General features: G+C 75.2%; 39 protein-coding genes and 1 pseudogene (1 of these 40 running past the window's edge). 5 read left to right on the plus strand and 35 right to left on the minus strand.

From position 1 onward, the window contains the following. The first annotated feature begins 10 nt into the window (after positions 1 to 10). The 3 genes and pseudogenes from ACFXAM_RS08975 (at position 11) to ACFXAM_RS08985 (ending at position 12,616) form a co-directional block, all read left to right on the plus strand. Positions 11 to 8,356 (plus strand): SDR family NAD(P)-dependent oxidoreductase, encoded by an 8,346-nt coding sequence (locus ACFXAM_RS08975; protein ID WP_380288958.1) that lies wholly within the window; start codon positions 11 to 13, stop codon positions 8,354 to 8,356. Between the two features lie 43 nt (positions 8,357 to 8,399). Next, positions 8,400 to 11,531, plus strand: a pseudogene (locus ACFXAM_RS08980) (type I polyketide synthase); the annotation flags it as partial. 41 nt (positions 11,532 to 11,572) lie between these two features. After that, a complete protein-coding gene (locus ACFXAM_RS08985) occupies positions 11,573 to 12,616 on the plus strand; it encodes an LLM class flavin-dependent oxidoreductase (RefSeq protein WP_380288960.1) in 1,044 nt (347 codons plus the stop codon). A 68-nt stretch (positions 12,617 to 12,684) separates the two neighbouring features. Here ACFXAM_RS08985 and ACFXAM_RS08990 read toward each other — a convergent pair whose 3' ends face one another. From ACFXAM_RS08990 to ACFXAM_RS09020, 7 genes are all read right to left on the minus strand, one after another. Continuing rightward, a complete protein-coding gene (locus tag ACFXAM_RS08990; RefSeq protein WP_380288962.1) occupies positions 12,685 to 13,710 on the minus strand; it encodes an LLM class flavin-dependent oxidoreductase in 1,026 nt (341 codons plus the stop codon). A gap of 70 nt (positions 13,711 to 13,780) precedes the next feature. Further along, entirely contained in the window at positions 13,781 to 14,938 is a 1,158-nt protein-coding gene (locus ACFXAM_RS08995) for an NtaA/DmoA family FMN-dependent monooxygenase (protein ID WP_380288964.1), read from the minus strand. After that, positions 14,935 to 16,623 carry a dipeptide ABC transporter ATP-binding protein gene (locus ACFXAM_RS09000; RefSeq protein WP_380288966.1) on the minus strand — a complete coding sequence of 563 codons (1,689 nt, stop codon included), beginning with the start codon at positions 16,621 to 16,623 and terminating at the stop codon, positions 14,935 to 14,937. The genes ACFXAM_RS08995 and ACFXAM_RS09000 overlap by 4 nt, the downstream gene beginning before the upstream one ends. A gap of 34 nt (positions 16,624 to 16,657) precedes the next feature. Further along, positions 16,658 to 17,476, minus strand: coding sequence for an ABC transporter permease (locus ACFXAM_RS09005; RefSeq protein ID WP_380288968.1), 819 nt, complete (start codon positions 17,474 to 17,476; stop codon positions 16,658 to 16,660). 9 nt (positions 17,477 to 17,485) lie between these two features. Continuing rightward, positions 17,486 to 18,412 (minus strand): ABC transporter permease, encoded by a 927-nt coding sequence (locus ACFXAM_RS09010; RefSeq protein ID WP_380288970.1) that lies wholly within the window; start codon positions 18,410 to 18,412, stop codon positions 17,486 to 17,488. Next, positions 18,409 to 20,148 (minus strand): ABC transporter substrate-binding protein, encoded by a 1,740-nt coding sequence (locus ACFXAM_RS09015; protein WP_380288972.1) that lies wholly within the window; start codon positions 20,146 to 20,148, stop codon positions 18,409 to 18,411. Before ACFXAM_RS09015 ends, ACFXAM_RS09010 begins: the two co-directional genes overlap by 4 nt. Before the next feature lie 331 nt (positions 20,149 to 20,479). Continuing rightward, positions 20,480 to 21,445 carry an alpha/beta hydrolase gene (locus ACFXAM_RS09020; RefSeq protein ID WP_380288974.1) on the minus strand — a complete coding sequence of 322 codons (966 nt, stop codon included), beginning with the start codon at positions 21,443 to 21,445 and terminating at the stop codon, positions 20,480 to 20,482. Between the two features lie 96 nt (positions 21,446 to 21,541). Between ACFXAM_RS09020 and ACFXAM_RS09025 the strand changes: the two genes are divergently transcribed. Continuing rightward, positions 21,542 to 22,204, plus strand: coding sequence for a TetR/AcrR family transcriptional regulator (locus ACFXAM_RS09025; RefSeq protein WP_380288976.1), 663 nt, complete (start codon positions 21,542 to 21,544; stop codon positions 22,202 to 22,204). 71 nt (positions 22,205 to 22,275) lie between these two features. On the opposite strand, the gene ACFXAM_RS09030 is transcribed toward ACFXAM_RS09025, so the two are convergent. After that, positions 22,276 to 22,428, minus strand: a complete 153-nt coding sequence (locus ACFXAM_RS09030; RefSeq protein ID WP_380288978.1) for a hypothetical protein — start codon at positions 22,426 to 22,428, stop codon at positions 22,276 to 22,278. Between the two features lie 318 nt (positions 22,429 to 22,746). Between ACFXAM_RS09030 and ACFXAM_RS09035 the strand changes: the two genes are divergently transcribed. Further along, entirely contained in the window at positions 22,747 to 23,382 is a 636-nt protein-coding gene (locus ACFXAM_RS09035) for a phosphatase PAP2 family protein (protein ID WP_380288980.1), read from the plus strand. Positions 23,383 to 23,467: 85 nt separating this feature from the next. Here ACFXAM_RS09035 and ACFXAM_RS09040 read toward each other — a convergent pair whose 3' ends face one another. The 27 genes from ACFXAM_RS09040 to ACFXAM_RS09170 form a co-directional block, all read right to left on the minus strand. After that, positions 23,468 to 24,817, minus strand: a complete 1,350-nt coding sequence (locus ACFXAM_RS09040; RefSeq protein ID WP_380288982.1) for a glutamate-1-semialdehyde 2,1-aminomutase — start codon at positions 24,815 to 24,817, stop codon at positions 23,468 to 23,470. Between the two features lie 8 nt (positions 24,818 to 24,825). Next, positions 24,826 to 25,377: a dTDP-4-dehydrorhamnose 3,5-epimerase family protein gene (locus ACFXAM_RS09045; RefSeq protein ID WP_380288985.1), complete on the minus strand. Its 552-nt coding sequence runs from the start codon at positions 25,375 to 25,377 to the stop codon at positions 24,826 to 24,828. Beyond that, positions 25,374 to 26,630, minus strand: coding sequence for a polysaccharide pyruvyl transferase family protein (locus ACFXAM_RS09050; protein ID WP_380288987.1), 1,257 nt, complete (start codon positions 26,628 to 26,630; stop codon positions 25,374 to 25,376). Before ACFXAM_RS09050 ends, ACFXAM_RS09045 begins: the two co-directional genes overlap by 4 nt. Beyond that, on the minus strand, positions 26,627 to 27,574 hold the full coding sequence (locus ACFXAM_RS09055) for a glycosyltransferase family 2 protein (RefSeq protein ID WP_380288989.1): 948 nt from the start codon (positions 27,572 to 27,574) through the stop codon (positions 26,627 to 26,629). The genes ACFXAM_RS09050 and ACFXAM_RS09055 overlap by 4 nt, the downstream gene beginning before the upstream one ends. Further along, entirely contained in the window at positions 27,571 to 28,911 is a 1,341-nt protein-coding gene (locus ACFXAM_RS09060) for a hypothetical protein (protein ID WP_380288991.1), read from the minus strand. The genes ACFXAM_RS09055 and ACFXAM_RS09060 overlap by 4 nt, the downstream gene beginning before the upstream one ends. Positions 28,912 to 28,916: 5 nt before the next feature. Then, positions 28,917 to 30,200 (minus strand): DUF4910 domain-containing protein, encoded by a 1,284-nt coding sequence (locus ACFXAM_RS09065; RefSeq protein WP_380288993.1) that lies wholly within the window; start codon positions 30,198 to 30,200, stop codon positions 28,917 to 28,919. Then, complete coding sequence (locus ACFXAM_RS09070) at positions 30,188 to 31,213, minus strand: NAD-dependent epimerase/dehydratase family protein (RefSeq protein ID WP_380288995.1); 1,026 nt, start codon at positions 31,211 to 31,213, stop codon at positions 30,188 to 30,190. Before ACFXAM_RS09070 ends, ACFXAM_RS09065 begins: the two co-directional genes overlap by 13 nt. A 3-nt stretch (positions 31,214 to 31,216) precedes the next feature. Then, positions 31,217 to 31,864 carry a PIG-L deacetylase family protein gene (locus ACFXAM_RS09075; RefSeq protein ID WP_380288997.1) on the minus strand — a complete coding sequence of 216 codons (648 nt, stop codon included), beginning with the start codon at positions 31,862 to 31,864 and terminating at the stop codon, positions 31,217 to 31,219. After that, positions 31,861 to 32,679 carry a glucose-1-phosphate cytidylyltransferase gene (locus ACFXAM_RS09080; RefSeq protein WP_380288999.1) on the minus strand — a complete coding sequence of 273 codons (819 nt, stop codon included), beginning with the start codon at positions 32,677 to 32,679 and terminating at the stop codon, positions 31,861 to 31,863. Before ACFXAM_RS09080 ends, ACFXAM_RS09075 begins: the two co-directional genes overlap by 4 nt. Further along, entirely contained in the window at positions 32,676 to 33,911 is a 1,236-nt protein-coding gene (locus ACFXAM_RS09085; RefSeq protein WP_380289001.1) for a class I SAM-dependent methyltransferase, read from the minus strand. The genes ACFXAM_RS09080 and ACFXAM_RS09085 overlap by 4 nt, the downstream gene beginning before the upstream one ends. Then, entirely contained in the window at positions 33,912 to 35,186 is a 1,275-nt protein-coding gene (locus tag ACFXAM_RS09090) for a glycosyltransferase (protein WP_380289003.1), read from the minus strand. 2 nt (positions 35,187 to 35,188) lie between these two features. Beyond that, entirely contained in the window at positions 35,189 to 36,442 is a 1,254-nt protein-coding gene (locus tag ACFXAM_RS09095; protein ID WP_380289004.1) for an O-antigen ligase domain-containing protein, read from the minus strand. 1 nt (position 36,443) lies between these two features. After that, complete coding sequence (locus ACFXAM_RS09100; RefSeq protein WP_380289006.1) at positions 36,444 to 37,991, minus strand: right-handed parallel beta-helix repeat-containing protein; 1,548 nt, start codon at positions 37,989 to 37,991, stop codon at positions 36,444 to 36,446. 14 nt (positions 37,992 to 38,005) lie between these two features. Continuing rightward, positions 38,006 to 39,955 carry an alginate lyase family protein gene (locus ACFXAM_RS09105; protein ID WP_380289008.1) on the minus strand — a complete coding sequence of 650 codons (1,950 nt, stop codon included), beginning with the start codon at positions 39,953 to 39,955 and terminating at the stop codon, positions 38,006 to 38,008. After that, positions 39,952 to 42,147, minus strand: a complete 2,196-nt coding sequence (locus ACFXAM_RS09110; protein ID WP_380289010.1) for a bi-domain-containing oxidoreductase — start codon at positions 42,145 to 42,147, stop codon at positions 39,952 to 39,954. Before ACFXAM_RS09110 ends, ACFXAM_RS09105 begins: the two co-directional genes overlap by 4 nt. A gap of 49 nt (positions 42,148 to 42,196) precedes the next feature. Then, a complete protein-coding gene (gene asnB, locus ACFXAM_RS09115) occupies positions 42,197 to 44,131 on the minus strand; it encodes an asparagine synthase (glutamine-hydrolyzing) (RefSeq protein ID WP_380289012.1) in 1,935 nt (644 codons plus the stop codon). Positions 44,132 to 44,134: 3 nt separating this feature from the next. Then, positions 44,135 to 45,664, minus strand: coding sequence for a polysaccharide biosynthesis protein (locus tag ACFXAM_RS09120; RefSeq protein ID WP_380289014.1), 1,530 nt, complete (start codon positions 45,662 to 45,664; stop codon positions 44,135 to 44,137). Further along, on the minus strand, positions 45,661 to 47,094 hold the full coding sequence (locus tag ACFXAM_RS09125) for a polysaccharide biosynthesis protein (RefSeq protein ID WP_380289016.1): 1,434 nt from the start codon (positions 47,092 to 47,094) through the stop codon (positions 45,661 to 45,663). The genes ACFXAM_RS09120 and ACFXAM_RS09125 overlap by 4 nt, the downstream gene beginning before the upstream one ends. Continuing rightward, on the minus strand, positions 47,091 to 48,356 hold the full coding sequence (locus ACFXAM_RS09130; RefSeq protein WP_380289018.1) for a glycosyltransferase family 4 protein: 1,266 nt from the start codon (positions 48,354 to 48,356) through the stop codon (positions 47,091 to 47,093). Before ACFXAM_RS09130 ends, ACFXAM_RS09125 begins: the two co-directional genes overlap by 4 nt. Continuing rightward, positions 48,346 to 49,659, minus strand: a complete 1,314-nt coding sequence (locus ACFXAM_RS09135; protein ID WP_380289020.1) for a nucleotide sugar dehydrogenase — start codon at positions 49,657 to 49,659, stop codon at positions 48,346 to 48,348. Before ACFXAM_RS09135 ends, ACFXAM_RS09130 begins: the two co-directional genes overlap by 11 nt. A 118-nt stretch (positions 49,660 to 49,777) precedes the next feature. Continuing rightward, positions 49,778 to 51,295 carry a sugar transferase gene (locus tag ACFXAM_RS09140; protein ID WP_380289048.1) on the minus strand — a complete coding sequence of 506 codons (1,518 nt, stop codon included), beginning with the start codon at positions 51,293 to 51,295 and terminating at the stop codon, positions 49,778 to 49,780. Between the two features lie 639 nt (positions 51,296 to 51,934). Further along, positions 51,935 to 53,017, minus strand: a complete 1,083-nt coding sequence (locus ACFXAM_RS09145; protein ID WP_380289022.1) for a glycerate kinase — start codon at positions 53,015 to 53,017, stop codon at positions 51,935 to 51,937. Then, entirely contained in the window at positions 53,014 to 53,868 is an 855-nt protein-coding gene (locus tag ACFXAM_RS09150; protein WP_380289024.1) for a sugar phosphate isomerase/epimerase family protein, read from the minus strand. The genes ACFXAM_RS09145 and ACFXAM_RS09150 overlap by 4 nt, the downstream gene beginning before the upstream one ends. After that, positions 53,865 to 55,037 (minus strand): dihydrodipicolinate synthase family protein, encoded by a 1,173-nt coding sequence (locus ACFXAM_RS09155; protein WP_380289026.1) that lies wholly within the window; start codon positions 55,035 to 55,037, stop codon positions 53,865 to 53,867. The genes ACFXAM_RS09150 and ACFXAM_RS09155 overlap by 4 nt, the downstream gene beginning before the upstream one ends. A gap of 99 nt (positions 55,038 to 55,136) precedes the next feature. Next, positions 55,137 to 56,288 (minus strand): Gfo/Idh/MocA family protein, encoded by a 1,152-nt coding sequence (locus ACFXAM_RS09160; protein WP_380289028.1) that lies wholly within the window; start codon positions 56,286 to 56,288, stop codon positions 55,137 to 55,139. A 98-nt stretch (positions 56,289 to 56,386) separates the two neighbouring features. Further along, positions 56,387 to 57,367: a hydroxyacid dehydrogenase gene (locus ACFXAM_RS09165; protein ID WP_380289050.1), complete on the minus strand. Its 981-nt coding sequence runs from the start codon at positions 57,365 to 57,367 to the stop codon at positions 56,387 to 56,389. A 104-nt stretch (positions 57,368 to 57,471) separates the two neighbouring features. After that, positions 57,472 to 57,671 carry the end of a carbohydrate ABC transporter permease gene (locus tag ACFXAM_RS09170; RefSeq protein ID WP_380289030.1) on the minus strand. 706 nt of this gene lie beyond the right edge of the window, so only the last 200 of its 906 coding nucleotides appear in the window; the start codon falls outside the window, past its right edge — the gene reads right to left on this strand; it ends in the stop codon at positions 57,472 to 57,474.

Raw genomic sequence — 57,671 nt, forward strand, 5'->3', positions numbered from 1 at the left:
GGCGGCGGTGGTGGCGTTGCGCAGCCGGGCGATCCGTTCGATCGCGGGTGACGGCGGGATGGCGTCGGTGCCGTTGGCGGTGGCGGAGGTGGAGGAGTTGATCGGGCGCTGGGGTGGTGAGTTGGAGGTTGCGGCGGTCAACGGTCCGTCGTCGACGGTGGTGTCCGGGGCGGCTTCGGCGATCGCGGCGCTGGTGGCGTGGGGTGAGGAGCGGGAGGTGCGGGTGCGGCGGGTTCCGGTGGACTACGCCTCGCATTCCGCGCGGGTGGAGCCTTTGGAGGCCGAACTGCTCGCTCTGCTGGGCGGGATCGTGCCGAGGGAGTCGTCGGTGCCGTTCTACTCGACGGTGACCGGTGGCCGGGTGGACACCCGGACGCTGGACGCCGGGTACTGGTTCCGTAATCTGCGGGGCCGGGTGCGTTTCGAGGAGACCGTCCAGGCCCTGGCCGAGGAGGGTTTCACGACGTTCGTGGAGTCCAGTGCGCATCCGGTGCTGACGGTCGGTGTCCAGGAGACGCTGGCCGGCCGTCCGGACACGCTCGTCACCGGCACCCTGCGCCGCAATCGTGAGGACGACCGGCCGCTGCTGCAGGCGCTGGCCGCCGTCGAACTGCACGGCCACCGTCTGGACTGGCCCGTCACCGCGCCCGCGACCCCGCCCGGCCTGCCCACCTACCCCTTCCAGCACCGCCACTACTGGCTCGACGCCCCCACCGCCACCGGCGGCCCGGACGCCTCCGCCCACCCGCTGCTCGGCGCGACCGTCGAACGGGCCGACGACGGCGGACTGCTCCTCAGCGGCCGCCTCTCGCCGCGCAGCCACCCCTGGCTGGCCGAGCACACCGTCTCCGGCACCGCGCTGTTCCCCGGCACCGGATTCGCCGAACTGGCCCTGGCCACCGCCGCGTCCGCCGGATCGCCCGGCGTGGACGAACTCGTCCTGCTGGCACCGCTGACCCTCGGCGAGGCGGCGCTCGACCTCCAGGTCCTCGCCCCGGCCGCCGACGAGGACGGCCGGCGCACCTTCGACGTCTACTCGCGGCCCGAGCACGGCGGCGCCGGCGACTGGACCCACCACGCCACCGGCACCCTCGCCGCCGAAGCGGCCGAGCCCGCCGAACCCGCCACCCCCGCCGAGGAGTTCCCCGCCGACTGGCCCCCGGCGGGCGCCACCCTCCTCGACCTCGCCGACGCCGAACGCAGGTTCACCGCCGCCGAGGTCGGCTACGGCCCGACCTACCGGGGCCTGCGCGCCGCCTGGCAGCAGGGCGACACCCTCTACGCCGAGGTCGAACTCCCCGAGGCCGCCCACCCGGACGCCGCCCGCTACGGCATCCACCCCGCCCTGCTGGACGCCGCCCTCCAGGCGGAGGCCGCGGCGGGCGGCCCGGACCGCCCCGCGGTGCTGCGGCTGCCGTTCGCCTGGAACGGCCTCGGCCTGCACGCCGTCGGCGCCACCGTGCTGCGGGTGCGCCTGGACCGCCTGGACGAGGACACCCTCGGCGTCCTGGCCGTCGACCCCGAGGGCACCCCCGTGCTCACCGTCGCCACCCTGGTGCTGCGCCCGGTGGACGCCGGCCGGCTGACCGTCCCCGCCCCCCGGGGCTCGGCCCGGCCCACCCGCACCCCGGCCCGCCGGGCCGCCGGACGCACGGCGGGGGAGGACGGCGCCGCCGAGCGCCTCCGCCGGCTGTCCGCCGCCGAGCTGGAGCGGCACCTGCGCGAGCTGGTGCGGGCCGAGGTCGCCACCGTCCTCGGCTACGCCACCACCGCGGAGCTCGACCCCGACCGGGCCTTCCGGGACCTCGGTTTCGAGTCCCTCACCGCCGTCCAGCTCCGCGACCGGGTCGCCGCCGCCACCGGACTCAAGCTGCCGCCGACCCTGGTGTTCAACCACCCCAGCCCGCGGGCCCTCGCCGAGCACCTCGGCGAGCTGGTGCGGCAGAGCGGCGGCGCGCCCGCCGCCGCGCCCGCCCGCACCCGCGCCGCCGCCGACGAACCCCTCGCGATCATCGGGATGGCGTGCCGTTATCCGGGTGGGGTGGGGTCGCCGGAGGAGCTGTGGCGGCTGGTGGCCGAGGGGCGGGACGCGATCTCGGAGTTCCCGGCGGACCGGGGCTGGGACCTGGAGGCGCTGTACGACCCGGATCCGGAGCGCACCGGGACGGCCTACACCCGGCACGGCGGCTTCCTGGCCGGCGCCGCCGACTTCGACCCCGCGTTCTTCGGCATCAACCCGCGTGAGGCCGTCGCGATGGACCCGCAGCAGCGGCTGCTGCTGGAGGCGTCCTGGGAGGCGCTGGAGAGCGCCGGGCTGGACCCGGCCGCGCTGCGCGCCACCCCGGTCGGCGTCTTCACCGGCCTGATCTACACCGAGTACGGCGGCCGGGTGCGCGGCTCCGCCCCGGAGGCGGAGGGCTACCTCGGCACCGGCAGCGCGGGCAGCGTGGCCTCGGGGCGGATCGCCTACACCTACGGGTTCGAGGGCCCGGCGGTGACGGTGGACACCGCCTGCTCCTCCTCGCTGGTCGCCCTGCACCTCGCGGGCCAGGCCCTGCGCTCCGGTGAGTGCAGCCTCGCCCTGGTCGGCGGCGCCACCGTGATGTCCACCCCGGACACCCTGATCGAGTTCAGCCGCCAGCGCGGCCTGTCGCCGGACGGCCGCTGCCGGGCCTTCGCGTCCGGCGCCGACGGCACCGGCTTCGCCGAGGGCGTCGGACTGCTGCTGGTCGAACGGCTCTCGGACGCCCGCGCCAACGGCCACCCCGTCCTGGCGGTGGTGCGCGGCACGGCGGTCAACCAGGACGGTGCCTCGAACGGTCTGACGGCGCCGAACGGTCCTTCGCAGGAGCGGGTGATCCGGGCGGCGCTGGCGTCGGCGGGCCTGGGTGCGGCGGACGTGGACGTGGTGGAGGCGCACGGGACGGGGACGCGGCTGGGTGATCCGATCGAGGCGCAGGCGCTGCTGGCGACGTACGGTCAGGAGCGCCCGGACGGGCGGCCGTTGTGGCTGGGGTCGGTGAAGTCCAACATCGGGCATGCCCAGGCGGCGGCCGGGGTGGCGGGTGTGATCAAGATGGTGCAGGCGCTGCGGCACGGGGTGCTGCCGGCCACCCTGCACATCGACGAGCCGACCGGCGCCGTGGAGTGGGAGAGCGGCGCGGTGGAACTGCTGCGCGAGCCCGTCGCCTGGGCGCCGGGGGAGCGGCCGCGCCGGGCCGGCGTCTCCGCCTTCGGCATGAGCGGCACCAATGCGCACGTGATCCTGGAGGAGGCCCCGGCCACCGCGGCCGCCGACCCGGCCCCGGTCGCGGGCCCCGTGCTCCTGTCGGCGCGTTCCGAGGCGGCGCTGGGCGCGGCGGCGGAGCGGCTGGCGGACTGGCTGGAGGGCGCGGGCGCGCAGACCGGGCTGGCCGAGGTCGCCGCCTGGACGCTGACCCGGGGCGCCCGGCACGGGTACGGCGCCGCCGTCGTCTCGGACGAGCGCGCCGAGGTGGTGGCCGCGCTGCGGGCCCTGACCGATCATCCGGCGGTGGTGGCGGGGCGGTTGGCGTCGTCGCCGGGTGGGGTGGTGCTGGTGTTCCCGGGTCAGGGGTCGCAGTGGGTGGGGATGGGGGTGGCGTTGGCGGAGTCGTCGCCGGTGTTCGCGCAGTGGCTGGCGCGGGCGGGTGAGGCTCTGGAGCCTCATGTGGAGTGGAGGTTGGAGGAGGCGCTGCGGGATCCGGTGTTGTTGGAGCGGGTCGATGTGGTGCAGCCGGTGTTGTGGGCGGTGATGGTGTCGCTGGCGGGGTTGTGGCGGTCGTTGGGGTTGCCGGTGGGTGCGGTGGTGGGGCATTCGCAGGGTGAGATCGCGGCGGCGGCGGTGGCGGGGGCGTTGAGTCTGGAGGATGCGGCGGCGGTGGTGGCGTTGCGCAGCCGGGCGATCCGTTCGATCGCGGGTGACGGCGGGATGGCGTCGGTGCCGTTGGCGGTGGCGGAGGTGGAGGCGTTGATCGGGCGTTGGGGTGGTGAGTTGGAGGTTGCGGCGGTCAACGGTCCGTCGTCGACGGTGGTGTCCGGGGCGGCTTCGGCGATCGCGGCGCTGGTGGCGTGGGGTGAGGAGCGGGAGGTGCGGGTGCGGCGGGTTCCGGTGGACTACGCCTCGCATTCCGCGCGGGTGGAGCCTTTGGAGGCCGAGCTGCTCGCTCTGCTGGGCGGGATCGTGCCGAGGGAGTCGTCGGTGCCGTTCTACTCGACGGTGACCGGTGGCCGGGTGGACACCCGGACGCTGGACGCCGGGTACTGGTTCCGTAATCTGCGGGGCCGGGTGCGTTTCGAGGAGACCGTCCGTGTGCTGGCCGAGGAGGGTTTCACGACGTTCGTGGAGTCCAGTGCGCATCCGGTGCTGACGGTCGGTGTCCAGGAGACGCTGGCCGGGCGCCCGGACACGCTCGTCACCGGTACTTTGCGCCGCAACCGTGAGGACGACCGGCCGCTGTTGCAGGCGCTGGCCGCCGTCGAACTGCACGGCCACCGTCTGGACTGGCCCGTCACCGCGCCCGCGACCCCGCCCGGCCTGCCCACCTACCCCTTCCAGCACCGCCACTACTGGCTCGACCCGGCCCCGGACATCAGCGATCCCGGCCACCTCGGCCTGCACAGCGCCGACCATCCGCTGCTGGGCGCCACCACCGACCTCCCGGACGGCACCGCGCTCTACACCAGCAGCCTCTCCACCGGCACCCACCCCTGGCTGCTCGACCACGCCGTCACCGGCACCCCGCTGCTGCCCGCCACCGCGCTGGTCGAGCTCGCCCTGCACGCCGGCCACCGCGCCGCCGTCCCGGCCCTGGCCGAACTGACCCTGGAGGCCCCGCTGGTGCTCGGCGCCGGGGCCGTCCACCTGCAGACCACCGTGCAGCCCCCGGACGACGACGGCGCCCGCGCGCTGGCCGTCCACTCCCGCCCGGCCGCCGCCGGACCCCAGGAGCCCTGGACCCGGCACGCCACCGCCCTGCTGCTCCCGGAGCAGCCCGCGGCGCACCCGGAGGAGTGGACGTCCGGCGCCTGGCCGCCGCCCGGCGCCACGCCCGTCGATCCGGCCGCCCTCTACCCGGGCCTCGCCGACCGGGGCTACGACTACGGCCCGGCCTTCCAGGGCGTCCGCGCCCTGTGGCGCGCCGGCGACACCCTCTACGCCGAGGTCGAACTCCCGGAGGCCGCCCACCCGGACGCCGCCCGCTACGGCATCCACCCCGCCCTGCTCGACGCCACCCTCCACCCGCTGGCCGCCGACGACACCGGCACCGACGGCGACCGGGGGACGGCGCTCCCCTTCGCCTGGACCGGCGTCACGCTCGCCGCCACGGCCGCCACCGGCCTGCGCGTGCGGCTGACCCGGCACGGCACGGACTCGCTGGCGCTGAGCGCCGTCGACCCGGCCGGCGGGCCGGTGGTCTCCGCCGAGCGGATCGCCCTGCGCCCGCTCGCCCCCGGCGCCCTCGCCGCCGCCGGCCCGGCCGGACGCCCGGACGGCCTGTACCACCTGGACTGGACGCCCGTCGCCCCGCAGCCCGCGGAGCGCGCCGAGTGGTCCGACCTGCCCGAGTACCGTCTCGACACCGAACCGGCCGACCCCGCCACCCTGTTCACCGCCGACCCGCCCGCCACCGCGGTCCTGCCGCTCACCCTGCCCGAGCACCCGGACCTCGGGACCGCCACCGCCGCACTGCTCGGCTTCGTGCAGCGCTGGCTCGCCCAGGAGCACCTGGCCGGCACCCGGCTGGCCGTGCTGACCCGCGACGCCCAGAGCACCGACCCCGCCGACCGCCCGGTCGAGCCGGTCGCGGCCGCCCTGTGGGGCCTGCTGCGCAGCGCCCAGACCGAGCACCCCGGCCGGCTGCGCCTGCTGGACACCGACGGGCACCCCGGATCCCGGGACGCGCTGGCCGCGGCCCTCACCCTGGACGAGCCCCAACTCGCGCTGCGCCGGGGCGCGGTGCTCACCCCGGCGGTCGTGCCGCTGCCCGCCCGGCCCGAGCTCCTGGCCCCGGGCGACGGACCCTGGCGGCTCGCCCCCACCGGCGACACCCTGGACGGGCTGGCCCTGGTCCCCGCCCCGGACGCCGACCGCCCGCTCGGCCCCGGCGAGGTGCGGATCGCCGTGCGCGCCGCCGGGCTGAACTTCCGGGACGTGCTGATCACCCTCGGCGTCTACCCGGACCGCGCCCTGCTCGGCACCGAGGCGGCCGGCGTGGTCACCGCCGTCGGCCCGGAGGTCACCGGCCTGGCGCCCGGCGACCGGGTCACCGGCCTGGTCTCCGGCGGCATCGGCCCGGTCGCCGTCACCGACCACCGGCTGCTGGCCCGCATCCCGGCCGGCTGGACCTTCGCCCAGGCCGCCGCCGTCCCCGCCGCCTACCTGACCGCCCACTACGCCCTGGTCGACCTGGCCGGGCTCCGCGCCGGGGAGCGCCTGCTGGTGCACTCGGCGGCCGGCGGGGTCGGCATCGCCGCCGTCCAGCTCGCCACCCACCTCGGCGCCGAGGTGTACGGGACGGCCGGGCCCGGCAAGTGGGACACCCTCGCCGCGCTCGGCATCGACCCGGAGCGCACCGCCTCCTCCCGCACCCTCGACTTCGAGGGACGGTTCCTGGCCGCCACCGACGGCGCCGGGGTGGACGTCGTGCTGAACTCCTTCACCGGGGACTTCGTCGACGCCTCCCTGCGGCTGCTGCCGCGCGGCGGCCGCTTCGTCGAGATGGGCAAGGCCGACCTGCGCGACCCGCAGCGGATCGCCGAGCTGCACCCCGGCGTGCGCTACCGCTCCTTCGACCTGCTGGAGGCCGGCCCGCAGCGGATCGGCGAGCTGCTGGCCGAACTGCTGTCGCTGTTCGAGCGCGGGGCGCTGACCCTGCCGCCGGTCACCGTCTGGCCGGTCGCCCGCGCCGGGGAGGCGCTGCGCCACCTCGCCCAGGCCCGGCACACCGGCAAGGTGGTGGTGAGCGTCCCGGCGCCGCTCGACCCGGAGGGCACCGTCCTGGTCACCGGCGGCACCGGCACCCTGGGCGCGCTGACCGCCCGGCACCTGGTGGCCGAACACGGCGTCCGGCACCTGCTGCTGGCCGGGCGCCGGGGCCCGGAGGCCGCCGGCGCGGCCGAGCTGGCCGCCGAACTCGCCGCACTGGGCGCCGAGGTGACCCTCGCCGCGGTGGACGTCGCCGACCGGGCCGCGCTGGCCGCGCTGCTCGACGCCGTGCCCGCCGAGCATCCGCTGACCCTGGTGGTGCACACCGCGGGGGTGCTGGCCGACGGCGTCCTGGAGGCCCTCGACCCGGCCGCCCTGGAGACCGTGCTCGCCCCCAAGGCCCGGGCCGCCCGGCACCTGGACGAGCTGACCCGGGACGCCGACCTCTCCGGCCTGCTGCTGTTCTCCTCCGTCTCCGGCGTGCTCGGCGGCGGCGGACAGGCCAACTACGCCGCCGCCAACGCCTACCTGGACGCCCTCGCCCAGCGCCGCGCCGCCGAGGGCCTGCCCGCGACCTCGCTGGCCTGGGGCCTGTGGCAGCGGGCCAGCGGCCTCACCGGGCAGCTCACCGACGGCGACCGGGCCCGGCTGGCCCGCGGCGGCCTGGTGCCGCTGGCCGACCGGGAGGGCCTGGCCCTGCTGGACGCGGCCCGCGCCACCGGCCGGGCGGCCGTGGTCACCAGCCGCTTCGACCTGCGGGCGGGCCGGGCCGCCGGGAGCGTGCCCCCGCTGCTGCGCTCGCTGGCGGGTGCCCCCGTCCGGCGCAGCGCCGCCGGGTCCGCCGCCGCGCCCGCCGCCGGGTCCGCGGCCCCGCTGCAGGCGAGGCTGGCCGGCCTCGACCCGGCCGGGCGCGCGGAGGCCCTGCTCCAGCTGGTGCTGGCCCAGGCCGCCGCCGTCCTCGGCCACGGCACGGCCGCCACCGTCGCCCCCGACCAGGCCTTCAAGGAGATCGGCTTCGACTCGCTGACCGCCGTCGAACTGCGCAACCGCCTCGGTGCGGCCACCGGCCTGCGGCTGGCGCCGACCACGGTGTTCGACCATCCGACCCCGGCGGCGCTGGCCGGCCACCTGCACCGCGCCCTGGCCCCCGGCGACGAGGCCCCGCAGGACCCGCTGCTGGCCGAACTCGACCGGCTGGAGGCTCTGCTGCCCGCACTGGCCGCCGCGGAGAGCGTCCGCGGAAAGGTCGGACGGCGGCTGCGCGAGCTGCTCTGGCGGCTCGACGACGGCCCGGCCGAGGCCGGCGGCGAGCGCGCCGGGGACCTCGCCGAGGACCTCGCCGGGGCCAGCGACGACGAACTGTTCGCCGCGCTCGACGACGAACTCAACCACCCCGGAACGGAGCTCTGAGATGCCCGGGACGACCGGATCGACCGCCGCCCCCGGCGGCACCGAGGAGCGGCTGCGCGACTACCTGCGCCGCGCGACCGCCGACCTGCGCCAGGCCAGGCGCCGGATCGAGGCCCTGGAGGAGCGGGCCCACGAGCCGATCGCGATCGTCGGCATGGCCTGCCGGCTGCCCGGCGGCGTGCGCACCCCCGAGGACCTGTGGCAGCTGCTCGCCGAGGGCCGGGACGCGGTCGGCGACTTCCCCGCCGACCGCGGCTGGGACCTCGACGCGCTGTTCGACGAGGACCCGGCCACCCCCGGCACCTCCTACGCCCGCCAGGGCGGGTTCCTGGACGGCGCGGGGGAGTTCGACGCCGCCTTCTTCGGCCTGGGCCCGCGCGAGGCGCTGGCCATGGACCCGCAGCAGCGGCTGCTGCTGGAGACGGCGTGGCGCGCCTTCGAGTCCGCCGCGATCGACCCGGCCGGCCTGCGCGGCAGCCGCACCGGCGTGTACGTCGGCATGATCGGCCAGGACTACGCCCCGCGCCCGCACGAGGTGGCCGGCGAACTCGACGGCCACTTCATGACCGGCAACGCCGGCTCCGTGGCCTCCGGCCGGCTCGCCTACCACTTCGGCCTGCACGGGCCGGCCCTGACCGTCGACACCGCCTGCTCGTCCTCGCTGGTCGCGATGCACCTGGCCGCCCGTTCGCTGCGCTCGGGCGAGAGCGACCTGGCCCTGGCCGGCGGCGCCTGCGTGCTCGCCCACCCGAGGGTGTTCCTGGAGTTCAGCCGCCAGCGCGGACTGGCCCCGGACGGCCGGTGCAAGGCCTTCGCGGCGGGCGCCGACGGCACCGGGCTCGCCGAGGGCGTCGGCCTGCTGCTGCTGGAGCGCCTCTCCGACGCCCGCGCCCACGGCCACCGGGTGCTCGCCGTGCTGCGCGGCTCGGCCGTCAACCAGGACGGGCCCAGCAACGGGCTCACCGCCCCCAGCGGACCGGCGCAGGAAGCGGTCATCCGGGAGGCCCTGGCCGACGCCCGGCTCACCCCCGGCCAGATCGACGCGGTCGAGGCGCACGGCACCGGCACCACCCTCGGCGACCCGATCGAGGCGAGCGCCCTGCTCGCCGTGTACGGCCGGGCCGAGCGCGAACGCCCGCTGCGGCTCGGCTCGTTGAAGTCCAACATCGGTCACACCCAGGCCGCCGCCGGGGTGGCCGGGGTGATCAAGCTGATCCTCTCGCTGCGGCACGACACCCTGCCGGCCAGCCTCCACCTGGACGCGCCCACCCCGCACGTCGACTGGTCCCGGGGAGCGGTCGAGCTGCTCACCGGGGCGGCGCCCTGGCCGCGCGGGGAGCACCCGCGCCGGGCCGCCGTCTCCTCCTTCGGGATCAGCGGCACCAACGCCCACCTCGTCCTGGAGGAGGCCCCGCAGGCCCCGCAGCCCCCGCAGGCGCCGCCCGCCGACCCCGGCGCCGCTCCCGCCGGGCGGCCCTGGCTGCTCACCGCCCGCACCCCCGCGGCGCTCGGCGAACACGCGCTGGCGCTCGCCGCGCACGCCGAGGCCGGCGCGGCCGGGAACCCGCAGGAGACCGCCCACTGGCTCCGGCACGGCCGGGCCCGGTTCCCGCACCGGGCCGCCGTGCTCACCGACCGCCCCGAGGAGATCGCCCCCGCCCTGCGCGCCCTGGCCGCCGGGCGCGCGCACCCCGCCCTGGTGCGCGGAACCGCCGCCGCCCCCGCCAGGGCCGCCTGGACCTTCTCCGGCCAGGGCGCCCAGTCCGCCGGGATGGGCCGCGAACTCCACGCCGAGCACCAGGAGTTCGCCAAGGCGCTGGACGAGGTCTGCGACGCCCTCGACCCCCATCTCGAACGCCCGCTGCGGGACGTCATGTTCGCCGAGCCGGGCACCCCCGAGGCCGCCCTGCTGGACCGCACCCGCTACACCCAGCCGGCCCTGTTCGCCCACCAGACCGCCCTGGCCCGGCTGCTCGGCACCCGGCTGCCGCCCCCGGTCGCGGTGCTGGGCCACTCGCTCGGCGAACTGTCCGCGGCCCACCTGGCCGGGGTGTTCGACCTGGAGTCGGCGGCCGCCCTGGTCGCCGCCCGGGCCCGGCTGATGGACGAACTGCCCGCCGGCGCCGGCGCCATGCTCTCCGTCCAGGCCTCCGAGGAACGGCTCGCCGAACTGCTCGCGCCGTACGCCGGCGCGCTGGACCTGGCCGCCGTCAACGGGCCCGCCTCGACCGTGGTCTCCGGCGACACCGCCGCGGTCGACCGGCTCGACCGGGAGCTGACCGCGCTCGGGCTGCGCACCCGCCGGCTGCGGGTCTCGCACGCCTTCCACTCCGCCCAGCTGGACCCGGTGCTCGAACGCTTCCACGCCGAGGCGCGGCGGATCGGCTACCGCGCCCCGGACCTGCCGGTGATCAGCAACCTCACCGGCGAGGCCGCCGACCCGCAGCGGATCGCCGGGCCCGACTACTGGACCGAGCAGATCCGCGCCACCGTCCGCTTCGACCGGGGCGTGCGCACCCTGCGCGACCGCTACGGCGTCACCGCCTACCTGGAGCTCGGTCTGCACGGCACGCTCAGCGCGCTGACGGCCGCGATCCACCCCGAGGCCGCCCACCTGGCCGCGCAGCTGCGCGAACGGCCCCAGCCGAGGGCGCTCGCGGCCGCGCTGGCCGGGGCCGAGGTGCACGGGCTCCCGGTCTCCGGCCCGGCCGGCCCGGCGCCCGCCGCCGACCCCGACACCGTGCCCGGCCACCCCTTCGCCCGCACCGCCTACTGGCTGGCCACCCCCGGCCCGTCCGGCGCCGCCCCGGCCGGGGCGCCCGTCGAGGGCGCGGACGGCCCGCCCGCCGACGGGCCCGCCGCCGACGACCCGGACGCCCTGCTGCGCCGCTGGGCGGCGGCCGGCCCCCCGGACCGCACCGCCCTGCTGCTGGCCGTGGTCCGGGAGCACGCCGCGGCCGCCCTCGGCCACCCCGACCCGGCGCAGATCGGCGAACGGGAACGCTTCCAGGACCTCGGCTTCTCCTCCTTCAGCGTCCTGGACCTGCGCAACCGGCTCGGCGCCGCCACCGGGCTCACCCTGCCCCCGGTGGTCGCCTTCGACCACCCCACTCCGGCCGAACTGGCCGGCCACCTCGACCACCTGCTGGCCGAGTCCGCCCTGCCCGCCTCCTGACCACACAACCCGCCGAACCCCCAGAGGAGCGAAACCCGGTCATGCGCGTCGGAATCACCTACCTCAGCATCTCCCCGTCGGTGGACCGGGAGTCCGCCCGCCGGAAGTACCTGGACTTCGCCCGGCAGGTCGAATGGGCCAATGACCGGGGCTTCTCCGGCATCTGGGTCACCGAACACCACTTCTCCGGCTACAGCCTCAGCTCCTCGCCGCTGCTGCTGCTCGGCCGGGCCGCCGGGCTCGCCCCCGACCTGCGGATCGGCACCGGGATCCTGGTGCTGCCGCTGTGGGACCCGGTCCGGCTGGTCGCCGACGTCAACACCCTCGACCAGCTGTCCGGCGGACGGCTGGACCTGGGCATCGGCCGCGGCTACCAGCCGCACGAGTTCCTCGGCTTCGGCCGCGACCTCGACCACAGCCGGGCCGCCTTCGAGGAGTCCACCGATCTGCTGCTGCGGCTGCTCACCGAGAACGAGGTCACCCACAAGGGGGAGTTCCACCGGATCGATGCCCCGGTGACCGTCCTGCCGCCCTCCCACCAGACCCCGCATCCGCCGATCTGGGCCGCCGCGGTGTCACCGGAGTCCACCCGCTTCGCCGTCCGGCGCGGCTTCCACCTGCTCGGCCTGGCCCTGTCGACCCCGGACGAACTGGCCGCCCAGTGGCGGACGGTGAACACCCTGGCGGCCGAGGAGGGCGTCGCGGCCGAGGGCCTGGAGTACGCGGTCAACCGGTTCGTGCACATCGGCACCGACCCGGCCGGGCGCCGGGCCGCCGCCCGTGAGGTCGCCCGGCAGATCCGGACCTCCCAGGCGCTGGCCGAGGGCGCCTACCCGACCGGCGGCGTCCCGCCGCTGCCCGTCGCCGTCGACCCGGCCGACGAGGAGTTCGCCTCCGAGCGGCTGCTGGCCGGCTCGCCCGAGCAGATCGTCGACCAGCTGCGCGAGCTCGCCGCTGTCGGCGTCACTCAGGTCAACGCCGCCTTCGAGTACGGCACCCTGCCCGCCGAGACGGCCTTCGCCGCGATGCGCACCTTCGCCGCCGAGGTGCTCCCGGCCCTGCGGGAGCTGCCCGTGCGCCGCTGAGCCCCGGCACGCCGAAGGGGGTGGGACACCGCGACGGTGTCCCACCCCCCTTCGGCGCGGCCGGACGGTCAGCCGCGGTCCAGACCGGCGAGCTCGGCCAGCCGGCTGTAGGACTCCCGGCGGTCCTGCGGGTCGTAGGTGTTCGCCACCACCATCACCTCGTCGGCGCCGGACTCGGCCACGAAGGCCTTCAGCTTCGCCGCCACCGTGGCGGGCCCGCCGACCACCTCGGCCCGCAGGTCGTTCAGCGGCGGGGTGCGCTGGGCGACCTGCTCCGCCGGGGTCGGCCGGTGGGCCAGGGCCTGGTCGACGGGCAGCAGCGGCGACGGGTTGCCCGTCGCGTGCTGCGCGAGCGCCAGGCGCCACGGGGTGGCCAGCTCGTCGGCGTGCCGGTCGTCCCGGCCCACCACCACGGTCAGCGCCAGGATCGCCCACGGCCGCGCGCCCTCGTGGGCCGGGACGAACTGCTCCCGGTAGCGGCGCAGCGCGGTGAAGGCGTTGACCGGGTTCTGGTAGGCCGCCAGGTACCCGTAGCCCAGGCCCAGCCGGGCCGCCGTGCCCGCCGAGGCGGGGCTGCCGCCGAGCAGGAACACCTGCGGCAGCGGCGCGTCCCGGGGCACCGCCCTGACCCCGGCCAGCTCGTGGCCCTCCGGGAGGGGGGTGCGCCCCCCGAACGCCAGCAGCTGCGCCAGCTGGCCGTTGAAGACCTCCGGGGCGAGCGAGGAACGCTGGAGCACGGCGGCGGTCGGCCCGTGCTCGGTGCCGGTGGACCGGCCGATGCCGAGGTCGATCCGGCCGGGGTGCAGCGCCTCCAGGGTCTGGAACTGCTCCGCGACGTGCAGCGGCGAGTGGTTGGGCAGCAGCATGCCCCCGGCGCCGATCCGCAGCCGGGTGGTGCGGGCCGCCAGGTGTGCGATGACGATCTCGGGCGCCGAGATGCCCACCGCCGCCTGGGCGTGGTGCTCGGCCACCCAGTACCGGCTGAAGCCCAGCTCCTCGACGTGCACGGCGAGCCGGGTGGCCTCCTGGAGCAGCTCGGCGCTGCCGGTGCCGGCCCGGCGGGGGCCCTGGTCGAGGACGGAGAACGCGGTCATGCCTGTTTCCTCAGGAGTCGGCCCCCGACACGCCGGGGGCGGGTGGATCGGGTGCGGGGCGCGCCGGCGGTCACACGACGGCCGGCGCCGGGTAGGGGTGCGGCACGCCGAAGTGCTCGCGCAGCGTGCTGCCCCGGTAGGCGGAGCGGTAGATCCCGCGCTTCTGCAGGATCGGCACCACCAGCTCGACGAAGGCCTGCAGACCGTCGGCGAACACGTCCGGCATCAGGGTGAAGCCGTCCGCCGCGCCCGAGGCGAACCACTCCTCGGCGACGTCGGCGACGTGCTCGGGCGTGCCGACCGCCTCGATGTGCGCCCCCCGCCAGGGCGCGTGGCCCGCCAGCTCGTCCAGCCGCCGCAGCCGCTCCAGCGCCTCGCGCCGGCTGTCGGCCACGGTGGTCATCAGGCCGGGCAGGATCTTGACCGACCGGGGGTCGCGGCCGTGCCGCTCGGCCCGGGCCCGGACGTCGCCGGCGTAGGCGTGCGCGACGTCCGGCGTCTTGGCCCCGGAGAACACCACGTCCGCCGTCCGCCCGGCCAGTTCGCGCCCCGGCTCGGAGGCACCGGCCTGCACCACCAGCGGGTGGCCCTGGGCGGAGGGCGGCAGCGGCAGCGGCCCGCGCACGCTGAAGTGCGCCCCCTGGTGGGATATCGGCCGCAGCCGCCGCGGGTCGGTGAAGCGGCCGGTGCGCACGTCCGCCACCAGCGCCTCCGGCTCCCAGCTGCGCCACAGCGCCTTGACGATGTCGACGAACTCCTCGGCGCGCGCGTACCGGTCGGTGCGCGGCGCCAGCCCGGTGCCGCCGAAGTTGGCCGCCACCTGCGGGATGTAGGTGGTGACGGCGTTCCAGCCGGCCCGGCCGCCGCTGAGCACGTCGAGCGACTTGAAGCGGCGGGCGATGTTGTACGGCTCGTTGGAGGTGGTGGAGGCGGTGGCGATCAGGCCGATCCGGGAGGTGGCGCCGGCGATCGCGGTGAGGAGCAGGGTCGGCTCGTGGTAGTACGCGCCGTGCGGGCTGAAGTCGACGTCACCGAAGACCCCGGGGGTGTCGGAGAGGAACACCGCGTCCATCAGGCCGCGTTCGGCGAGCTGCGCGGCGGCCACCCAGGTCTCCACCCGGGCGAAGCCGTACGGATCGGAGCCGGACACCCGCCAGGCGGCGGGGTGCACGCCCATGGCGCTGCCGACCATGTGGAGGTTGAGGTGGAGCTCGCGTTCGGTGCTCATGGGGCCTTCCCGGGGTTCGGGCCGTCCAGTCGGGGGACGGCGTCCAGCAGCTGGCGGGTGTAGGGGTGACGCGGTGCGGTGAGGACCTCGGTGACGTCCCCGGACTCGACGACCCCGCCGTCCTTCATCACCAGCACCTCGTCGGCGAGGTGGCGCACCACGCCGAGGTCGTGCGAGATGAACACGTAGGCGACGCCGAGCTCGGCCCGCAGCTCGGCCAGCAGGTCGAGGACCTGGGCCTGGACCGAGACGTCCAGGGCCGCCACCGGCTCGTCGAGCACGATGATCCGCGGGCGGGGGGCCAGTGCCCGGGCGATCGCCACCCGCTGGCGCTGCCCGCCGGACAGCGCGCGCGGACGGCGGTGCAGCAGGTCCGGGTCCAGTCCCACCTGGGCCATCAGCTCGGCGACCCGGCCAGCCCGCGCCGCCCGGGGCACGCCGGTGGCGGCCAGCGGCTCGGCGATGATCCGGGCGACCGGGTAGCGCGGGTCGAAGCTGCTGAGCGGGTCCTGGTGGACGACCTGGATCCGCCGGTGGAGGGCGCGCCGCGCGGTGCCGCGCAGGCCCTGCCAGGACTGCCCGTCCACCTCGACCCGTCCGGCGTCCGGCGGGGCCAGGCCCAGCAGCAGGCGCCCGGTGGTGCTCTTGCCGGAGCCGGACTCGCCCACGATGCCGAGCGTGCGGCCCTCGCGGAGGGTCAGCGAGACGTCCCGGACGGCGGCCACCGGGGCGTGGCCGGGGACGGCGAAGGACTTGCCGAGGCCCTCGGCGCGCAGCACCACCCGCTCCCCGGTGCGCGGGCGGGGCAGCTCGCTGCCCGCGCGCGGCCCGGAGAGCCGGGTGCCGCGCGCCCGCGGCCGGGGCACCGCGGCGAGCAGCCGCCGGGTGTACGGGTGCCCGGGCTCGGCCAGCACCTGGGCGGTGGGGCCCTGTTCGACCACTTCGCCGTCCTTCATCACCAGCACCCGGTCGGCGACCTGGGCCACCACCGCGAGGTCGTGGCTGATCAGCAGCAGGGCCCGGCCGGCCCGGCGCCGCTCGGCGAGCAGGTCCAGGATCTGCGCCTGGACGGTGACGTCCAGGGCGGTGGTCGGCTCGTCGGCGATCAGCAGGGCCGGATCGGCGGCGAGCGCGGAGGCGATCAGGGCCCGCTGGCGCAGGCCGCCGGACAGCTGGTGCGGGAACTGCCGGGCGCGCAGCTCCGGTTGGGGCACCCCCGCCTCGGAGAGCAGCCGCAGGACCCGCGCGGGCACCTCGGCGCGCGGCACGGTGCGGTGGGCGCGCAGCGCCTCGGCGATCTCGTCGCCGACCCGGCGCAGCGGGTCGAGCGAGACCAGCGCGTCCTGCAGCACGAAGCCGATCCGGCGCCCGCGCAGCGGCCGCCACTGCCGGCTGGTCAGCGCTCCGGCGTCGCGTCCGTCGATCCGGAAGGTCTCGGCGGCGGTGCGCGCGCCGCTCCCGGCCAGCCCGACCAGGCTGCGCGCGGTGACGCTCTTGCCGGAGCCGGACTCGCCGACCAGGGCGACGCTCTCGCCGACGCCGACGGTCAGCGACAGGCCGCGCACGGCGTTGACCGGACCGCGCGGGCCGGGGAAGGTGACGGTGAGGCCGCGCACCTCGACGACGGGCGGCGGCGGTTCCTGGGTGCGTCCGGCCGTGGGCTCCGGCCGCAGTTCGGTGCTCATCGGTGCCTCCGGGTGTCTCGTGCGCCGCGCCCGTTCATCGCGCCACCCGGCCTTCGGCCCGGTCCTGGAGCCACTGCCCGGCGGCCGAGACGGCCAGCACCGTGAGGGTGATCGCCGCGCCCGGGAAGACCGCCGTCCACCAGGCGACCTCGACGTAGTCGCCGCTGCCGGCGAGCATCGCGCCCCACTCGGCGGTGGGCGGCTGCGGGCCGAGTCCCAGGTAGCTGAGCGCGGAGCCGGTGACGATCATGCCGCCGACGCCGACGGTGGCGAGCGCCAGCAGCGGGCCGACGGCGTTCGGCACGATGTGCCGCAGGACCACCTGGAGCCGGGACCAGCCGAGCACGGTGGCCGCCTCGACGTAGTCGGTGCCGCGCACCCGCAGCACCTCGGCGCGCACCAGCCGGGCGTAGCCGGGCAGGGTGACCAGGGCGAGGCCGGCCACCAGGTTGCCGGTGCCGGTGCCCAGCACCGCGACCACCAGCAGCACCAGCAGCACGCCGGGGATGGACATCAGCACGTCCAGCGCCCGGGCGACGACCCCGTCGACGGCCCGCCCGCCCTGGGCGGCCAGGACGCCGACCACGGTGCCGGCCGCCAGCGCCAGGGCGGAGGCGGACAGGCCGATCAGCAGCGAGGGCCGGGCGCCGTGCACCACCCGGGAGTAGACGTCGCGTCCGTTCTCGTCGGTGCCCATCCAGTGCGCGGCCCCGGGGGGCAGCAGGCTGTCGGCGGCGTCGGCGGCGTCCGGGCCGGTGCCGGTGAACAGCCCGGGGGCGAGCGCGGCCAGCAGGAGGACGGCGCAGAGCGCGAGCCCGACGGCGGCGCCGGGCCTGATGCGGGGGACGACCACGGTTCCTCCTCAGTTCTCTCGGGTGCGCAGTCGCGGGTCGATCAGCCGGTAGGACAGATCGACGGCGGTGTTGACGACGGCGCAGACCAGCCCGGCCACCAGCACGATGCCGATGACCAGCGGCAGGTCCTTGTTGCGGACCGCGGTGACCGCGAGCGTGCCCAGCCCCTGCCGGGAGAAGACCGACTCGACCACCACCGCGCCGCCGATCAGCGAGCCGGTCAGCCAGCCGACCAGGGTGGTGACCGGCAGCAGGCCGTGCCGCAGCGCGTGCCGCAGCCGGACCGCCGCCTCGCCGACGCCCCGGGCGCGGGCCGTGGTGACGAACGGTTCGTCCAGGGTCTGTTCCAGCCCGCGCCGCAGCACCCGGGTGATCACCGCGGCGGGCGCGGCGGCCAGCGCCAGGGCGGGCAGGACGAGCCCGTCCAGCCCGGGCGCCCCGAGCGCGGGGAACCAGCGCAGCCTGAAGGAGAACAGCGCGAGCAGCAGGGTGCCGAGCCAGAAGGCGGGCACCGCGACGCCCAGGCCCTCCAGCAGCGCGGCCGGGGTGCGCACCGCGCGCGGGCGCCCGGCGGTCAGCAGGGCCGCCGCCAGCGCCAGCACGACGGTCACCAGCACGGTGGCGGCCAGCAGTTGGAGGGTCGGGCCGAGCTGCTGGCCGATCGCGGTGCGCACCGGGAGGTGCAGCACGTAGGAGTCGCCGAGGTCGCCGCGCAGCACGTGGCCGAGGAAGGTCGTGTACTGGAGCGGCAGCGGCCGGTCCAGGCCGTACTCCCGGGTGATCTCGGCGCGCAGCTGGTCGCTGGTGCCGCGCAGGCCGGTGAGCAGGTCGACCGGGTCGCCGGAGGTGAGGTGCAGGGCGAGGAAGGCGACCGTCACCGCGCCCCACAGCACCAGGACGGCGCTGCCGAGCCGGCGGGCGGCGGCGCCGATCACGGCGCGAGCCAGGTGTCGGCGAAGTTGGGGAAGCTCTGCTGCTCGAAGACGACGCCCCGCACCCGGGCCGAAGTGCCCAGCACGTAGGTGTTGTTGAAGACGGGCAGGATCGCCGCGTCGTCGCCGATCTTCTGCTGGACGGCGGTGTACAGGGCCTTCTGCCGCTGCACGTCGGTGGTCGCGAGCGCCTCGGCGAGCTGGGCGTCGACCTGGTCGTCGCGGTAGCGGGCGGCGTTGTTGTCGATCTTGGCGGTGGGCACGTGGGCGCTGCCGAAGACCAGCCGCAGCGCGTCCGGGGAGGAGTTGTTGGCGCTGCTGTTGAGGAGGTCGTAGTCCCCGGCGAGGACGCGCTTGACGTAGGTGCCGGTGTCCAGGTTCTGGTTGCGGATCTCGATGCCGAGGTCCTTGGCGGCGGCCTGGATCTGGGTGGCCAGGGCGGTGTACTGGCCGAAGTACTCGCCGATGTACAGGAAGTCCAGGCTCAGCCGCTTGCCGTCCTTGGTGCGGTAGCCCTCGGCGTCGCGCGCCGTCCAGCCGGCGTCGGCCAGCAGCTTCCCGGCGGCCGCGGCGTCGTAGCCGTACTGGCCGGCGACGCTCGCCGCGTACTGCGGGGTGGAGGGCGAGAGCGCCCCGGTGGCGGCGGGGGAGACGCCGAAGTAGAGCTTCTGGACGATCAGGTGCCAGTCGATGCCGTTGCGCAGCGCCTTGCGCAGCCGGACGTCGGTGAGCGGGCCCTTCTCGGTGTTGGGGTTGAGGCTCCAGGGGACGCCGGGGGAGACGGCGCTGTGCACGCTGAACTTGGGGTCGGCCTTGAGCTTGGCCACGTTGACCGGGGCGATCGCGGCGGCGGCATCGGCCTGACCGCTGGTCAGCGCGCCCTGGCGGGAGGCGTTGTCCGGGACGATCCGCACGGTCAGCCGGTCCAGGTGGGCGGCGCCCCGGTTGACGGCGCCGTCGGGGGCCCAGGCGTAGTCGGCGCGGCGCTGGTAGGTGATGCCCTGCTGCGGGGTGAAGCCCTCGGCGCTGGTGAAGGGACCGGTGCCGACGATCTTCGAGCAGAGCGCCTTGGGGTCGCCGGCCAGCGTGGCGGGCGACTCGATGCCGAGGCTGGGCGAGGCCAGGCCGGTGAGGAAGGAGGAGGCGGGCGCGGCGAGGGTGACCTCGACGGTCCTCGGGTCGACCACCCTGGCCGACCGGTAGTTCTCGATCAGCTGGGCGGCGCCGGCGGACTTGGTGGCGGGGGCGACCACGTGGTCCAGGTTGGCCTTCACCGCGGCCGCGTCGAAGGCGGTGCCGTCGCTGAAGGTGACGCCCTCGCGCAGGGCGAAGGTGTAGGTCTTCTGGTCCTCGGAGATCGTCCAGGACTTCGCCAGCCAGGGCTGGATGGTGCCGCTGTCGTCCTGCCAGACCAGGGAGTCCAGCGCGGCCCGGGAGAACAGGGCGTCGGCCTGGCCCTGGTGGGGGTCGAGGCAGGTCGGGCCGTAGGGGACGGCGAGGGTGAGGGTGCCGCCGTCCACCGGCTTCCCGCCGTCGGCGGCGCCGCTCGACGTGGTCGCGGATCCGGCGCAGGCGGCGGTCGCCGGGAGCACGGCCAGGGCGGCGACGAGGCCGAGTCTGGAGCGGAACCTCCGGCTGCGGACGGCGGTTCGGGACCGGCCGGCGAGGGCGGCCGGCCGGAGGGACGCGGTGCGGGGGAGTGCGGTGGCGGGTGTGGCGGTGTCGGGGTGCGGCTGCATGACGGGGCTTCTCTCCGAGGCGCGCGGACGGCGGCGGGGCCGCCGGGGGACGGGTCGGGGCGCCGCGAGGGCCGCCGCGCGGCCCGGCCGGTCAGAAGGGGCCGGTGGACCGCGCGGGGGCGCAACGCGGCCGGGGACACAGCGCGCTGTCGGTACGGGAGAGGTCGATGGCCCGGCGGGTGGCGGCAAGCAGCAGGCGCATGCCTGGCAGGCCACGCGTGGCGGACACCCCGTACTCCTCGAAGAGCGGCTCCGGAACCGGAGCACCGATGAACGATCGGTTCTCGCCCCTGGAATGACGCGAACGATCAATACTGACCCTGATAGTTAATCAGACTGAACTGGCTTGTTCAATGATTGTCCGGTCCGCGGGATGCAGCGCCCGTCGCAGCGCGTCCGCCTGGGTCGCCAGCGAGTGCCGGCTGACCCCCGCGCGCGGGTCCTTGATGTCGAAGCCGTGGTACGCGCCGGGGAAGACGTGGAGCTCCAGCGGGACGTCCGCCTGGGACAGCCGCAGGCCGAAGTCGATCACCTCGTCCCGGGCCACCTCCAGGTCCCCGACCGAGAGGTAGACCGGCGGCAGGCCGTCCAGCCGCTGCGCCCGGGCCGGCGCGGCGTACGGCGGCACGTCCGGGTGGCCGGGCGGCAGCGGGTGCAGATAGGCGGCCCAGCCGGCCAGCGAGGAGCGCCGGTTCCAGGTGCGCCGGTCCTGGACCAGTCGGCTGGAGGGCGTCAGGTGGCGGTCGTCCAGGACCGGGGCGTGCAGCAGCAGGAGCGTCGGCAGCGCCTCGCCGGTGTCGCGCAGCGCCAGGGTCAGTCCGGTCACCACGGCGGCGCCCGAACTGCTGCCGGCCAGCGCCACCCGGCCGCCGTCCGCGCCGAGCCCGGCGCCCTCGCGGTGCAGCCAGCGCAGCACGGTGCGGCAGTCCTGCTGGGCGGCGGGGTAGGGGTGGCGCGGTGCCAGCCGGTATCCGACCGAGACCACGACCGCCCCCGCGCCCTCGGCGTACAGCTCGCACAGCGGGTCGAACCACTCCAGCCGCTCGCCCGCGGTGAAGCCGCCGCCGTGCACGAACACCACGGTCGGGAGCGGGGGTTCGGCGGGGCCGGCGCCCGGCCGGGCGGGCAGGTAGACGCGCACCGGCACCGGCGGGGCGTCCGGGTCCTGCGGGTCGTGCGCCACCAGGTCCCGGCGCTCGGGCCCGGCCGCGTCCGGGCGCAGCGGGGCCATGCCCGGCACGGGGGCGACGAAGCCCGCCAGCAGCTCCCGGTCGAGCCGGGGGGAGATGTCTTCCATGAGCGCGCGGTCCTCTTCCTGTCCGGCGGCCGGCATCAAACTGAACTGGTCAGTTCAGATCAGTTCTACCAGGAGGAGTGCGCTACTGTGAGGAATGTGAACGAACGTGAACTCCCGATGACGGGCCGTGGCCGGATCGACAAGCGCAGCGCCATCCTTGACGCCGCCGTCAAGGTGTTCACGCGCGAGGGCTACGCGCAGGCGGGCATCGACGCCATCGCCGCGGCCGCCGGAGTGGCCAAGCCGACGCTCTACAACCACTTCGGGGACAAGGAGAACCTCTTCCGGGTGGTGATGCGGGACGGTGCCGAGCGCACCGCCACCCGCATCGTCGCCGCGCTGGCCACCCTGCCCGACGACGGGCAGGACCTCGAAGGCGAACTGGAGCGGGTGGCGCACCGCGTGGTGGAGTGTCAGCTCAGCGACGAGGGCTGGGCGCTGCAGCGGCTGCTCTATGCGGAGGCCTCCCGGCTGCCCGACCTCTACGACCAGGTCGTGGCGCGCGGCTCGCAGCCGGTGGTGGACGTGCTGGCCGGGCGGCTGTCCAGCCTGGCGAACCGGGGCCACCTGGAGCTGGACGACCCGGCCGTCGCGGCGGCCCAGTTCATCGGCCTGGTCTCCGGCAACCTGCCCGGGCTCTCGGCCCTCGGCACCCGCCCGGTCGCGCCGTCGGACCTGCACACCGCCGTTCGGACCGGTGTGCACACCTTCCTGCGCGCCTTCGGTACCGCCCGCCGCCGGTCCGGCCGGCGGGGCTGAGGCGCCCCGGGAACGGGAGCGCGGCCGGACACCTGTTCGGTGCGTGCCGGCCGCGAGATGGCTCCGTTGCTTCAGCCGCCGAGGCGGGCGAGCAGGATGCGTGCCCGGCGGGACTTGGCCTCGGCGCGGTTCTTCAGGTGCAGCGCGTGGGCGAGGCGGTGCTGCTCGGCCTCCCGCATCCGCTCGTTGATGATGGCGCGCGCGGTGTCGAGGTGGTGGTTCATGATGCGTCGTTCCCCCTGCCTGCGGGTGCCCGCCGATGGCTTCGGCATCGGCCTCAAGGCCCCCTTGCGCCTATGATTCTACACCAATTTCTGAGCAGGAGCCGACGTTTCGCAGCCGTGACGGGTTGTTGTCCTGTTGTTTAAAGGCCTGTTGATTGGTGAGGTTTGGGTGTGCCGGGCGTGTCCGGGCGTCGTCCGGCGCCGGTAGCATGGGTCCGGCTCCGGGGGGCCGCGAATGAGCATGCCGCGCAAGGGTCATGACGATCGGTCAGATCGGAGCGCCTGGACTCGATGGGGGCTCGGATGGGATCGCCGGGAGTGAGCGGCCGGTCCGGGGTGCTGGCCCCGTCGCTGCGGCTCTGGCTCGGGCTGATGGCCGCCTTCGGGGCGGCGGCGGTCGCCGTGCTCGGGGTGGTCTACGGCGGCGAGGGCGAGCCCGGCGCGGTGGACGCCCGGATCGGCGCGGCCGTGGACGGGGTGGGGGCGCCGTGGCGGAACGTCGCGCTGGCCGTCGACGCCCTGGGGGAGCCGGTGGGGGCCGTGGTGCTGGTCGCGGCCGCGGTCGCGGGCTGCCTGCTGCTGCGGCAGCCGCGCGCCGCGGTGTTCCTGATCGCCGGCGTCGGCCTGAGCGTGGCGACGGCGACGCTGCTCAAACACCTGGTGGGCCGCACCATCCACGGTGCGAACCTCTCCTTCCCGAGCGGGCACACCGCCTTCCTCACCGCGCTCGTCCTCGTGCCGGCGGTGCTCGCGGCCCGCGGCAGGACGGCGGGCCCGCTGCTGGTCGTGGCCGCGGCGCTGCCGGCCGGCGCCGTCATGGGCTGGGCGGAGGTCGCCCTCGGCGCGCACTACCCGACCGACACCCTCGGTGGCTGGTGCACCGCGCTGGCGGTGACACCGGCCACCGGGTGGCTGGTCGACCGGACGGCCGGTCGGTGGTACGCGGCGCACTGAACCCCTGCCGAACCGCATCGCAGGGGGTGCGCGGCGGGTGCTTCGGAGCGGGTGGGGCACAGCGGGGCGGTTCACCCCGGACGGCTCAGACCCGGCGCCGGAACACGGGTTTCACCGGCCGGCCGGCCAGCCAGGGGGTGGGGTCACCGGCGTCCAGCGCCTTGCGGTACACGGCGCAGGCCTCGGCCACCACCTCGACGGTGTGGTCGATGTCGGCGTCGTCGAGCGCGCTGCTCACCACGAACGACGGGGCCAGCACCCCGCCCAGCACGAGCCGGCGCAGGAACAGGGTGCGGTAGGGCTGCGACGGCTGCCGATGCTCGTCGAGGGTGGCGAAGACCAGGTTGCTCGCCCGTCCCCGGACCACGACGTGGTCGCCGACACCCGCGGCTGCGGCGACCGCGCGGACGCCTGCGGCCAGCCGCTCGCCGAGGGCGTGCAGCCGGGCGGTGATGCCCTCCTCGGTGTAGGTGGCCTGCACGGCCATCGCGGCGGCCAGCGAGTGCGTCTCCGCGCCGTGGGTGGTGGACAGCAGGAACACCCGGTCGCCGGGGTGACGCAGCCCGCCGCGCTCCATCAGGTCCCGGCGCCCGGCCAGCGCGGAGACGGCGAACCCGTTGCCCAGTGCCTTGCCGAAGGTGGACAGGTCGGGGACGACGCCGTACAGGCCCTGGGCGCCCGCCTCGGACCAGCGCAGACCGGTGATCATCTCGTCGAAGACCAGCAGGCAGCCGTGCCGGTCCGCCAGCTCCCGCAGCCCGGCGAGGTACCCGGGCGGCGGCTCGGTGTGGCCGGCGGGTTCGAGGATCAGACAGGCGATCTCGTCCCGGTGGCGGGTGAGCAGTTCCTCCGTGGCGGCCAGGTCCCCGTACGGGAAGGTCACGGTGAGCTCGGTGGTCGCGGCGGGGATGCCGGTGGACATCGGCGTGGTGCCGATGAACCAGTCGTCGACGGAGAAGAACGGCTGGTCGCCGCAGACGGCCACCCGCTGGCGCCCGGTGACGGCGCGGGCGAGCCGGACCGCGGCGGTGGTGACGTCGGAGCCGTTCTTCGCGAACTTCACCATCTCGGCGGTCGGCACCGTGGCGAGGAAGCGTTCCGCGGCCTCGACCTCCACGACGGACGGCCGGACGAAGTTGCTGCCCCGCTCGATCTCCCGCCGCACCGCCTCGATCACCCGCGGGTGGGCGTGGCCGAGGCTGACCGAGCGCAGGCCGGAGCCGTACTCGACGTAGCGGTTGCCGTCGACGTCCCACACGTGGGCGCCGCGGCCGTGGCTGATGACCGGGGCGAGGTCCTCGGGGTACTGGTCGTCGCCCTTGGCGTAGGTGTGGGCGCCGCCGGGGATCAGGGCATGCAGCCGCTCGTTCGCCCGCCGCGATCCGAGCCGGTCGGACTCCCCGGAGTGCCGGGCGTGGGTGTCTCGGGTGGTCATGGCGGCCCTCATCCCTTCCCGTGCCGCAGGACCTCGGCGAGGCTCGGCGCCTCCTGGTCCCGCTTGGACACCGACGTGGCCGGCAACGGCCAGGGGATGGCGAGTTCGGGGTCGTCGAAGGCGATCGTCACGTCCTCGGCCGGATCGTGCGGTCGGTCGATCCGGTACGAGACGTCGGCGGTCGCGCTCAGCGCCTGGAAGCCGTGGGCGCACCCGGCCGGGATGTACACGCTCGTCTGCGTCTCGCCGGACAGCTCGAAGAAGGCCCGGCCGAGGAAGGTCGGCGAGTCCGGCCGCAGGTCCACGACGACGTCGAACACCTCCCCGGAGGAGCAGCGCACCAGCTTGGCCTCACCGGCGCCGGAGCGCAGGTGCAGGCCGCGCAGCACGCCCCGCACCGAACGGGACAGGCTGTGCTGGACGAAGGCGCCCGGGTCGAGGCCCACCGAGCGGATCACCTCGGCGTCGAAGGTGCGGCAGAAGAAGCCGCGTTCATCGGCGTACGGGGTCGGTTCGAACAGGTACGCACCGGCGATCGCCGGAACTTCGGTCGCCCTCATGGAGCCTCCCCTGGAGAGTGGTTGTGGGTCAGGTCGTGGTCGAGGCCGCGGCCGGCCGTCGGGAAGAGGGCCGCGGTCAGGGCGCCGAACTGCCGTTCGAGCTCCCGGCCGGCGGCCAGGTTGCGTTCGGCGAGGGTCCGCCGCAGCTCCGCCGACTGCTTCTCCAGCGCGCGGAACTGCTCGATCAGCCGGTCGGCGTCGACCTCCCGGGCCGGGTGGCAGTACGCCCCCAGCCCCATCCGGGCCATCAGCGCCTCGCTCTTGGCCGCGTAGCTGAGCGCGAGCGTCGGCGTACCGGCCTTCAGCGCGCAGATCAGATTGTGGTACCGGGTCGCCACCACGGTGTCGGCGGCGGCCGTCTCCTCCATCAGGTCGGCCAGCGAGGCCGGCGAGGCCGCGGTGAGCAGCGGCGAGTCCACGGCGGAGAGGATCGAGGTGACCACCGGTTCGTCGACGTCGTCACCCCAGAGCAGCCGGACGGGTCTGCCCTCCTCGACCAGCGCGCGGACGAAGCGGGTCGTGCCGTCGAGGTAGCGCCGGTGGATCTCCTCCGCCCGGGCGCGGTCGTCGTTCCCGCCGTGGAAGGCCATGACGCCGACGCAGACCGGTCCCGGCGGACCCTGCGGCGCGCCCGCCGGCGGCGCCGGCAGGGAGAAGGCGAGGTCCGGGTAGACCTCGTCGCGCCGGGTGTCCACCCCCATCGCCCGCATCGCGTCGCGGGACGGGGCGTCCCGGTACGAGCGGTAGGCGGCCAGCCGCGCCGACCAGCGCACCAGGATCCGGGTGGGCCGGCTGCCGATCGTGGCGGCGCCGACGCTGACCAGCGCCACCCGGGTGCCGAACAGCCGCCCGGAGGCGCAGAGCAGGAACAGCGCGTACGGGAAGCCCCACGGCCGCAGCGGCAGGGTGGCCTCCAGGACGCCCATGCCCGGCACGATCACCACGTCGTGCCGGCGCACCCAGGCGGCGGTGCGCACGGCGTCGACGATCTTGCCCAGCCCCTTCGCGGCGACCGAGCCCGCCCGGGAGGCCGTCCGGTACTCCCCGCGGTACCAGTGCAGCCGGGTCGCGGGGATCCGGAACCGGGCGGTGACCGCCTCGGGCCCGCCGCACAGCGCGTCCACGACGGCCTCGGGGTGCTCGGCGCGCAGGTAGCGCAGCACCGCCTCCAGCGAGCCGTCGTTGCCGAGGTTGCCGGAGCCGAGCAGGCCGAACACCCCGACCCGCACCGGTGTTCCGTGCGCCGCGGTCATGCCCGCCTCCCCTCGCGCCCGGCGACCAGCGCGTCCACCGAGACGGCGAGCCGGTCCGGGTCGACCGGCGCCCGGTCCTCGACGCGCTCGCCGGCGCCCGGCCGGACCCGGCTGGTCGCCCAGGCGGCCAGGTGGCGGTAGCAGGCGCGCCGGTCGGCGGGGGACAGCGGCACTCGCCGGATCGTCGCGACGAACCCCCAGACGTACTCGGCGAGCAGCCGGGGCGTCGGGTGCAGCGGTCCCGCCCGGCGCGGGTCCAGGTTGACGCACCGGGAGCGCTTGGAGGGGTTGGCCCGCTCGGCGCGGGTGGGGTGGTCGCGGCGGAAGTACAGCAGCTCCGGCACCTGGTGGAAGGGCCCGCGCAGGCCGATCTCGGCGACGAAGGTGCGGTCCGCGTGGTGGTAGCTGTCGAGCGGCTTCACCCGGCGCAGCACATCGGCCCGGATCACCCCGTAGAAGTCGTCGCCGCCGGGCTCGAACAGCATGCTGCGGAAGCGCTCCGGCGCGTGCGGCGAGGCGGTGGCGAGCCCGTACTCGTAGGGGACCTTCACCCGGCCGTCGCCGTCGATGACCGCCTGGTCGGCGTGCGCGAGGATCACCTCCGGCCGCTCGTCCAGCGCCTCCACGCAGCGCCGCAGCAGGTCGCGGGCGTAGAGGTCGTCGTGCGAGGCCCACTTGAACAGTTCGCCGCGGCACTCCTCGAACACGCGGTTGTGGTTCGGCGAGGCGCCGATGTTCCGCGGCAGCCGCAGGTAGCGGATGCGGGAGTCCTGCGCGGCGTAGCGGCGGCAGATGTCCTGGGTCGCGTCGGTCGAGGCGTTGTCGGAGATGACCAGCTCGAAGTCCTCGTAGGTCTGGCCGAGCAGGGCGTCGAGCGACTCGGCGAGGTACTCCTCGCCGTTGTAGACGGGCAGCCCGATGCTCAACCGGGGAACCGCGGTCATGGCGTCCTCACTTCGGGGATGTCGTTCTCTGGTTCGGAAACAAGGGCGCGGTGGTGTTCGCGCAGGGCGGCCCGCAACTGCTGCCACCACACGGCCGAGCCGCAGGCGGTGGCGGTGGCGACGCCCCAGGCGGAGCCGGCCGTGCCGGCCAGGGCGGCGCCGCCGAGGCCGCCGCCGAGGTAGCAGGCGGAGGCGAACAGCTGGCAGCGCAGGCTGCGCCGGGCCGCGGCGAGCGCCCGCAGCCCGGCCGCCGCGCCGGTGCCCAGGCCCGCGCCGGCGACGCCGAGGGTGGCCGGCACGATCAGCTGGGAGGAGGAGTGCCAGACGTCGCCGAGCACCAGCTCGCCGAGCCGGTCCGGCATCAGCAGCAGCGCGCCGCCCCACAGCAGCGCGGCGGCGGCCTGCCCGCCGCCCAGCCGCAGGCAGAACCCGCCGAGCCGGTGGGAGGCCTGCCGCAGCACCCGGGCGGCCTCCGCCACGGTGACCAGGGACAGGCCCATCAGCAGGGCCAGGAAGGGTCCGAGCAGCAGCTCGGCGCCCCGCACCGTCCCCACCGCGCCGACCCCGGCGATCGCGCCGAGCCCGTACGCCCGCAGCTGGCCGGCGGCGCTGAGGCTGACGTTCTCGACCAGGTACCGGCTGCCGAGGTCGCGCTGCTCGCGCAGCCACCCGCGGGCCCCGGTCACCCGGGGCCGGATGCCGGACTGCAGGAAGCCGTACCCGGCGGCCACCGCGGCGGCGGCGCCCCAGGCCAGCAGGAAGGCGGCCACGGTGCCCACCCGGGCCGCCACGACCATCGCCGGGACGAGCGCGACGCCCTGCACCAGGTCATTGGTGAAGGCCTTGCGCCCGGCGCCGGCGGCGAAGAACGCGAACCGCCGGGAGTCCTGCAGCAGCAGCGCCGGCAGGGCGAGGCCGAGCGAGACGAACGCGGGCCCGATCCGGCCGCCGAGGCCGAGCCCGACCAGCAGGCACCCGGCGCCGAGGGAGGAGCCGATGACCAGCGCGGTCCCCGAGGACCGGGCCGCCGCCGAGCGCCAGAGCGCCTCCGGCACGCCGCTGAACCGCACCATCAGCGGATCGGTGGCCAGCCCGCGGGCGACGTTCAGCACCAGGCCGTAGGTCAGCCAGGCCAGGCTGAACACGCCGAACGCGGTCACCCCCAGCGAGCGGGCCACGAAGACGCCCACCGCGAAGTTGGTCATGCTGGAGACCGCCTGGTCGGCCAGGCCCCAGGACAGCCGCCCGGCGACGCCCCGCCCGCCGCCCCGTCCGGTCGGCCCGGTCCCCGCAGGCGGGTCCGCCGGTGTCGTGCTGCTCTCCTCCTCGGTGGTCATCGGCGTCAGGCCTTGATCAGTCCGGCGCCGTGCAGGGCGCCGGCCGCGACGGCGACCGCGTCGAACGGCAGCCCGGACCGCTCGGCGACGTCCAGCAGACTGTGCTCGCCGTCGGAGAGGCTGAGCACCCAGAGCATGGCCAGCTGGGCCTGCTTGGCGTCGCTGCGCCCGCCGAGCGAGTCGTACAGCCCGCGCCGGCCCAACTGCGGTTCGCCGTACGGGCTGAGGTTGACGTACCGCCGGTTGCGGTCGAGCACGGCGAACGCCTCCCGGCAGACGGCGAGCGTGTCCGCCATCGCCTCCGGGGAGACGAAGTCCGGGTTGTCCGCCGAGGTGTGGTACTCGGGGTACCCGGCGTACGGGGTCCGGCAGAGCGAGCCCACGCCGAGGTCGAACCCGGGCGAGCAGTACTGCCGCTCGTCGTAGCCGTACGGCGTGAACGCGTTGACGCGGTGCGGGCGTTCGGAGGTGCGCAGGACGTACTGCAGCACCCGGTCGATCTCCGCGTCGCCCCGCCGGCTCTGCTTGTACGTCAGCTCGCCCCGGTCTCCGGCGCAGGCCAGCACCAGCCCGTGCCGGACCCGTTCGATCCGCTCCGCGTTGCGGGCCAGCCAGGTGATCGCCCCGATGGTGCCGGGCGCGAAGACGAACCGGTAGGTGTAGTACGGCGTGCGCTCCGCCAGCTCCCGGGCCAGGAAGACCGCCACCGCGATGCCGGCCAGGTTGTCGTTGGCCAGCGAGGGGTGGCAGACGTGGCAGGAGACGATCACCTCGTCGGCGACCTGCCCGGGGACGACGTGCTCGGCGTAGGTCAGGTGGCCGTCGGCGAGCGTGGAGTCGATGCGGACCTCGTACTCGCCGTCCGGCATCGCGTCCAGGGTCTCCTGGGCCAGGCAGAACCCCCACTGCGGCTGGTAGTAGCTGGTGCGGTACGGCACCCAGGACGGCTGGTCGGGCAGCGTGTGCAGGTGTTCGCGCAGCTCGGCCAGCGGCATGACCGCCGACACCGGCACGCTGTAGCCGAGCACGTGCAGGCTGGAGGCCGCGAAGTCGACGACCCGGTTGCCCGCGCCGTCGGCGATGTACGCGTCCCGGATGTTCCACTCCTGCGGCACCGTCCAGTCGAGCACCTGGGTCCCGGTCGGCACCTCGTGCACCCGCAGCGGGAGGTACTCGCCGACGATGTCCAGGGTGGCGCGCACGCCGTCGCCGGTGATGCTCCGGCAGATCGGGTACAGCCGCTCCACCAGCGCGTGCATCGCCGGGCCGGCCGCGGTCACCGGCGCCACCGCAGGGTGTCGTCGACGGTGCCGGCCTCCGACGCCGCGCGCAGGACCGCCAGCCGGGTGAAGCGCTGCTCGAAGCCCTCCCGGGTGAGGCCGAACTCGCGGTAGGCGTCGGCGAGTTCGATCGCCCCCCGCCTCACCGTCCACTCGCAGTCGAAGCCGGGCAGCGCGGCCCGGAACCGGGAGAAGTCCACCCGGTAGGACCGCGGGTCGCTGCCGTTCTCCCCGGTGATCCGCACCTTCGCGCCGGACACCGCCTCGGCGACCTGCTCGGCGATCTCGGCGACGGTGACGTTGTTGGCCTCGCTGCCGATGTTGAACGCCCGGTCGTGCACCGCCTCCCGGGGCGCGGTCAGCGCGGCCGTGAACGCCCGGGCGATGTCGGCGGCGTGCACCAGCGGGCGCCAGGGCGTGCCGTCGGAGAGCACCAGCACCTCACCGGACAGCAGCGCGTGGCCCACCAGGTTGTTCAGCACGATGTCGGCCCGCAGCCGGGGCGACTGGCCGAAGGCGGTGGCGTTGCGCATGTACACCGGGCTGAAGTCGCCGTCGGCCAGCTCGTGCAGGTCGTCCTCCACCCGCACCTTGGACTCCGCGTACGGCGTCACCGGGCGCAGCGGGGCGTCCTCGGCCACCAGGTCGTCGCCGCCGGCGGCGCCGTAGACGGAACAGGTCGAGGCGTACAGGAAGCGCCGCACCCCGGCCTCGCGGGCCAGCCGGGCCAGCCGCACGGAGGCGTGGTGGTTGATGTCGTAGGTGAGGTCCGGCGCCAGCGAGCCGAGCGGGTCGTTGGACAGCGCGGCCAGGTGGATCACCGCGTCCACCCCGGCCACGTGCTCGGCCGTGACGTCGCGCAGGTCCACCCGGTGCCCCGGCGGGTCGGCCGGCGCCGGGCCGAGCAGACAGTCCGCGAACAGGCCGGCGTCCAGCCCGACGACCTCGTGCCCGGCGGCCGCCAGGACCGGGGCCATCACGGTGCCCAGATAGCCCTGGTGTCCGGTCAGCAGTACGCGCAAGGTTCAACCCTCCAGATCGAGAACGAGTTTGGCGACGTCGAACGCCTCGGCGTAGCGCGCGTGGCATTCGATGCCGCGGATCCGGGCCAGCCCGAGGAAGGCCTCCCGGTCGTACCAGGGCCGGTGCCGCTGCGAGGGGTAGTGCTCCTGCAGCAGCCGCACCTTCTGCTCGGCGACCTCCGGGGACAGCGGCTGGTACGCCGTCGGCCGGCCGAGGTCGCCGTCCCACTTGACGATCTCGTAGCCGAGCACCAGGTGGTCGCGGAACGCCGTGGTCACCAGCCGGGCCAGGCCGCGGTGGTCCTGGTGGGCGTCCGCGGTGCGCGGGGCGAGGACCAGCTGCGGCTCGGTGCGCCCGCGCAGCTCCTCGACCGCGGCCTTGGCCTCCTCCCAGTGCGCGGGCAGCCGGCCGTCCGGCAGCTTCAGCACGGTCAGGTGCAGCTCGGCACCCGGGCAGAAGGCGGCGAGCGCGGCCCGCTCCTCCTGCTCCCGCTCGCCCCCGCCGCCGGAGAGCACCAGCGCGTCGACCCGCAGACCCGGGCGCGCCAGGCACAGCGCCAGCAGGGTGCCGCCCGCGCCGATGGCGATGTCGTCGCAGTGCGCCCCGAGCGCGACGATGCGCTCCGGGCGCCCGGCCCCGAGCCGGATCACCCGGTCACCGCCCCGGCGCCGGCCGGACCCGTTCCCGCGCCGTCCCGCTCCCACACCGCCCACGGGCGGTCGCCCCGGGCGTAGGCGGCGTCCAGCGCGGCCCGTTCCTTCACGGTGTCGGTCGGCTTCCAGAAGCCGCGGTGCTGGTGCGCCACCAGCCGGCCGCGCTTGGCCAGCTGGGTGCAGCCGTCGGCCACCAGGTCCCCGTTCTCCGGGATGTGGTCGAAGACCTCCTGACGGAGCACGAAGTAGCCGCCGTTCTCCCACAGCGGCAGTTCGCTCACCGCGGTGATGCCCCCCACCAGGCCGTCCTCGCCCAGCTCCACGCAGTGGAACGAGGACTGCGGCGGCACCACCATCATCGACGCGCCGGCGTCGCGCCGGGCGAAGGCGTCGATCATCTCCGGCAGCGGGGCGTCGGTGAGGACGTCGGCGTAGTTGGCGAGGAACATCTCGTCGCCGTCCAGGTGGTGGCGCACCCGGCGCAGCCGCTCGCCGATCGGCGACTCGATGCCGGTCTGGGCGAAGGTGATCGTCCAGGAGGAGATGTCGGTGGACAGCAGCTCGGTGCGCCCGCCGCGCAGCACGAAGTCGTTGGACGTCGTCTCCTCGTAGTTGAGGAAGAAGTCCTTGATGTGGTGGGCCCCGTAGCCGAGGCACAGGATGAAGTCGGTGTGCCCGAAGTACGCGTAGTAGCGCATCACGTGCCAGATCAGCGGCCGCGGGCCGACCATCGCCATCGGCTTGGGGACGTCGTCGGAGGCTCCGCTGCGCATCCGCAGTCCGTAGCCGCCGCAGAACAGGACGACCTTCACGGCTTCACCTCCACGACGGTCAGTTCCGGGACGGGGAAGACCAGCCGGCCGCCCCAGGCGTGCACGTAGGACAGCTGCTCGGTCAGCTCCTCCCGCAGGTTCCACGGGAGGACGAGGACGTAGTCCGGGCGGTCGGTGGCGATCTGCTCGGGCGGCAGGATCGGGATGCGGGTGCCGGGGGTGAACCGGCCGTGCTTGTAGGGGTTGCGGTCGACCGTGTACGGCAGCAGGTCGGGCCGGATGCCGCAGTGGTTGAGCAGGGTGTTGCCCTTGCCCGGCGCGCCGTAGCCGACGACCGTCTCGCCGCGCTCGGCGGCCTCGACGAGGAAGCGCAGCAGGTCCCGGCGGACCTTGGCCACGCGGGCCGAGAACTCGGTGTACCCGGACAGCTCCCGCAGCCCGGCGGCCTTCTCCCGCTCCAGGACGTCGGTCACCCGCTCGGACGGCTCGCCCGCCGCCTCGGCCGGGCGGGCCCACAGCCGGATCGAACCGCCGTGCGTGGGCAGCAGCTCCACGTCCACCAGCGTGAGCCCGCCGCTCTCCAGCGCCCGGGCCGCGGACGCCACCGTGTAGTACTGGAAGTGCTCGTGGTAGATCGTGTCGTACTGGTTCTCCTCGATCAGCGTCAGCAGGTGCTGCACCTCGATGGAGACCCAGCCGTCGTCGGCCACCAGGGCGCGCAGCCCCCGGGTGAACCCGATCACGTCGGGGATGTGCGCGTACACGTTGTTGGCCACCACCAGGTCCGCCGGGCCGTGCTCGGCGCGCACGGCCGCGCCGGTGACCGGGTCCAGGAACTCGGTGAGCGTGGGCACGCCCGCCTCCCGCGCGGCGCCGCCGACGTTCACCGACGGCTCGATGCCGAGGCAGCGGATGCCCCGGTCCACCACGTGCCGCAGCAGGTAGCCGTCGTTGCTGGCGACCTCGACCACGAAGGAGTCGGGGCCCAGGCCCAGCCGCGACACGGCCCCGGCGACGAAGCCGCGGGCGTGCTCCACCCAGGACGTCGAGTAGGAGGAGAAGTAGGCGTACTGGGTGAACGTCTCCTCCGGCGTGATCAGCGGCGGGATCTGGGCGAGCCAGCAGTCGGTGCAGACCCGCAGGTGCAGCGGATAGGTCTGCTCCGGCCGGTCCAGCTGGTCCGCGGCGAGGAAGCTCTCGCACGGCGGGGTCGCCCCCAGGTCGACGACGCTCCCCAGCGCCGTCGATCCGCAGAGTCGGCAACGTGTCATCTACTGCCCCCATTTCCTGCCCGCGCGGGAGCCCCGGCGCGGGTCAGCGTTGGTGTTCCCCACCGGCGGCGCGCCGTCGGCGCCGCCGGACCGACCCGCGATCGCGGTGCGGTACCCCTCCACCAGGCGCTCCAGGCCCACGGCCGGGCTGAAGTCCTGGTCGTATCGGTGCCGGGCCGTGCGGCCCATCTCCCGGTTGGCGGCCGGGCCGGCCGTGATCCGGCGCAGGCAGGACGCGAGCGAGGCCGCGTCGCCCGGCCGGTGCAGCAGGCCGCTCACCCCGTCCTCGACGAGCTCGACGAAGGCGCCGTGCGCGGCGGCGACCGCCGGGACCCCCGCCGCCATCGCCTCCGCGACCACCAGGCCGAAGGTCTCCCGGGCCATCGAGGGGGCCACCACGGCGACCGAGCGCGCGAGCGCCTGCCGGCACTGCTCCGGGCTGTACAGACCGGCGTAGCGCACGTCCTCGCGGCCCGCCGCCCAGGCGGCCACCTCGGCCTCCAGCGGCCCCGCGCCCGCGAGCACCAGCGGCACGCCCACGCCGCCGTCCGCCGCGACCGCGTCCCACGCGGCCATCAGCAGCCGCACGCCCTTGGACTCGGTGAGCCGGCCGAGGAAGAGCAGGTGCTCGCCGGAACCCTCCCGGCGGACACCGGGCTCGGGCACGAAGTTGTGCTTCACCAGCAGCCGACCGGCCGGCATGCCGGAGCGCACCAGGAGGTCGCGCTGCATCGCGGAGATGCAGAAGAACCGGTCCACGCCGGACCACCACCGCCGCCGGTTGACCGACAGGCTGACCGCGAGCGGCACCGTCGCCAGCCGCGAGTCGCGGTAGCAGCCGTGCCGGACGGCGGGCAGCGCCGCCACCGACCCGACGCACTCGGTGCACGGCCGGCCGTCGCGGTGCAGCGTGCCCGGCGGGCAGACCTGGGTGTAGTTGTGCAGCGTGGCGACGACGGGCACCCCGGCGTCGGCGCAGGCGGCGAGGACCGCCGGCGACAGCAGCGGGAAGACGTTGTGGACGTGCACCACGTCCGGGCGCTCGGCGCGCAGCCGGGCCGTGAGCTCCGTGCGCACGGCCGGGTTCCACGGCACGAGCAGCGGCACCGCGACCTTGCCGAGCAGGGACCGGGCGGCGATGTCGTCGCTGCGCCGCTCGAACAGGTCGACCCGGTGGCCGGCCGCCCGGAGCAGCGCCGACTCCTCGTCGACGACCCGGTTCTCCCCGCTCGGCTGCGCCGAGGAGTAGCGGTTGTGCACCACGAGGACGTGCATGGTCAGGTCACCTCCCGGTTCCGCTCCCGGCGGGCGGTGAGCCGCCACGGGAGCGCGGGCGTCGTCAGGGGCGTCGCCGCGGGCGCGCCCGCGGCGGGTGTGGCGAGCAGTGATGCGGCCAGGGCCAGGTGCAGCAGGTACGGCGAGGCGTCGCCGAGCCCGGCCTCGGTGTACGAGGAGAGGGCGACGTAGCTGATCAGGAAGATCGCGCAGGCCCTCGGCAGCGAGGGCGGGCGCAGCAGCGCGACCCCGAGCAGCGCCACCAGGACCGCCGCCACCAGGACGATGCCGGCCTGGCCCTGCTCGTTGTAGACGGCCAGCCAGCTGTTGTCGATCGGCAGCCCGCCGAAGGACTTGTCGCCCAGGCCGACGCCGAACACCCGCTCCGGGAGCGTCCGGGGCGCCGACAGCAGGGCGTCCCAGACCTTGGCCCGCCCGGTGAGGTTGGAGAAGTTCTCCTTGCTCTGCCCGCGCATGAACCACGACTGCAGCGCGGAGGAGAACGCCACCGCGGCCACCGTGGCGCTCACCACCGCCCAGGTGAAGAACCGGCGGGCGGCGGCGCTGGTCAGCAGGAGCGAGCCGATCGCCAGCGCCAGCCCGACGAGCAGGCCGACCGTGGCGGTCCGGGTGTGGGTCATCGCGAGCAGGACGAGCGTGGGCACGATGACCACGGCCGCGCTCGTCCCGGTGGTCTCGCGGCCCAGCAGGAGCAGCACGGTGAGGCCGATGATCACCGCGGAGTACTGTCCGATCTGCGGCGGGGTCAGCGGCCACAGCGCGCCGACCAGCCGCCCGCCGTAGTACTCGGGCATGGCGGTGCCCGGTGAGATGACCAGCCCGGCGGCCACCAGCACGAGCACCCCGAAGTACATCCGGATGTGGGTCCGCACGAACAGCAGTCCGCCGGTCCACCAGCGGCTGAGCAGCCACAGCGTGGCGATGAAGATCGTCAGCCGGGCGCAGCGGAACAGCGCCCCGGCCCCGACCTCCAGGCGCAGGCTGGAGATCAGGCTCGGCACCAGCAGCAGGCTGAGCAGGACCAGGAAGCTGCCGGCCCGCACGCGCAGCCGCAGGTTGAGCGCGAGCGCCAGCGCGAACGCGGAGACCAGCGCGCCCATGGTGGCCATCTGGATCAGCGAGCGGGGCAGCCGGACGATGGTCTTCGCCCCGGCGGAGCCGAGCGTGTTGAGGCCCAGCAGCGCCCAGACGATCCAGACGGCCTTCGGGGTGCCGCGCACCGCGTCCGTGCCCATCTCAACCACCGGCCCGTGGGGCGAAGGTGCTGCCGGCGTCCTGCCGGTAGGGATCGCTCTGCCACTGCGCGGGGTCGAGCGGGCGGTCCGGGTCGTCGGCCACGAAGGTCCACGGTCCCCGGTAGTCGTTGTCGTGCCAGCGGTTGTCCTGCCCGAGGGTGAGCGCCTCGGCCACCCGCTTGCCCTTGTACGGCGACCAGTCCGGATAGGTGCCGTAGTTGGAGAGCACCGCCATCCGGCCGCACTCCGTCGTGCACCCGACCACGGACGGGTCGAGGCTGAAGCGGTTGTCGTGGATGTCCACCCGCTGGGTCTTCCACCGGCAGTCGCCGTAGAGCGGGGCGGTGCCGATCGCCGGCGCCGCGCAGCTCGCGGTGTCCTTCACCAGGCGGGTGCAGTAGCCGGTCGAGGTGTTGGCCGGGCTGTTGCAGAACCGGTCGGCGTTCTCCCACAGGGTGATCCCGGACCAGTTGTCCTCCAGGACGTTGTGGTGGATCTCGATCCGGTCGGTGCGGGCCGGGATCCGCGGCTCCCCGCCGGACTCCGACAGGTAGACCGCCGCGTACGGGAAGTTGTCGCCGTCGGCGGTGTGCTCGCGGCCCTCGGCCCAGGTGTTGCGCCGGACGGTGTTGTCCCGGACGACCGCGTTGTAGCTGGTCTCGTACACCAGCGCGGCACCGTCGTTGGCCTCCAGCAGGTTGTTCTCGATCAGGAAGTCGTTGTTGTTGTTGTCCGCCCACAGCCCGGGTCCGCGGTTGTCGTGCACCCAGTTGCCGCGCACGTCGGCGCCGTCCACGGCCCAGAACTTGATGCCGCCGGTGCAGCCGCAGCCCGGCTCCCGGCGCTCCCAGTCGTCGGTGTTGTTGCCGGTGACCTCGTTGCCCTCCACCACCAGGCCCTTGATGGAGTCACCGGTCTTGTACGCGTTCATGCCGTACTGCCCGTTGCGGCGCAGGCAGCTGGCGCGCAGCTGCTGGTGGGCACCGGCCATCAGCCCGGCGCCGGAGTTGTCCTGGACGGTGGTGTTCTCGATCACCCAGCCGTCGGCCATGTCGTGGTTGACCACGCCCTCGTCGTGCGGCGCGACGAAGCCCTGCACGGTCAGGTGGCGGATGGTGACGCGGGGGGCGGTGCCGCTGAACGCGTAGTTGTTGGTCCGGCGGCCGTCGAGCACCGCGCCCGGCGCGCCGAGGTAGGTGTTCCCCTCCTTGGCCATCACCTGGGCGTAGCGGTCCGGTTGGAGCGTGTGGGTGCCCGGCAGCAGCCAGAACGTGGTGTTCGGGGGGCTGTTCCTGGTCTTCGCGGCCAGGTCGTCGACCACCGCGGGGTCGACCGTCACCGCGCCCGGCGGCGCCGTCGCCGGCCCCGGCGCCGGGTGGTCGCACACCCGGGCCGCGGCCGCCGGCCCGGACGCCGTGGCGGACGGCACGCCGCTCGGCCCCGCCGGGTGGGACGGCGTGCCGGTGCAGCCGGTGACCACCACCAGCAGGGCCAGCGCCAGCGCCGCCACCGCCGCCGGCGCCCCCCGGTTCCGCCTCCTGATCCGCACGCCCCGCCCCTTCCCTAGCCGCCGAACCCGAGGACGGTGGTGAACCCCTGCGCGTCGTCGGCGAAACCGGTGCCGACCAGCGTGGTGGCGGGCACCTTGCGTCCGAAGCCGGGGGAGTACCAGCCCAGCGGCGGTTCGCTCTCGCCGCGGTGCGCCCGCCAGGACAGCTGCCCGGGCAGGTCGAGCACGGCGGAGCGGTCCTCGCCGTCGCGGGTCCAGGTCAGCACCGCCCGGTTGTCCGTCAGCTCGGCGGTGACCGCCGGGCCGAGGTGGAACGCCAGGCGCACGGCCCGGCGCGGGCCGCGCACCTCGTCGGTGATCCGCAGCTCCCGGCTCCCGGCGGCCAGCTCCACCCGGCGGCGGTGCACGGTGTCCTGGTAGCCGTCGTGCTCGGCGCACCAGCGGGCCGTCGTCCCGCCGGAGGACTCCGCGGCGAGGACGCGGCTGCGGGCGTGCCGGGTCCACAGGAACGGGCCGCCGGAGACGGACTGGTCGGCGCCGTCCAGCTCCAGGGTGTTGTGGCCCAGCGTCGAGCGGAAGTACCGCCGCCACTCGGGCTGCCCGTGGTAGCAGAACGTCCCCGGGTCGGCGAGCACGTCGACGCCGTCGTGCCGGACCTCCACGGACAGCGCGTCCGCGTGGGCGTGCGCGGCGATGGACAGGAAGCCGTGCGGCCCGCCGTCGCAGCGGCACCAGATGTCCTCCCCGCCGCGCAGGACGGTCAGGCCCGCGTCGGGGAAGTGCGCCGGCCGGGCGGCCGGGCGGCGCACCGTGCCGTCCTTGCCGTACGGCCGGACGAGCGCGGCCAGCAGCGGGGTGCGCACGTCGCCGCCGCTCACCGCCGGCCACCAGGGGAGCCGGCCGAACACGGCCTCCCCGGTGGCCAGCAGCGAGCCCCAGCGGTCGGTGCCCGCGCCGTCCAGCACCAGGCCGTGCCCGTCGTCGGCGTCGCCCTGGCGCGGCGGCCGCAGCCGGTTGTCCACGACGGCCGCGAGCGCGTCGGTCATCCGCAGCAGGACGAGCCGCACGGTCCGGGGGACCGGCACGGCGGCGGCGTCCGCCTCGGCGACCGCGGCCAGGCCGAGTTCCAGGACGAGCCCGTGGTACTCGGTGGCCAGTTCGCGGTTGAGGCCGGAGGGGAAGGTGTTGGCGCGCAGGTTCCGCTCCAGCGACCGCAGCGCGGCGGAGCGCCAGCGCGCCGAGGAGGGGAACCAGCCGAACGCGCAGGCCGCGGCGAACTGCCCGGCGTCCTCGGCGATCACGTGGTTGTTCGCCGAGGACCCGCGGCTGGGGAAGGCCGCCAGCCAGCGCTGGTGGTGCCAGATCTGCTCCAGCGCCACCGGGTTCTCCTCGAACAGCGCGGCCGCGCCCGGCCAGCCGTCGAGCAGCCGGCGCACCCACACCCAGGACAGCAGCCGGATGCCCAGCTCGATGCCGCTGATCCAGTGCACGCCGCGCAGCGGGGGGTTGGCCGCCCACCAGGACCGCAGGTGCCCGGCCACGCGCTCGGCGTACCGCTCCTCCCCGGTGAGCGCGTAGGCGGCGGCGAGCACGGTCAGGTACTGGTGCCGGGACGGCTCCCAGATCTGCTTGATGTCCCCGACCGCGTCCTCGTCGCGGTACGGCACGTCGAAGGCGTAGCCGGACGGCGCCCGGCGCCCGGTCCTCGGGTCGCGCGACCAGTCGGGGTCGGCCAGGTCGTCGCGCTCCACCCCGAAGTACTCGGCGTGCCCGTCCATCAGCCGGTCCGCCTCGGCGACCAGGCGCTTGACCGCGTCCGGCGGCACCGCGGCGAGCGCCCCGGCGGGCAGCACGGCGGTGAACCGGGCGCCGGCGACGGGCGGGCACGGCGGCGGCGCCGCGCGCCACCGCCTGCGGCGCACCGCGTCGCCCACCCGGCCGCCGACCTCCCGCGGCCCCATCCGGGACAGGCGCCGCAGGTACCAGCCCGCGCTCATGGTCATCGCGGCCTCGCCAGCGACACCGGCGCGCCGCCGGCCAGCGCGGCCTGCACGGCGAGGGTGGCCGCCGTGGTGGCGACCAGCGACTCCAGCGGCACCGGCATCGGCCCGCCGGTCCGCACGGCCTTGACGAACGCGGCCAGTTCGTTGGACTGGCCCTTGTCGCGGGCCTTGGGCAGCCGCGAGCTGACCCACCGCTTGCGGCCGTACACCGAGGCGCGGACGAAGTCGTCGAGCTTCAGGACCTTGCCGTCGGCGAGGAGGTCCAGCGTCTCCTTGGGGAAGCCGGGCGCGCCGGTGGTGACGTAGCCGAGGGTGGCGGTGGAGCCGTCCGGGTAGCCCAGCACGACCTGGAGGTCCTCGTTGCCCGCCGGGGCGACCGCGTACACCGAGACCGGGTCGGCCCCCAGCAGCCAGCTCGCGGTGTCGATGAAGTGCCCGCCCTCGCCCGCGAACCGCGAGCCCTCGGTGCCCTGCTGGAGGTACCAGCTGCCGTGCTGCAACCGGCCCGCGTTGACCAGGTAGCGCAGGCTCGCCGGGCCGGTCCGGGCGCCGAACCGGCTCCTGGCCTCCCGCAGCAGCGGCGCGAACCGGCGGTTGAAGCCGACCTGCAGCCGGTCGTTGCCGGACTCCTCCACCGCGGCGAGCACACCGGCCAGTTCGTCCTCGGTCAGGGCCAGCGGCTTCTCCACGAACACGGCCTTGCCGGCGAGCAGCGCCCGGCGGGTCAGCTCGGCGTGCGAGCTGTGCCGGGTCACCACGAACACCGCGTCGACGGCCGGGTCGCCGAGCACGGCGTCGAGGTCGGTGGTGGCCTGGGCGAAGCCGAACTTCCGCTGCGCGTTCGCCGCGGACAGCGCCGTGGTGGTGACGACCGTGGACAGCGTGACGCCCTCGCGCCGGGCCAGGTGCGGCAGCAGCATCGACGTCGCGTAGTTCCCCGCGCCGACGAACGCCAGCCGCACCGGCGCGCCGGCCGGGCGCACCGGCGCGGACGCCCGGTCGCCGCGCCGCACCTCGGGCACCGCGGGGACCGCCACGGCGGGTGCCTCCGGCGTTTTGGCCGGCGCGCCCCCGGCGTAGCGGAACAGCACCGCGACGGCCTTCAGGTCGCCGTCCTTCAGGCGCCGGTAGGTCTCCACGGCGTCGTCGAACTCGGCGATGTGGGAGACCAGGGGCTCCACGTCGACCCGGCCGCGGGCGAGGAGGTCGAGGAAGCACGCCAGGTTGCGGCGCTCGGTCCAGCGCACGTAGCCGATCGGGTAGTCCCGCCCCTCCAGCTCGTACTCCGGGTCGTAGCGCCCGGGGCCGTAGGAGCGGGAGAACCGGACGTCCAGCTCCTTCTCGTAGTACGCGTTCCACGGCAGGTCGAGCCGGCACTTGCCGATGTCGACGACCCGGCCGCGGTCCCGGGCCAGCCGGGCGGCCAGCTCGACGGGCTGGTTGCTGCCGCCGCCGGCCGCCAGGAACACGTGGTCCACGCCGTGACCGCCGGTGAGCTCGGCGACCGCGCCCTCGACCGCGGCCGAGCCGGGATCGCCGCAGGCCGCGGCGCCCAGGCGCTCGGCGAGCTCGCAGCGCGCCGGGTCCGGGTCGGCCCCGACGACCCGCACCCCCGCCGCGGTGAGCAGCTGCACCACCAGCTGGCCGATCAGCCCCAGGCCGATGACCAGCGCCACCTCGCCCAGCTGCGGCTCGCCCTGGCGCACGCCCTGGAGGGCGATCGACCCGACGGTGCCGAACGCCGCGTGCTGCGGCGCGAGGCCGTCCGGCACGGGGGTGTAGAGGTTCTTCGGCACCCAGTTCAGCTCGGCGTGCAGCGCGTGCTCGTTGCCGGCGCAGGCCACCAGGTCGCCGACCTTGACGTCGTCGATCCCGGCGCCGACCTGCTCGACCACCCCGCACAGCGAGTAGCCCAGCGGGGTGTAGGAGTCCAGCTTGCCCATCACCTTGCGGTACGTGGCGGGCAGTCCGTTGACGGCCACGCTCTGCATGACCTTGGCCACCTGGTCCGGACGCGAGCGGGCCTTGCCCACCATCGACATGCCGGCCTCGGACACCTTCATCAGCTCGGTCCCGGTGGAGATCAGCGAGTAGGCGCTGCGGACCAGCACACCGCCCGGCTTGCACCCCGGCACCGGCACGTCGAGCACCGCCAGCTCGCCGCTCTTGTAGTTCTGCACAACCTGTTTCACCGGAAGTCCCCTTGTTCCTCTGCCGTTTGGTGAGCGCCGTGCCCGGGCGCTACGTCGTCGAATGGGTGCTGTGGCCGGAGCGTGCGGTCGCGCCGCGGTACCAGTGTTCGAGGGTCAGCACGTGCCACAGGTGCTTGGAGTAGTCCTGGTGCCCGGCGGCGTCCTCGGCGACCAGCCGCGCCAGCGCGTCGCGGCGCAGGAAGCCGGAGCGGACCAGCTCGCCGTCGTTCACCACCTCGCGCACCAGCGGCGCGAGGTCCCGGCTCATCCAGGCCCGCAGCGGGGCGCTGAACAGGCCCTTGGGCCGGTACACGATCTCCCGGGGCAGGACGGAGGTGGCCGCCTCCTTGAGCACCGCCTTGCCCTGGCGTCCGACGATCTTGCGGTCGCCGGGCACGGCGAACGCCGCCCTGACCACCTCGACGTCCACGTACGGCACCCGCACCTCGGTGGAGGCGGCCATGCTGGAGCGGTCGGTGTACGCGAGGTTCAGGCCCGGCAGGAACATCCGGGCGTCGCCCAGGCACATCCGGTTGACGAAGTCGTCGAGGTCGTTGTCCTCGTAGACGTCCGCGTGCTCGGTCAGCACGTCCTCGACCGTCCCGGCGAGGTCCGGATCGACCAGGGCGAGCAACTCCTCCCGGTCGTACATGGTGTAGCTGCGCCGGAAGGCGGTCTCCTCCGGGAGCTCGGCGAAGGAGAGGAAGCGCTTGGCGAACCGCACCGAGCGCAGCCCCCGGCGGGCCGTGGCGACCGGCAGCCGGTCCACCGCCATGGCCAGTCCGCGCCGCAGCGGGCGCGGGACGCGCTGGTAGCGCAGCGCCAGCCGGTTGGCCAGGTGCTTGCGGTAGCCGGCGAACAGCTCGTCGGCGCCCATCCCCGAGAGCATCACCTTGACCCCGGCCTCCCGGGCGGCCGAGCAGATCAGGAAGGTGTTGATCGCGGCGGGGTCGCCGATCGGCTCGTCCAGGTGGTAGGTCATCCGCGGCAGCAGGTCGAGCACGTCCGGGGCGATCTCGATCTCGTGCAGGTCGACGCCGAACCGCTGCGCCACCTGCCGGGCGTAGCGCAGGTCGTCCGGCATCGCCTCGAACCTGGCGTCCTCGGCGCGGAAGCCGATGGTGTAGGCGGAGATCCCGGGCCGGTCGCGGGCCGCCAGCGCGGTCAGGTAGCTGGAGTCCAGGCCGCCGGAGAGGAAGGTCGCCACCGGGACGTCGGAGAGCAGATGACGCCGGGTCGACTCCTCGACGACGGCCGCGAGGTCCGGCAGCTCGCCGGCGCGGGCCCGCTCGCGGCCCTCGGCGGCGACCTCCCGCAGGTGCCAGAACCGGCCCCGCTCCACCCGGCCGTCCGGCCGGCACCGCAGCCAGCTGCCCGGCGGCAGCTTCTCCGCCTCGCGGAACGCGCACCGCGAGTCCGGCACCCAGTAGTACAGCAGCGAGGCCACCAGCGCCGCGTGGTCCACCTCCAGCGACCCGCCGGTGGCGGCCGCCAGCGCCTTGAGCTCGGAGGCGAAGACCAGTCCCTCGCCGCGCCGGATCAGGAACAGCGGCTTGATGCCGAGCTGGTCGCGGACGAGCACCAGCTCGCCGGTGCGCTCGTCGAAGATCCCGAACGCGAACATGCCGCGCAGCCGGGGCAGGCAGTCCGTGCCCCAGCGCCGCCACGCCTCCAGCAGCACCTCGGTGTCGGAGGTGCCGCGGAAGCGCACCCCGGCGGCCTTCAGTTCGGCCCGCAGCTCGGGCGCGTTGTACAGCTCGCCGTTGTACGTCAGGACGAGGCCGTCGGAGACCATCGGCTGGGCGCCGGTCTCCGACAGGTCGACGATGGCGAGCCGGCGGTGCCCCAGGTGCACCTCGCCGTCCCCGACGGGATGGCCGTAGCGGCCCGCGCCGTCCGGCCCTCGGTGGGCGAGGGTGTCGGTGAGCAGGTCGGTCACGACCTTCCCGTCCGGCCACCGGTACGTGCCCGCGATGCCACACATGTCCTACCGCACCTCCTGGTCACTGTCCGGGACCCGTGTGGTCCACAAGGTCGTGCGTCCGGTCCGCCGCCGGCCGGTCCCGTTCTGCCGGACCGGCCGCTCGTAGCGCCCGCGCGTCACGATGTGCGGCCGGTCCCACAGCGTGCCGTCGGTCCGGTCGCGCGGATCGGGGTCGATCAGCACCACGCCGATCACCGCGATGCGCTGGTCGGCGAGCTGGCGTGCCACGGTGTGCAGCCACGCGGCGCTGCCGCGCCCGGCCCGCACCACCAGCACGGTCCGCTCGCCCAGGTACCGCAGGTCGCTCCACGCCGTGCCGGGCGCCACCGAGCCGACGCCGATCCGGCGCTCCTGGGACGGCGCGTCCCCGGCCTGCTCGCCGCGGACCACGGTCGGGCCGTCCGGCGCCGGGCGACGCTTGGCGAGCTGCGGGCCGGGCAGGCCGTCGACGACCACCACCGGGCCCTCCGGCGCCAGCGCGCCCGCGAGGTCCAGGGCGATCGCGGCGGTGCTGCGGGCACAGCCCAGGTCCAGCAGCGACACCGGGTCCGGGGACTCGCGCACGGCGCGCGCCAGGGTCGTGGTGAGCCTGGTCCGGGCCGTACGGGTCCGCGGGAGCTGCCACCGCCCGGCCGGCGGCCGGGGCACCCGGCGCAGCTCGGCGAGCACCGACGCCCCGAGGTGGGCCGCGATGTCCCGGCGCAGCACCGGGCGGTCCGCCACCACCACGCCGATCGCGCTCACCGTGAGCCCGAGGACGAGCCCGAGGACGAGCCCGATCGCGGCGTCGGTGGCGGCGGTTCTGGCGAGCGAGAGCGGCACCGCGTGCGGGGCGTCCACGATCTGGGTGCCGGCCACCAGCCGGGGCGTACCGGTGTGCGCCTCCGCGGCGCGCCGGGTGAAGTCGGTGATCCGCGAGCTGAGTTCGGCCCGGCTGGCGTACAGCGCCTCCAGCCGGGCGGACGCCTTCGGCCCGCTCTGCTGCGGGGTGTCCCCGATCTCCTGGTTGACCTGGGCGAGTTCCTGCTGCATCCGGTCGCGCTGGTCGAGCAGGGACTTCGCCTCGGCGTCCGCGGCCTCGTTGATCCGCCGCACGTGGTCCGCGACGAACGCGTCGGCCAGCGCCTTCGCCCGGGCCACCGCCTCCTCCTCGGTACGTGCCTTCACGGTGATCTGCAGCAGGTTGTTGGTCAGGCCGAGGCCCCCGTAGTCCGCCAGGAAGTCCACCGGCCGGTCCGCGGACCCGACGGCCTTCAGGGCCGCACCCGCGATCCCCACCGTCTGCAGCAGGGCGGCGTCGGTGCGGATCAGGGTGCCGGGATCGTTCGGGGAGTCCGCCTGGTGCGCGACCAGCACCGTGGTCACCGCGCTCGGCGGCGCCGGGCGCAGCACCGCCGCCGCCGTCCCGGCCAGCAGCCCGAGCAGCGCCAGGCAGCACCAGAAGCGCCGGCGCCTGCGCACCGCGACCACCAGCCCCTGGAGGTCGACCAGGGGAGTGGCGGCCGGCGACTCCGACGTCGTACTCGTCGTCACCCCGAGCCTCTCCCCGTCTCGTCGCCGACCGTGAGCGCCGGCCGGGCGCCGCTCGCGAGCGCCGGCGCGGCGCCCTCCACGAGCGCCGGCGCGCCGCCTTCCGTGAGCGCGGGCGCGGCCGCGTCCGACCGGCGGCCGGACGAGCGCTTCGCCCGGTCCCGCACCGCGGCGGCGACGACGACGCCGACGATCTCGTGCCCGGCGTCCGCGCACGCCCCGGCGACGCCGCGGAGCTCCGCCTCGGTCCAGTTGCCCGCGCTCAGCACGACCAGGACCCCGGACTCCTCGTCACGGTCCGCCACCAGCGGCCGGGACACCGGAACCCCGACCACCCGCAGCAGCGGATCGCCCCCCGCCTCGGCGGCGAGCCGACCGGCCGCCCGGCGGGCCGTCCCGTCGCCGTCCGGGACGACGACCAGCAGCTCCCGGGGGGACACCGGCCGCTCCCGCAGACGGGCGCACACCCGCCGGTAGCGGACCTGCCGGCCGGCCTCGTCCCCGGAAGCGTGCGGGACCGGCAGGTCCCACCGGACGTCGGTGCCCAGCAGCCGGCGCGCCAGGCCCCGCGGGCCGCCCGCCTCGGGGCGCCGCGCCGCGCGGTCACCGGGGACGTCGACGGTGCCGAGGAGCACCGAGCCCAGCGCCCCGGCGATCTCCGCCTCGGTGCGCAGCCGGCGGCTCGCCCGGGCCGCGGCGAGATGGCCGATGACCGCGAGCAGGAGGAACGCCAGCGCCCCGCCGGCGACGAGGTGCGCCGCCGTCGGCGGAGTCGCCGCCTCCGGCCGGGGGGCCGGTCCCAGCACGACCATGCCGGCCTTGCCGGCCGCCGGGTCGACCTGCTCCAGCTTGCCGACCGCCTCCTGCAGCGCGGTGCGCAGCTTCGCCAGCTCGGTGCGGGTCTGCACGCTCTCCACGGTCTGTCCCGGATTCGCCGAGTCCGCCAGCTCGGTGATGCGGCGGCTGGCCTGCGCCACCAGCTGCCGCAGGGCCTGCGGCTGCGAGGCCTCGGCATCGGTGCCGTCGCCCGTGAGCCGGGCGGCGAACGCCACGAACTGCTGCGCCACCTGGTCGGCGAGCTGCTGCGCCTGCTCCGGGGTGTCGCCGGTGCCCGAGATCTTGATGATGTTCCCGTCCGCGGCCGTGGCGCTCACCCGGTCCCGCAGCCCGTCGCCGGTCCACGGCCGCCCGAGCGTGGCGGCCGCGCGGTCGAGCACCACCGAACTGGTCGCGAGCTGCGCCTGGGTCATCAGCTCGCGCTCCTGCCACGCCCCCGGCAGCAGGACCGAGGCCGCGGTGGAGTACCGCGGCGGGAACAGCAGCGAACTGCCGTAGCCGACGAGCGCACCCACCACGGCGAGGACGGCGAGCAGCCGCCAGCGCCGGCGGAGGATCCGGCCGACCGTGACCAGGCGTATCGCTTCCTCGCTCAACGGCGCGGCCTCTTCCCGGCCCGGCCCCGGCGGCCGGCCCGCCCCTGAGCGCCGTCCCGGCAGGCGGCGTCGTAGGCGGCGAGCAGCGAGCGCTGGGAGTTCCGCCAGGCGAGCGGCCCGTTGATCCGCTCCTGGCCGAGCTTGCCCATCCAGGCCCGCCGGTCCGGGTCGTCCAGCAGCTCCGCGACGAGCTCGGCGAACTTCGACTCGTCGTTGGCCGGCGCGTAGACGGCCGCGTCACCGGCGGAGACCCGGGCCTCGCGCAGGTCGAAGGAGACGATCGGCCGGCCCATGACCATGTACTCCAGGACCTTGTTCATGGTCGACACGTCGTTGAGCGGATTGCGCGGGTCGGGGGAGAGGCACACGTCCGAGGTGGACAGGTAGCGCGCCAGGTCGGCGTCCGGAATCCGCCCGGTGAACTCCACCTGGTCCGCGAGCCCGAGCCGCCGGGCCAGCTCCACCATCGCGTCGAAGGTGTCGCCGGCGCCGACGAACACCGCGTGCCAGTCGGTCCGCCCGACCTCGTCGCGCAGCCTGGCCAGGGCCCGCAGTGCGTAGTCGACGCCGTCCTGGGGGCCCATGACGCCGAGGTAGCACAGCAGGTGGGGCTTGCCGCGCTTGAGCTCCGGCTCGGGCGGCACCGGCCGGAACCGGTCGGTGTCGGGCGCGCTGCGCACCACGAAGACGTCCTCCGGCCGCAGGCCGCCCCGGTGCAGCGCGGTGTCCCGGTAGCTCTCGTTCGTGGCGAGCACGACGTCGGCGGCCCGGTAGGTCAGCCGTTCCAGCGCGCACACGCCGCGGTAGAGGAGGTCCTCGCCGCGGTCGAACCGGGACAGGTACAGCTCCGGGACCAGGTCGTGCTGGTCGAACACGAACCGGGCGCCGCGCCGCTTCAGCCACAGCGCCGGCAGGAACAGCAGGTCGGGCGGGTTGCAGGCGTGGACCACGTCGACCGGGCCGACCCTGCGGGCCAGCCGGGCCGTGTGCCACAGCGCCGATCCGTACTCCCGGAGGTAGCCGGCCGGCCCTCCGGTGGCCGCGCGCAACGGGTAGCGGTGGATCCGCACCCCGTCGATCACCGCCTCCGCCTCGGTGTCCCGCTTGCTCCCGCGCGGACAGATGACGTCCACCGTCCAGCCGGCGTCGCGCAGCGTCGTGCACTCCTGCCACACCCGCCGGTCGAACGGCACCGAGAGGTTCTCCACCAGGACCAGCGCGCGACGGCCCCGCCCGTCGCGGCCGGTGACGTCACCAGGCAAGGCCCACGTACCCCGGCTCGGCCCGGCGCGCGTCGGCGTCGGGCAGGTGGACGAGGTCGACGATCAGCGGGCCGTCCCCGTGCGGCAGCGCCGCCAGCACGGCCGGGTCCTTCGTCCCCACCACGCACACCTCGGCGTGGCCGAGCACCTCCTCGACGGAGTCGGTGAGCAGCTGCGCGAGGTGCGGCAGCCTGGTCTCGATGTACTCGCGGTTCGCGCCGAGCAGCCGGGAGAGGTTCACATTGGGGTCGTGGATCCGCAGGTCGTAGCCCTTGCCGAAGAGCCGCTCCGCCAGCTCGACGAGCGGGCTCTCGCGCAGGTCGTCGGTGCCGGGCTTGAAGGACAGGCCGAACAGGCCCACCCGCCGCTTTCCGGTGCGCTCGACCAACTCCAGGGCGCGCCGCAGGTGTTCGGCGTTGGAGGGCAGCACGTGGGAGAGGATCGGCACCGCGACGTCGGCCCGCTGCGCCGCGTGGACCAGGCTGCGGAGGTCCTTGGGCAGGCAGGAGCCGCCGAAGGCGAAGCCGGGCCGCAGGTAGGCGGGGCTGATGTTCAGCTTGTGGTCGGCCAGGAACACGTCGATCACCTGATGCGAGTCCACCCCGAGCGCCCGGCAGACCGCGCCCAGCTCGTTGGCGAAGCCGATCTTGAGGCCGTGGAAGGCGTTGTCCGCGTACTTGATCGCCTCGGCGGTGGGGACCGGCACCCGGAACACCTCGCCGGGCAGGCCCTCGTAGAGCGCCGCGACGACGTCGCCGCTCTGCGGGTCGAGCTCGCCGATGACGGTCTTGGGCGGGTCGAAGAAGTCCCGCACGCTGGTGCCCTCGCGCAGGAACTCCGGGTTGACCGCGACCCCGAAGTCCACCCCGGCGGTGCCGGCGTACTTCTCCAGGATCGGCACCAGCAGGTTCAGGCAGGTGCCCGGGAGCATGGTGCTGCGGAACACGACGGTCTGCCGCCCGCCCCGCTCGGCCACCGCGGCACCGATCTCCTCGGTGACCCGCTCCAGGTAGGTGGTGCACAGGCTGCCGTTGGGCTCCGACGGGGTGCCCACGCAGACCAGCGACACGTCGCTGCCCATGATCGCCTCGCGGACGTCCGTCGTCGCCCGCAACGTCCCGGCCCGCACGACCTCGGCGATCATCTCGCCGATCCGCTCCTCGACCACCGGGGCCTTGCCGTCGTTGACCAGGTCCACCTTCACCTGGTTGACGTCCACCCCGATGACCTCGTGGCCCAGGCTGGCCAGGCACGCGGCCGACACGCAGCCCACGTAGCCGAGCCCCAGGACACTGACCCTCATGAAACGTTCCTCCCCTCGGGCAGGCCCTTGTGGCCGGCCATCCGCGCGTCGATCGGACGACGCCCCCCACGCATCCCGCGCACCCCGCGGGTTCCACACGTTCCGCACGCCCCGCGCATCAGTAGGCCCCCTGCCCCTGGAGCACCGCGCGCAGCGTCTTCCACAGGATCACCGCGTCCAGCGCGAGCGACCAGTCCTCCACGTACCGCAGGTCCAGCCGGACGGCCTCCTCCCAGGGGAGGTCGCTGCGCCCGCTGATCTGCCACAGGCCGGTGAGCCCGGGCTTGACGAGCAGCCGCCGCCGGATGTCCGGCCCGTACGCCGCCGACTCCTCCGGCAGCGGCGGCCGTGGACCGACGAGCGACATCGAGCCGGCCAACACGTTGAACAGCTGCGGGAGTTCGTCGATCGAGTAGCGGCGCAGCACTCCGCCCACCCTGGTCACCCGGGGATCGTGGCGGAGCTTGAACAACAGCCCGGCGCCCTCGTTGTAGGCGGCCAGCTCGGCCCTGGCCCGGTCGGCCCCGGCGGTCATGGTGCGGAACTTGACCAGGGTGAACTGCCGGCCGTCCTTGCCGACCCGGGGCTGCCGGTAGAACGCCCCGCCCGCGCTGTCCGCCATCACCAGCAGCCCGACGAACACCATCAGCGGTGCGAACAGGATCAGCAGGATCACCGCGCCCAGCCGGTCGACGACCTCCTTGACGGCCCGCGGCCCCCCGGTGAAGGTCGGCATGCTGACCCGCAGCATCGGGATGCCGAGCACCGCGTCGACGTGCAGCCGCGGCCCGGCGACCTCCATCAGCACCGGGGCCACGACCATCTCCGCGTCGCCGCCCTCCAGGTTCCAGGCCAGCCGTTGCAGCCGGTCCGGCGTCCAGTACGGGTCCGGGGTGATCGCCACCACGCGGAACCCGTCGCGGCGCACGTGGTTGGCGACGTCCGACAGCCGGCCGACCACCGGCACGCCGTCCAGTCGGTCACCGCCCGGGCCGAGGGTGTACGGCGTGCACACCGCCTCGACCTTCCAGCCGAGGTGGGGGAACTTGCGGGTGCGGGCGATCAGGTCGCGCACCGTCGCCGGGCTCCCGGCGGCCAGCACCGGGCGCAGGCACCGGCCCTCGTTGCGCCTGCGGTGCAGCCAGACGCGCAGCAGGTACCGCTCGGTCATGGTGACGGCCGTGATCGCCGGGATCGCCACGAAGATCCAGAGCTTGATGTTGTGCGAGGTGAGGGCGATCCCGCCGAGCGACAGGACGACGGCCGCGGTGAACAGCGCGCGCCCGAGCCGGCGGAACTCCTCGGCGCCCTGGCCGAGCACGGCCGGGGCCCACGACCGGGTCACCGCCAGTGAACCCAGCACCAGAAGCTCGGTGCCGAAGGCGAGAATTCCCCATTTCTCGTGCCAGTTAGCGGCGTCCCGGACCCCGAAGAAACCGCCTATCGCGGCGACCACGAATGCGGTGGCCACGGTATCGCTGGTGATCACCGCCCGGCGGTACTGCTGTTCCCAGTCGATCCTCGGTCGGCCGATTCCCGCCTTGACCGGAGGACGCCGCTGTGTCGATTGCGCCGATTGCGCCGACGGTAACGGGCGGACCGTTTCCCCTTCCCCCTGCTTCGCATTCCGTTCCAGGTCACCAGTGGGTTCGACGTGCTCGCTCCACACGATTCCTCCCCCCGGGAGGCTTGCGCCTCCCGTGCTGCTCCTCCCTAGGGGAGCCCCCGCCCTCCCGTCGTGCCGCGCTGTTCCTGCCGGCGGGAGTCCCCACTCCCGCGCACGCCAAATACCGCTCTCGCAGCGCTTGTTGAACATCCCGCCGAGCGTCGGCGGGTTCGCCCCGGCCGGAGCCCCGAGGTGCACGGGAAACTGCCGGCGGGTCGCCCCCTTGCGGCCGGAGCCCCGCGTTCGGGCTCCGGTGAATGATCTCCCCCATACTGCCGCCGGGGACGCGCCTGTCAGCCGTCCCCGGTGCCGGACCAGTGGATCATGACGGTGTCGCTGGTGTCCGGCGGTGAGCAGTGCAGTCAATCTAGAGCATCCGGGAGCTCCAAAGAGGGGGATATGTGAAACGTGCACTCGAAATTTGACGTTGGATCCACCGGACGGCCACCGGTGGCGGTGGCCCGGCGGCGAATGCCCGCGCGGTGACCTGCGGCGACAAAGGTGCGGGAGATCGTCTTGAAAAGGCCGGGTGCGGCGTCCGGACGGCCGGGCACGGCGAGGGACTGGACAAACCTCGCGAGCGCCTCGGCCGTCCGGCGCGGGGCCGGCTCAGCCCGCGGCGCAGGTGCGGGCCAGGCGGGCGCCGGCGGCGGTGAGCCAGTGGGCGGCCCGGGCACGGGCGTCGGCCGGATCGCCGGACAGCTCCGTGAGGGTGAGCGCGCCGGGGCCGGTGGCCTCGCCGGCGACGACCCGGGCGGGGACGCCGGCCCGCCCGGCGCGGGCGAGGACCTCGCCGACGGCCTTGCCGAGCAGGCTGGTGGCGTCGAAGCGGCCCTCGCCGGTGATCACCAGGTCGGCCCCGGCGAGGGCCCGGTCGAGCCCGGTCAGTTCGGCCACCGCCGCCGCGCCGGGGACCACCCGGGCGTCCCAGGCGGTCATCAGGCCGTACGCGGTGCCGCCGGCCGCGCCCGCGCCGGGCAGCGCCGGGTCGCCCCCGAGCAGGTCGGCGAAGCGGCGCAGCCCCGCCTCCAGGACGGCCACGAGGGCCGGGTCGGCGCCCTTCTGCGGCCCGTAGACCGCGGCCGCTCCGGTGGGGCCGAGCAGCGGGTTGGTGACGTCGGCCAGCAGCCGGACACCGCCCGGCGGCGCGGGGCGCAGGGCGCTCCGGTCGAGCCGGTGGGCCCGGGTGAGGGCGCCGCCGCCGTCCGGGAGGAGGGCGCCGGTGTCGTCCAGCAGCCGCAGGCCGAGGGCGGCCAGCAGCCCGGCGCCGCCGTCGGTGGACGCCGAGCCGCCGAGCGCGACGGTCACCCGCCGCGCCCCGGCGTCCAGCGCGGCGGCGATGGTCTCGCCGGTGCCGCGGGTGCCGGCGGTGAGCGGGGCGAGGGCCCCGCCGAGCAGCGGCAGGCCGCCGGTGTCGGCGAGTTCGACCAGTGCGGTGCCGTCCGGCAGCAGCGCGTAGCGTCCGGTGACCGGCCGTCCGTCGGGGCCGGTGCAGCCGGGCACCGGGTGCACGGCTGCACCGGGGAGGGCCGCCGCGAGCGCGTCGAGGGTGCCCTCCCCGCCGTCGGCCATCGGACGGATCAGCAGGTCGTCGTCCGGCCGCACCGAGCGCCAGCCGGCGGCCAGGGCCAGGGCGGCGTCCCGGGCGGCGACGGTGCCCTTGAAGGAGTCCGGCGCGAGGACGACCCTCACGGCCGGGCCAGATGGGCGAGGTGCCGCTCGATCAGGGTGCGCAGCGTCAGCTCGCCCGGGGTGTCCCAGATCTCCTGGTTGAAGATCTCGACCTCGATCCAGCCCCGGTACCCGGCGGCGGTGACCAGGTCGGTGAGGGCGCGGAAGTCGATGTGGCCGTCGCCGACGTGACCGCGGCCGAGCAGGGCGTCGGCGGGCAGCGGCAGGGTCCAGTCGCACACCTGGTAGGAGGCGATCCGCTCCTCCCGCCCGGCGCGGGCGATCTGCTCGGGCAGCGCCGGGTCCCACCAGACGTGGTAGCTGTCCACGACGACGCCCACCTGCCGGGCCGGGTGCGGGGCGGCGAGGTCGAGCGCCTGGCCCAGGGTGGAGACCACCGCCCGGTCGGCGCAGAACATCGGGTGCAGCGGCTCGATCGCCAGCCGTACACCGAAGTCGCCCGCGTGCGGAGCGAGTTCGCCGAGCAGGTCGGCGACGGCGGCCCGGGCGCCGACCAGGTCGCGGCTGCCGGCCGGCAGGCCGCCGACGACCAGCACCAGGGTGTCGGTGCCGAGTTCGGCGGCCTCCTCGATCGCCCGGAGGTTGTCGGCGAGCGCGGCCCGGCGCTCCTCGGGCCCGGCGGCGGTGAGGAAGCCGCCCCGGCACAGGCTGCTGACGGCGAGTCCGGCGTCCCGGCAGAGCTTCGCGGAACGGGCGAGTCCGGTCTCGGCGACCTTGTCGCGCCAGAGCCCGATGGCCGGGATGCCGGCGTCCACGCAGCCCCGCACCGCCTCCGGGAGGCTCCAGCCCCGGGTGGTGATCTGGTTGAGCGACAGCCTCTCCAGGCCGTTCACCGCGGTGGCGCCGCTCATGCCGTCACCCCCGCGACCGCGAGCAGCCGGCGCATCCGGGCGGCCGCGAGATCCGGGTCGGGGAGGACCCCGGCGGCGTCCGCCAGCCGGAACAGCTCCACCAGGTGGGGCACCGAGCGCCCGCTCTGCGCACCGCCCACCATGGTGAAGTGGTCCTGGTGACCCGCCAGCCAGGCGAGGAAGACCACCCCGGTCTTGTAGTGGAAGGTCGGCGCGGCGAACAGGTGCCGGGCCAGCGGCACGGTCGGCGCGAACAGCTCCTCGTAGCGGTCGAGGTCGCCCTCGTCCAGCGCCCGCAGCGCCGCCGCGGCGGTGGCCGCGATCGGGTCGAAGACGCCCAGCAGGGCGTGGCTGTGGCCGAGTTCGTCGCCGCGGATCAGCTCGGGGTAGTGGAAGTCGTCGCCGGTGTACATCCGCACCCCGGCCGGCAGGGCGCGGCGCAGCGCGATCTCCCGGTCGGCGTCCAGCAGGGAGACCTTGATGCCCTCGACCCGGTCGGCGTGCGCGCCGATCAGCTCCAGCACGGTGGCGGCGGCCGCGTCGAGGTCGGCGGAGCCCCAGTAGCCGGCGAGCGCGGGGTCGAACATCTCGCCGAGCCAGTGCAGCAGCACCGGCTGCTCGGAGGCGGCGATCAGCTCGCCGTAGACCTCCAGGTAGTCCTCCGGGCCGCGGGCGGCGGCGGCCAGGGCGCGGCTGGCCATCAGGATCGGCCGGGCGCCGGCCTCCTGGACCACGGCCAGCTGCTCCTGGTAGGCGGCCCGGACGGCGTCCAGCGGGTGGGGGCCGGGGGCGAGCTGGTCGGTGCCGACGCCGCAGGCCAGCAGGCCGCCGCAGGCGCGGGCCGCGGCGCCGGAGCGGGTGATCAGCTCGCGGGTGGCCGGCCAGTCCAGGCCCATGCCGCGCTGGGCGGTGTCCATCGCGTCGGCGACGCCGAGGCCCAGCGACCACAGGTGGTGGCGGAAGGCGAGGGTGGCGTCCCAGTCGACGGCGGCCGGGGCGCCGGGGACGTTCTCGCCCAGCGGGTCGGCGACCACGTGGGCGGCGGCGAAGGCCGTCCGCGAGCGGGCGGCGGCGGTCGAGGCGGGCAGGGCGGCGGCGGTCGAGGCGGGCAGGGCGGCGGGCTCGCGCAGCCGGATCCGGCCGTGGCCGGGCAGATCGATCTCGGTCATGGTGTCAGCGCAATCGTCTCGTCGGCGGGCGGCTGCGGGGCGGGCGGTTCCCCGGCGGCCGGGTGCGTGGTGGCCGGCCAGGGTGTGGCTGGCGGGCCGTCACAGGGACAGCTCGGGGACGTCCAGCCGGCGTCCCTCGCGGGCGGAGCGCAGACCGAGCTCGGCGAGCTGCACGCCCTTGGCACCCTCCAGGAGGTCCCAGTGGTACGGGGATCCGGTGGTCACGTGGCGCAGGAACAGCTCCCACTGCGCCTTGAAACCGTTGTCGAACTCCTCGTTGTCCGGCACCCGCTGCCACTGCGCGCGGAACGGCTCGGTCGCCGGCAGGTCCGGGTTCCAGACCGGCTTGGGGGTGGCCGCACGGTGCTGGAAGCGGCACTCGCGCAGCCCGGCGACGGCGCTGCCCTCGGTGCCGTCCACCTGGAACTCCACCAGCTCGTCGCGGTCCACCCGCACCGCCCAGGAGGAGTTGATCTGGGCGGTGATGCCGCCCTCCAGCTCGAACACGCCGTACGCGGCGTCGTCGGCGGTGGCCGGGTAGACCTGCCCGCGCTCGTCGGTGCGCTCGGGGATGTGGGTGGCGGTGTGCGCGTACACCGAGCGCACCGGGGCGATGATGCCGTCCAGCACGTAGCGCCAGTGCGGGAACATGTCGAGGACCATGCCGCCGCCGTCCTCGTCGCGGTAGTTCCAGGACGGCCGCTGGGCCTGCTGCCAGTCGCCCTCGAAGACCCAGTAGCCGAACTCGCCGCGCACCGAGAGGATCCGGCCGAAGAACCCGCCGTCCACCAGCCGCTTGAGCTTGCGCAGGCCGGGGAGGAAGAGCTTGTCCTGCACGGCGCCGTTGCACACCCCGGCGTCGCGGGCCAGCCGGGCGAGGTCGAGCGCGGCCTCCAGCGACTCGGCGGTGGGCTTCTCGGTGTAGATGTGCTTGCCGGCGGCGATCGCGGTGCGCAGCGCGGCCTCCCGGGCGGGGGTGACCTGGGCGTCGAAGTAGACCTCGGCGAGCGGGTGGGCGAGGGCCTCGTCGAGCGAGGTGGTCCAGTGGGTGAGGCCGTGCCGGTCGGCGAGGTCCTTGAGCTTGTCGGCGCTGCGGCCGACCAGGATGGGCTCGGGCCACAGCGTCTCGCCGTCGCCGAGCGGCAGGCCGCCCTGGTCGCGGATGGCCAGGATGGAGCGGACCAGGTGCTGGCGGTAGCCCATCCGGCCGGTGACGCCGTTCATGACGATGCCGATCACCCTGCGGGACATGGGGGTTCTCCGATTCGTTGCTGGTGCGGGGGAGCGCGTGGTGCGGGGGTGGTGCGAGGCGCTGCGCGGGCGCGCGGCCAGGGGGCGCGCGCCGGGGCTCACGCGGTGCGGTCGACGTCCTCGGCGAGGACGGGGTGGGCGAACGGCTGCCCGGCGGTGTAGCGGGCGAGTTCGTCCGCGGCGGCGGCGGCCATCCGGTGCAGCTCGCCGCCGAGGGAGCCGGCGACATGGGGGGTGAGCACGACGTTCGGCAGGTCGTAGAGCGGGGAGTCGGCGGGCAGCACCTCGGGCTCGGTGACGTCGATGACGGCGTCCAGCCGCCCGGAGGCCGTCTCGCGCACCAGCGCCTGCTGGTCGACCAGGGAGCCGCGGGAGGTGTTGACCAGGGTGGCGCCGTCGCGCATCAGCGCGAGCCGGCGGCCGTCGATCATGTGCCGGGTCTCCGGGAGCTCGGGGGCGTGCACGCTCACCACGTCGGAGGCGGCGCACAGTTCGTCCAGCCCGACGGCGCGCGCACCGAGCCGGGCGGCCTCGGCGGGGTCGACGTAGGGGTCGTGCAGCAGCAGGTCGAGGTCGTGCGGGCGCAGCAGCTCCAGCACCCGCCGGCCGATCCGGGAGGCGCCGACGATGCCCACGGTGCGCCGGTAGTTGCCCGCCGTGGCGTAGGCCAGCTGCCAGTCGTACGGCGCGCGGCGGCGCCGGTACTCCTCGCGGATCGGCAGCAGCCGCTTGTTGGCGAGCAGCACGACGGCGACGGTGTACTCGGCGACCGGCAGTGCGTTGGCCCAGGCCGCCGAGGTGACCTGCAGACCGCGGCGCCAGCAGGCGTCGGTGACGTGGTGCTTGACCGAGCCGGCCGCGTGGATGACGGCGGTCAGCCGCGGCGCGGCGGCCAGCACCTCCTCGTCGATCGGCGGGCAGCCCCAGCTGGAGACGATCACCTCGGCGTCGGCGAGCGCCGCGCGGGCCCCGGGGGTGCTGAAGTCGTCCAGGACGAGATCCGGGTCGAGGTCGGCCAGCGCGGTGAGCCGGGCCATGGTGTGCGGGTCGATCAGGCGGTCGGCGAGCTCGCGGTGCATGGCGAGGACGGCGCGGGGACGGCAGGCTGGCCGGCTGTCGGGCACGGTGGTCTCCCGGTCGGGCGAAGGGGCGGGTTCGGTGGCGGCGGGGCCGGGAGCGGGGGTCACTTGACGCTCCCCGCGGTCAGACCGGCCTTCCAGTGCCGCTGGAGCAGCACGAACGCGAGCACGAGCGGCACGACGGCGAGCAGCGAGCCGGTGATGACCAGCGGGTAGTACTCGGGGAAGGCCTTGGTCTGGGCGTTCCAGCTGAACAGGCCGAGGCTGACCGGGAAGAGCCGGTTGTCGGAGAGCATCACCAGCG

This window comes from Kitasatospora sp. NPDC059462 (genome assembly GCF_042749955.1).
GTDB lineage: Bacteria > Actinomycetota > Actinomycetes > Streptomycetales > Streptomycetaceae > Kitasatospora.

Excerpts from the sequence above, each read along its gene's own strand:
- ACFXAM_RS09060 (WP_380288991.1), bottom strand. The coding sequence starts at position 28,911 with ATGACCACCGAGGAGGAGAGCAGCACGACACCGGCGGACCCGCCTGCG.
- ACFXAM_RS09030 (WP_380288978.1), bottom strand. The coding sequence starts at position 22,428 with ATGAACCACCACCTCGACACCGCGCGCGCCATCATCAACGAGCGGATG.
- ACFXAM_RS09105 (WP_380289008.1), bottom strand. The coding sequence starts at position 39,955 with ATGACCATGAGCGCGGGCTGGTACCTGCGGCGCCTGTCCCGGATGGGG.
- ACFXAM_RS08990 (WP_380288962.1), bottom strand. The coding sequence starts at position 13,710 with ATGACCGCGTTCTCCGTCCTCGACCAGGGCCCCCGCCGGGCCGGCACC.
- ACFXAM_RS08985 (WP_380288960.1), top strand. The coding sequence starts at position 11,573 with ATGCGCGTCGGAATCACCTACCTCAGCATCTCCCCGTCGGTGGACCGG.
- ACFXAM_RS09015 (WP_380288972.1), bottom strand. The coding sequence starts at position 20,148 with ATGCAGCCGCACCCCGACACCGCCACACCCGCCACCGCACTCCCCCGC.
- ACFXAM_RS09000 (WP_380288966.1), bottom strand. The coding sequence starts at position 16,623 with ATGAGCACCGAACTGCGGCCGGAGCCCACGGCCGGACGCACCCAGGAA.
- asnB (WP_380289012.1), bottom strand. The coding sequence starts at position 44,131 with ATGTGTGGCATCGCGGGCACGTACCGGTGGCCGGACGGGAAGGTCGTG.
- ACFXAM_RS09020 (WP_380288974.1), bottom strand. The coding sequence starts at position 21,445 with ATGGAAGACATCTCCCCCCGGCTCGACCGGGAGCTGCTGGCGGGCTTC.
- ACFXAM_RS09095 (WP_380289004.1), bottom strand. The coding sequence starts at position 36,442 with ATGGGCACGGACGCGGTGCGCGGCACCCCGAAGGCCGTCTGGATCGTC.
- ACFXAM_RS09160 (WP_380289028.1), bottom strand. The coding sequence starts at position 56,288 with ATGTCCCGCAGGGTGATCGGCATCGTCATGAACGGCGTCACCGGCCGG.
- ACFXAM_RS08995 (WP_380288964.1), bottom strand. The coding sequence starts at position 14,938 with ATGAGCACCGAACGCGAGCTCCACCTCAACCTCCACATGGTCGGCAGC.
- ACFXAM_RS09040 (WP_380288982.1), bottom strand. The coding sequence starts at position 24,817 with ATGACCACCCGAGACACCCACGCCCGGCACTCCGGGGAGTCCGACCGG.
- ACFXAM_RS09135 (WP_380289020.1), bottom strand. The coding sequence starts at position 49,659 with ATGAGGGTCAGTGTCCTGGGGCTCGGCTACGTGGGCTGCGTGTCGGCC.
- ACFXAM_RS09085 (WP_380289001.1), bottom strand. The coding sequence starts at position 33,911 with ATGACACGTTGCCGACTCTGCGGATCGACGGCGCTGGGGAGCGTCGTC.
- ACFXAM_RS09055 (WP_380288989.1), bottom strand. The coding sequence starts at position 27,574 with ATGACCGCGGTTCCCCGGTTGAGCATCGGGCTGCCCGTCTACAACGGC.
- ACFXAM_RS09045 (WP_380288985.1), bottom strand. The coding sequence starts at position 25,377 with ATGAGGGCGACCGAAGTTCCGGCGATCGCCGGTGCGTACCTGTTCGAA.
- ACFXAM_RS09090 (WP_380289003.1), bottom strand. The coding sequence starts at position 35,186 with ATGCACGTCCTCGTGGTGCACAACCGCTACTCCTCGGCGCAGCCGAGC.
- ACFXAM_RS09150 (WP_380289024.1), bottom strand. The coding sequence starts at position 53,868 with ATGAGCGGCGCCACCGCGGTGAACGGCCTGGAGAGGCTGTCGCTCAAC.
- ACFXAM_RS09155 (WP_380289026.1), bottom strand. The coding sequence starts at position 55,037 with ATGACCGAGATCGATCTGCCCGGCCACGGCCGGATCCGGCTGCGCGAG.
- ACFXAM_RS09165 (WP_380289050.1), bottom strand. The coding sequence starts at position 57,367 with ATGCACCGCGAGCTCGCCGACCGCCTGATCGACCCGCACACCATGGCC.
- ACFXAM_RS09050 (WP_380288987.1), bottom strand. The coding sequence starts at position 26,630 with ATGACCGCGGCGCACGGAACACCGGTGCGGGTCGGGGTGTTCGGCCTG.